Origin of the sequence: Alishewanella sp. WH16-1 (genome assembly GCF_001441695.1) — a bacterium.
In the GTDB taxonomy this organism is placed as follows: domain Bacteria; phylum Pseudomonadota; class Gammaproteobacteria; order Enterobacterales; family Alteromonadaceae; genus Alishewanella; species Alishewanella agri.
In genome coordinates, this window is record NZ_LCWL01000147.1 from 1 (window position 1) to 57671 (window position 57671).

Annotated in this window: 48 protein-coding genes and 1 tRNA gene (1 of these 49 running past the window's edge); 15 read left to right on the top strand and 34 right to left on the bottom strand. The window is 52.3% G+C overall.

Annotated elements, in window-relative coordinates; translation table 11 throughout:
* The 6 genes from AAY72_RS15655 to ycaC all read right to left on the bottom strand — a co-directional run.
* Positions 1-885: protein kinase (locus AAY72_RS15655; RefSeq protein ID WP_057788781.1), on the bottom strand; the 885-nt coding region annotated here is incomplete at its 3' end.
* A gap of 176 nt (positions 886-1061) precedes the next feature.
* Positions 1062-1148: transfer RNA gene (locus tag AAY72_RS15660), tRNA-Leu, on the bottom strand.
* Between the two features lie 470 nt (positions 1149-1618).
* Positions 1619-2320, bottom strand: coding sequence for a hypothetical protein (locus tag AAY72_RS15665; protein ID WP_197408431.1), 702 nt, complete (start codon positions 2318-2320; stop codon positions 1619-1621).
* Positions 2308-3324 carry a hypothetical protein gene (locus AAY72_RS15670; protein WP_057788785.1) on the bottom strand — a complete coding sequence of 339 codons (1017 nt, stop codon included), beginning with the start codon at positions 3322-3324 and terminating at the stop codon, positions 2308-2310. The genes AAY72_RS15665 and AAY72_RS15670 overlap by 13 nt, the downstream gene beginning before the upstream one ends.
* Before the next feature lie 103 nt (positions 3325-3427).
* Positions 3428-3991: an antibiotic biosynthesis monooxygenase gene (locus AAY72_RS15675; RefSeq protein WP_057788786.1), complete on the bottom strand. Its 564-nt coding sequence runs from the start codon at positions 3989-3991 to the stop codon at positions 3428-3430.
* Positions 3992-4034: 43 nt separating this feature from the next.
* Positions 4035-4661, bottom strand: coding sequence for an isochorismate family cysteine hydrolase YcaC (gene ycaC, locus AAY72_RS15680; RefSeq protein ID WP_057788789.1), 627 nt, complete (start codon positions 4659-4661; stop codon positions 4035-4037).
* Positions 4662-4803: 142 nt separating this feature from the next.
* Here ycaC and AAY72_RS15685 point away from each other — a divergent pair, with 142 nt between their 5' ends.
* Positions 4804-5709, top strand: coding sequence for a LysR family transcriptional regulator (locus AAY72_RS15685; RefSeq protein WP_057788791.1), 906 nt, complete (start codon positions 4804-4806; stop codon positions 5707-5709).
* Here AAY72_RS15685 and AAY72_RS15690 read toward each other — a convergent pair.
* The 6 genes from AAY72_RS15690 to AAY72_RS15715 are packed head-to-tail and all read right to left on the bottom strand — an operon-like array spanning position 5706 to position 12853.
* Positions 5706-7037: a PAS domain-containing sensor histidine kinase gene (locus tag AAY72_RS15690; protein WP_197408432.1), complete on the bottom strand. Its 1332-nt coding sequence runs from the start codon at positions 7035-7037 to the stop codon at positions 5706-5708. The genes AAY72_RS15685 and AAY72_RS15690 overlap by 4 nt on opposite strands.
* A complete protein-coding gene (locus AAY72_RS15695) occupies positions 7034-8356 on the bottom strand; it encodes a sigma-54 dependent transcriptional regulator (protein WP_057788793.1) in 1323 nt (440 codons plus the stop codon). The genes AAY72_RS15690 and AAY72_RS15695 overlap by 4 nt, the downstream gene beginning before the upstream one ends.
* A 3-nt stretch (positions 8357-8359) precedes the next feature.
* A complete protein-coding gene (locus AAY72_RS15700) occupies positions 8360-9541 on the bottom strand; it encodes an FtsX-like permease family protein (protein WP_057788795.1) in 1182 nt (393 codons plus the stop codon).
* A 10-nt stretch (positions 9542-9551) separates the two neighbouring features.
* Positions 9552-10859 (bottom strand): ABC transporter permease, encoded by a 1308-nt coding sequence (locus tag AAY72_RS15705; RefSeq protein ID WP_057788797.1) that lies wholly within the window; start codon positions 10857-10859, stop codon positions 9552-9554.
* Positions 10860-10868: 9 nt separating this feature from the next.
* A complete protein-coding gene (locus AAY72_RS15710; protein WP_057788799.1) occupies positions 10869-11564 on the bottom strand; it encodes an ABC transporter ATP-binding protein in 696 nt (231 codons plus the stop codon).
* Between the two features lie 14 nt (positions 11565-11578).
* The gene (locus tag AAY72_RS15715) at positions 11579-12853 is read right to left on the bottom strand and encodes an efflux RND transporter periplasmic adaptor subunit (RefSeq protein WP_057788801.1); all 1275 of its coding nucleotides are present in this window, start codon (positions 12851-12853) and stop codon (positions 11579-11581) included.
* A 220-nt stretch (positions 12854-13073) separates the two neighbouring features.
* Between AAY72_RS15715 and AAY72_RS15720 the strand changes: the two genes are divergently transcribed.
* Complete coding sequence (locus AAY72_RS15720) at positions 13074-13577, top strand: RDD family protein (RefSeq protein WP_008985527.1); 504 nt, start codon at positions 13074-13076, stop codon at positions 13575-13577.
* A gap of 30 nt (positions 13578-13607) precedes the next feature.
* On the opposite strand, the gene lptG is transcribed toward AAY72_RS15720, so the two are convergent.
* Positions 13608-14675 carry an LPS export ABC transporter permease LptG gene (gene lptG, locus AAY72_RS15725; RefSeq protein WP_057788803.1) on the bottom strand — a complete coding sequence of 356 codons (1068 nt, stop codon included), beginning with the start codon at positions 14673-14675 and terminating at the stop codon, positions 13608-13610.
* Position 14676: 1 nt separating this feature from the next.
* Positions 14677-15780: an LPS export ABC transporter permease LptF gene (gene lptF, locus AAY72_RS15730; RefSeq protein WP_057788805.1), complete on the bottom strand. Its 1104-nt coding sequence runs from the start codon at positions 15778-15780 to the stop codon at positions 14677-14679.
* A 230-nt stretch (positions 15781-16010) separates the two neighbouring features.
* Between lptF and pepA the strand changes: the two genes are divergently transcribed.
* From pepA to AAY72_RS15750, 4 genes are all read left to right on the top strand, one after another.
* Complete coding sequence (pepA, locus tag AAY72_RS15735; RefSeq protein ID WP_008609119.1) at positions 16011-17519, top strand: leucyl aminopeptidase; 1509 nt, start codon at positions 16011-16013, stop codon at positions 17517-17519.
* The gene (locus AAY72_RS15740) at positions 17519-17983 is read left to right on the top strand and encodes a DNA polymerase III subunit chi (protein WP_057788807.1); all 465 of its coding nucleotides are present in this window, start codon (positions 17519-17521) and stop codon (positions 17981-17983) included. Before pepA ends, AAY72_RS15740 begins: the two co-directional genes overlap by 1 nt.
* 19 nt (positions 17984-18002) lie before the next feature.
* On the top strand, positions 18003-20861 hold the full coding sequence (locus AAY72_RS15745; RefSeq protein WP_057788809.1) for a valine--tRNA ligase: 2859 nt from the start codon (positions 18003-18005) through the stop codon (positions 20859-20861).
* Positions 20862-21155: 294 nt separating this feature from the next.
* Positions 21156-22664 (top strand): Na+/H+ antiporter NhaC family protein, encoded by a 1509-nt coding sequence (locus tag AAY72_RS15750; protein ID WP_156411348.1) that lies wholly within the window; start codon positions 21156-21158, stop codon positions 22662-22664.
* 45 nt (positions 22665-22709) lie between these two features.
* On the opposite strand, the gene AAY72_RS15755 is transcribed toward AAY72_RS15750, so the two are convergent.
* Positions 22710-23354: a MarC family protein gene (locus AAY72_RS15755; protein ID WP_057788811.1), complete on the bottom strand. Its 645-nt coding sequence runs from the start codon at positions 23352-23354 to the stop codon at positions 22710-22712.
* A 172-nt stretch (positions 23355-23526) separates the two neighbouring features.
* On the opposite strand from AAY72_RS15755, the gene AAY72_RS15760 reads away from it, so the two are divergent.
* Complete coding sequence (locus AAY72_RS15760) at positions 23527-24615, top strand: DUF3083 family protein (protein ID WP_057788813.1); 1089 nt, start codon at positions 23527-23529, stop codon at positions 24613-24615.
* 46 nt (positions 24616-24661) lie between these two features.
* On the opposite strand, the gene AAY72_RS15765 is transcribed toward AAY72_RS15760, so the two are convergent.
* From AAY72_RS15765 to AAY72_RS15780, 4 genes are all read right to left on the bottom strand, one after another.
* Complete coding sequence (locus AAY72_RS15765; protein ID WP_057788815.1) at positions 24662-28513, bottom strand: efflux RND transporter permease subunit; 3852 nt, start codon at positions 28511-28513, stop codon at positions 24662-24664.
* A gap of 3 nt (positions 28514-28516) precedes the next feature.
* Complete coding sequence (locus tag AAY72_RS15770; protein ID WP_057788817.1) at positions 28517-30361, bottom strand: efflux RND transporter periplasmic adaptor subunit; 1845 nt, start codon at positions 30359-30361, stop codon at positions 28517-28519.
* A gap of 71 nt (positions 30362-30432) precedes the next feature.
* Positions 30433-30840, bottom strand: a complete 408-nt coding sequence (locus AAY72_RS15775) for a hypothetical protein (protein WP_057788819.1) — start codon at positions 30838-30840, stop codon at positions 30433-30435.
* Between the two features lie 73 nt (positions 30841-30913).
* A complete protein-coding gene (locus AAY72_RS15780; protein WP_057788821.1) occupies positions 30914-33385 on the bottom strand; it encodes a heavy metal translocating P-type ATPase in 2472 nt (823 codons plus the stop codon).
* 187 nt (positions 33386-33572) lie between these two features.
* Between AAY72_RS15780 and zntR the strand changes: the two genes are divergently transcribed.
* Positions 33573-33980 carry a Zn(2+)-responsive transcriptional regulator gene (gene zntR / locus AAY72_RS15785; RefSeq protein ID WP_057788823.1) on the top strand — a complete coding sequence of 136 codons (408 nt, stop codon included), beginning with the start codon at positions 33573-33575 and terminating at the stop codon, positions 33978-33980.
* Here zntR and AAY72_RS15790 read toward each other — a convergent pair.
* A complete protein-coding gene (locus AAY72_RS15790) occupies positions 33943-35538 on the bottom strand; it encodes an amidase (RefSeq protein ID WP_057788825.1) in 1596 nt (531 codons plus the stop codon). The genes zntR and AAY72_RS15790 overlap by 38 nt on opposite strands.
* A 199-nt stretch (positions 35539-35737) precedes the next feature.
* Here AAY72_RS15790 and AAY72_RS15795 point away from each other — a divergent pair, with 199 nt between their 5' ends.
* Positions 35738-37432 carry a TIGR03545 family protein gene (locus AAY72_RS15795; protein WP_057788827.1) on the top strand — a complete coding sequence of 565 codons (1695 nt, stop codon included), beginning with the start codon at positions 35738-35740 and terminating at the stop codon, positions 37430-37432.
* A gap of 94 nt (positions 37433-37526) precedes the next feature.
* Here AAY72_RS15795 and AAY72_RS15800 read toward each other — a convergent pair whose 3' ends face one another.
* Positions 37527-38069 (bottom strand): hypothetical protein, encoded by a 543-nt coding sequence (locus AAY72_RS15800; RefSeq protein WP_057788830.1) that lies wholly within the window; start codon positions 38067-38069, stop codon positions 37527-37529.
* A gap of 303 nt (positions 38070-38372) precedes the next feature.
* Here AAY72_RS15800 and AAY72_RS15805 point away from each other — a divergent pair, with 303 nt between their 5' ends.
* Both AAY72_RS15805 and AAY72_RS15810 read left to right on the top strand, forming a co-directional pair.
* Positions 38373-39026: a hypothetical protein gene (locus AAY72_RS15805; RefSeq protein WP_057788832.1), complete on the top strand. Its 654-nt coding sequence runs from the start codon at positions 38373-38375 to the stop codon at positions 39024-39026.
* 41 nt (positions 39027-39067) lie between these two features.
* Positions 39068-40063: a serine hydrolase gene (locus AAY72_RS15810; RefSeq protein WP_255355991.1), complete on the top strand. Its 996-nt coding sequence runs from the start codon at positions 39068-39070 to the stop codon at positions 40061-40063.
* Between the two features lie 92 nt (positions 40064-40155).
* Here AAY72_RS15810 and AAY72_RS15815 read toward each other — a convergent pair whose 3' ends face one another.
* The gene (locus AAY72_RS15815) at positions 40156-40857 is read right to left on the bottom strand and encodes a DNA alkylation repair protein (protein ID WP_057788834.1); all 702 of its coding nucleotides are present in this window, start codon (positions 40855-40857) and stop codon (positions 40156-40158) included.
* Positions 40858-40938: 81 nt separating this feature from the next.
* Positions 40939-41706: a MipA/OmpV family protein gene (locus AAY72_RS15820; protein WP_057788836.1), complete on the bottom strand. Its 768-nt coding sequence runs from the start codon at positions 41704-41706 to the stop codon at positions 40939-40941.
* 311 nt (positions 41707-42017) lie between these two features.
* Between AAY72_RS15820 and AAY72_RS15825 the strand changes: the two genes are divergently transcribed.
* Positions 42018-42419 (top strand): hypothetical protein, encoded by a 402-nt coding sequence (locus tag AAY72_RS15825; RefSeq protein ID WP_057788838.1) that lies wholly within the window; start codon positions 42018-42020, stop codon positions 42417-42419.
* A 70-nt stretch (positions 42420-42489) separates the two neighbouring features.
* Here AAY72_RS15825 and rraB read toward each other — a convergent pair whose 3' ends face one another.
* From rraB to AAY72_RS15870, 9 genes are read right to left on the bottom strand one after another with little or no spacing between them, the layout of a single operon-like run.
* Complete coding sequence (rraB, locus tag AAY72_RS15830; RefSeq protein ID WP_008609175.1) at positions 42490-42861, bottom strand: ribonuclease E inhibitor RraB; 372 nt, start codon at positions 42859-42861, stop codon at positions 42490-42492.
* A 6-nt stretch (positions 42862-42867) separates the two neighbouring features.
* A complete protein-coding gene (locus tag AAY72_RS15835) occupies positions 42868-43611 on the bottom strand; it encodes a 1-acylglycerol-3-phosphate O-acyltransferase (protein WP_057788840.1) in 744 nt (247 codons plus the stop codon).
* A 47-nt stretch (positions 43612-43658) separates the two neighbouring features.
* A complete protein-coding gene (parC, locus tag AAY72_RS15840; protein ID WP_057788842.1) occupies positions 43659-45938 on the bottom strand; it encodes a DNA topoisomerase IV subunit A in 2280 nt (759 codons plus the stop codon).
* Positions 45935-47341, bottom strand: a complete 1407-nt coding sequence (locus AAY72_RS15845) for a hypothetical protein (protein WP_057788844.1) — start codon at positions 47339-47341, stop codon at positions 45935-45937. The genes parC and AAY72_RS15845 overlap by 4 nt, the downstream gene beginning before the upstream one ends.
* A gap of 14 nt (positions 47342-47355) precedes the next feature.
* Positions 47356-49248, bottom strand: a complete 1893-nt coding sequence (parE, locus tag AAY72_RS15850; protein WP_057788845.1) for a DNA topoisomerase IV subunit B — start codon at positions 49246-49248, stop codon at positions 47356-47358.
* A 21-nt stretch (positions 49249-49269) separates the two neighbouring features.
* Positions 49270-49830: a YqiA/YcfP family alpha/beta fold hydrolase gene (locus tag AAY72_RS15855; protein WP_057788847.1), complete on the bottom strand. Its 561-nt coding sequence runs from the start codon at positions 49828-49830 to the stop codon at positions 49270-49272.
* Complete coding sequence (locus AAY72_RS15860; RefSeq protein WP_057788848.1) at positions 49830-50588, bottom strand: metallophosphoesterase; 759 nt, start codon at positions 50586-50588, stop codon at positions 49830-49832. The genes AAY72_RS15855 and AAY72_RS15860 overlap by 1 nt, the downstream gene beginning before the upstream one ends.
* A 2-nt stretch (positions 50589-50590) precedes the next feature.
* Complete coding sequence (locus AAY72_RS15865) at positions 50591-50995, bottom strand: DUF1249 domain-containing protein (protein WP_008985500.1); 405 nt, start codon at positions 50993-50995, stop codon at positions 50591-50593.
* Between the two features lie 45 nt (positions 50996-51040).
* The gene (locus AAY72_RS15870; protein WP_057788850.1) at positions 51041-51676 is read right to left on the bottom strand and encodes an NUDIX domain-containing protein; all 636 of its coding nucleotides are present in this window, start codon (positions 51674-51676) and stop codon (positions 51041-51043) included.
* A gap of 126 nt (positions 51677-51802) precedes the next feature.
* Between AAY72_RS15870 and tolC the strand changes: the two genes are divergently transcribed.
* From tolC to AAY72_RS15885, 3 genes are all read left to right on the top strand, one after another.
* On the top strand, positions 51803-53098 hold the full coding sequence (gene tolC / locus AAY72_RS15875; protein WP_057788852.1) for an outer membrane channel protein TolC: 1296 nt from the start codon (positions 51803-51805) through the stop codon (positions 53096-53098).
* A gap of 112 nt (positions 53099-53210) precedes the next feature.
* Complete coding sequence (lpxL, locus tag AAY72_RS15880) at positions 53211-54137, top strand: LpxL/LpxP family Kdo(2)-lipid IV(A) lauroyl/palmitoleoyl acyltransferase (protein ID WP_057788965.1); 927 nt, start codon at positions 53211-53213, stop codon at positions 54135-54137.
* Between the two features lie 15 nt (positions 54138-54152).
* The gene (locus AAY72_RS15885) at positions 54153-54737 is read left to right on the top strand and encodes a TcpQ domain-containing protein (protein WP_057788854.1); all 585 of its coding nucleotides are present in this window, start codon (positions 54153-54155) and stop codon (positions 54735-54737) included.
* Here AAY72_RS15885 and glnE read toward each other — a convergent pair.
* On the bottom strand, positions 54706-57498 hold the full coding sequence (glnE, locus tag AAY72_RS15890; protein WP_057788856.1) for a bifunctional [glutamate--ammonia ligase]-adenylyl-L-tyrosine phosphorylase/[glutamate--ammonia-ligase] adenylyltransferase: 2793 nt from the start codon (positions 57496-57498) through the stop codon (positions 54706-54708). The genes AAY72_RS15885 and glnE overlap by 32 nt on opposite strands.
* Positions 57499-57524: 26 nt before the next feature.
* Positions 57525-57671, bottom strand: partial view of an inorganic triphosphatase gene (locus AAY72_RS15895; protein WP_231728985.1) — the 3' portion only. The gene runs 774 nt beyond the window's last position; only the last 147 of its 921 coding nucleotides appear in the window; the start codon falls outside the window, past its right edge; it ends in the stop codon at positions 57525-57527.

The window sequence follows — 57671 nt, forward strand, 5'->3', positions numbered from 1 at the left end:
CGGACAAACCGAAATACGCAAACGTCTAAATGGTTCTTTTTGCATAAGTTTATCAACTATTTCTGAGAGTCCAGAACTAACACCAAAAACTTGCAATTTATCAGGTGAATAGCTGCAAACACGTTCCAGTATTTCATCAACAAAGTTACTTCCATCTGTTGATTTAAAGGGGTTGATTCCCGTAAGCATCTCATAGACTATTACGCCAAGAGAAAACATGTCACTTTTAAAAGAAATATTTTGTTTTTCATTTTTTGCTTGTTCAGGACTTGCATATAGTGGGGTGCACGGACCACACAGAAAGTAACTATTAGTTACTCCTGCGGTTCCTTCCTCTCTGAGAATTCCGAGATCAATAATCACAAGCGAACCATCAGGTTTAATGAGAATATTGTCAGGCTTCAAATCACGGTGCACAAGTCGTTGAGGATGTGACCAAAGTTCACTTAGGGCTGTTACAGCATTTAATAGAAAATGGGTAACCATTTTTTCATCTGAAAAAGTCTGCATTTTTTCAGAGAGAGGTTCTGCATAAATACGTTCTTCAATGCTTACGAACCTAATAGGCTCTAACATCTCCTCAGTTCCAGGGTCTGCTGTTATTACTTCACTAAAATGTAAAACTGGGTATGAGCTATTGTTTATTTCTCTTAATACAGAAACTTCTTTTTGAACATATGAAATTGCGGCTCTTGACCCAGCTTCACTAATCTTAAGAACAACCTCGCCCCAGGAACTACACCCTTCCGGTTCTAATTCTGATTCCGCTATGAAACTTCCGAAATAAACAACTCTTTGTCCGGAACGTTTTGCCACATCCGATATTTCAAAGTTTGGGTACAATGATTTAACGAAGGTCCTCAGATCCTCTGAATCACTAAGCAAATTAGATTCCTTTTAGTACAGTAATTGTCCCTAAATTACCTGCATAGAAGAGTAACATCAAGTTAATGAGATATGAATTTAAGCGAAAATTGATTGGGTGTATAGTCACTAGCAGACTTAACTAAAGTTGATTCAAATATTTTTTAAAAAATTTTCTAAAAAAATAAGTCGATGATTGGTGCCTAGGGCCGGACTCGAACCGGCACGTTGTCGCCAACGGTGGATTTTGAATCCACTGCGTCTACCAATTTCGCCACCCAGGCATTTGAGAGGTCTTTTATCTTGTAACTAGTGCAGAAACAGGACTTTGCAAAACTTTGCATAACCGCTGCACTTTTAATAACTCAAGAATCGTAGACTATTCAGTGAGTTATGTCTACCACTATCTTAGACGCATTGCATTTTGAATCCACTGCGTCTACCAATTTCGCCACCCAGGCATTGAGAGGACTTTTTTTATCTGTCTCTAGTGTAGCTACAGACCTTTACAAAACTTTACAAGCTTTTTTACCAGCTCTTATTTCTTTAACTCTAAACTATTCAAAGAGTTAAGTCTACCTTTTGCGAAGACGCGTTGCATTTTGAATCCGCTGCGTCTACCGATTTCGCCACCCAGGCAGAGAGGAGTTGTTTGAGGTAAACGCCTGCATTATACGATGCCGCTTAGCAGGCGCAAGTGCTTTCTCGCCCCTTTTTCCGGCTGCCGGCGTCAACTGCTGAAAATAACAGCAACTCAGTTGGCGCTTTGCCATGCGGTTAACTGCTGCAGAATAAAGGCAATCGCCTCTGGTGATTGATAGGAGTCGTGTTTAGACGGTACTATCAGTTCAGCTTGTGCCTGCGGTAAGTGCGCGCTGTGGTAGCTGACCACACCATCATTCAGGCCGGGGCATACTAATGGAGTTTGGCAGCGCTTGGGTCTGTTATTGCCAATTACCGAATACACCGGCACCTGCGGCGGTAACTTACTTAGCTCCTGCAGCAGTGGGTGGCTGGGCGACAGCACCCGTACGCTATCTGGTCCCTGTGCTGACATATAAGGCCGCATTTCATCGGTCAGATAATGCATGCGCTCGTCTTGCCACAATCTGGAAAACACCTGATACATACTGCCGGGTAAGCGGATTAACGAGCTGGCAAGCCGGCCGGCCAGGCCACGTGCCTGATCACTGCCCTGATGTGGTGTATCAAGAAAAACGACAGCACTGACATATGGCTTTGGTGTTAGGAAAAAGATCTCCCGCAGGGGTTCTAAGGCCTGCTCCTCGAGCCTCAACTGTTCTGGTGCTACCTTAAAGGTGCGATCCCACAGAGCGTTACCACTATCTACCACCATAGTCCGGCTGATAATACCGCCCATGCTATGCCCAATCAGCCACATTTGCGCCAAAGCCGGTGCAGTAGCCGCTGAATTACTGGCAGCTAAGTTGTGCAACTCTGCCCGTAGCTGCTCCAGCTCACGGCGCAGCCGCATCGCGTTAAAAAAGGGGGCGGACCTGTTGGGTAAAAGGCATGCCAGATTTGATAACGTTTGGCTAACTGCGGATCGGCATAGATGGCCCAGCTTAAACGCCGCCAGATCAGCGGACTGGAATATAAACCGTGGATCATCAGGATCGGGATTTTATCGGTAACCAGCGGCTCTATCACGTAGATCCCAAGCTTACTCTCCACCTCAGCCGCACGCAGCAAACCGGTCAGTTCAAAGCGGTCAACTTGCGCCGCCTCGGCCAGCAACAAATAAGGTGTAGCCAAATCATAATGCACCGGATAACGCTGCTCGCCAAACTGCAACTCCTCAGCCTGAGTCATCACCCGCGCCTGCAGCCGCAGCACCGGTTGCACCGGGTTTCGAAAATCAAAGCCTGCCGGTAACACTGTCACAGCGCGAAAGATCCCTTCCGGCGGATACCAGCGATCCCGTCCCTGCCCCGTGTTCGGTCGCTGCCCAACCAGGCTGATGCCAAGCGCCTGCACCGCAGGAGCCTGCATTAAAGGGTCTTTAGCTTGCACATCAGCGGCCAACGTAAAGTGGGTCAGCGGTAAGCCGTCGTCTGACAAAACTTCTAACTGTAATGCCAGATAGGCGGGTTGCTGTGCAGCGGGCTGTAATGCCGCTCTGACCAGTGGTAATAAGGCGGCATTGTACAGCGCTATGGCCGCTTGCCGTTCGCTGTTGCTTAACGGTTGCGCCAGCCAGCGCTCAGCACAGGCCAATTGCAACAGATAGAGTTGACTACTTGGCGACTGGTCGCGCAGTGCCTGACAATAGCCAGCGATACTGGCAGCATCTTGCTGTTGTAAACTAATAAAGCGGTAAGCCAGTAAACTGGTTACCGGATCCAATGCCGGTGCCGCGGTTTGCTCAAGCTTGATAAAACGGGTGTTGCTGCAGCCAGCCAGGTGCAGCAAGATAACCAAAATAGCCAAATACCGCATGCTTTTCGTTGCTCAGCAGAAGTTCATCCACTAATCATGGCAGAAAAGTATCAGGCAGGGAAAGCCGGGCTGGCACAGCAGCCCGGAAAAACTCAAAGCACCTTCAGCGAAACAGCCATTTCGCCAACAGCGGCACTAATCTTGGCATGACGACATAAATCACCAGAGCGACAATAATGGCCGCAGAAAAGACGTGCCGCACGCCAAACCATTGTAAAAACGGCAGTAGCGCAAACAGCGGTTGTAACAGCAAGGGGACCAACATTGTTAGCACGGCAATCACCGCTGTGGTCAATAACCATTGTTTCCAGCGCACCGGATGTGGCGACTGCGGGTTGATCGGTTCAAACCAATAATCAATACCAGACAGAATTTGCACATTCTCCGGCACCGCCAGGCAGGGCTTGACCTGCTCAATTAAGGTGGTCCGCTCGGCAGAGCTTAACCAGCGCTCGGCATCCTGCTGGCTGGAAAAACGCACCGAAATACAATAACGCTGCTGACCGGCAGCCGGTTTTAACACCACTACTCCCTGGTGACCAGGAAAGCCCGCCGCAACCTGGATAATATGAGCAAGCCATTGCTCATACCGCTGCTGCTGGTCAATCCTGACCTGATGGTCAATGCCGACCGAGACGCCGGCCTTGCTGCTATGCTCAGTAGTCATGTTCTGGCTATCCCGGGGCCTGCCAGCGCAGGCCCGTTGCAGATTACTTATTGGCGGTCAGGGTCATGTAGCTGTTGATCAAATTGCGGTAATCCGGAATATGATTAGAGAACAACTGTCCCAAGCCCTCGATATCATTGCGCCAGTCACGGTGCAGTTCACAGGCGACACCAAACCAGGTCATCAGCTGGGCGCCAGCGGCTTCCATCCGTCGCCACGCCGAGTCGCGGGTCAGTTCGTTAAAGGTCCCGGAAGCATCTGTTACCACAAAGACATCAAAGTCTTCAGCCAGGGCAGACAGGGTCGGGAACGCAACACAGACTTCGGTGACAACCCCGGCGATAATCAGTTGCTTCTTACCGGTAGCTTTAATCGCCTGCACAAAGTCTTCATTATCCCAGGCATTGATCTGGCCCGGTCTGGCGATAAAGGGCGCTTTGGGAAAGATTTCTTTTAACTCTGGTACCAAAGGACCATTTGGCCCCTGCTCGAAGCTGGTGGTTAAAATGGTGGGCAATGCAAAATATTTGGCCAGATCGGCGAGTGCCAGTACATTGTTTTTAAAGCGGTCAGGATCAATATCTCTTACCAGTGACAGTAATCCGGTTTGGTGGTCGACTAAAATTACGGCCGCATCCGCTCTATTTAATCTTACATAGGGCTTGTTCATCGTCAGGTCTCCTGTTTCATCCGAACAAAAAGGCTGTTTGGCACAGCCGGTACTACCCGGTAAGCTTATAGCAAGCCAAGAATAGCAGTAGTCCATCAGAATGCGACACAGCGTTCCATTCTGAGAACGAAGGAAGGGATAAATGCAGGATTTAAACGATCTTTATTATTTTGCCAAAGTGGTCGAGCACGGTGGTTTTGCCGCCGCCGGGCGCGCTTTGGGGGTAGCGAAATCTAAATTAAGCCGGCGTTTGGCCCTACTCGAAGAGCGGCTGGGGGTACGGTTGTTACAGCGCTCTACCCGGCAGCTGACGCTGACCGACACCGGTAAACGCTATTATCTGCATTGTCAGGCAGTGCTGGTTGAAGCCGATGCCGCCCAGCAAACCATCGATGCGCTAAAGGCCGAGCCGGCAGGGGTGATTAGGTTAAGCTGCCCGGTGGGTTTGCTGCATTTTCATATCAGCCGGATGCTGGCTGACTTTATGACGCTATACCCGAAAGTCCAGATCCAGCTGGAGGCGACCAACCGTCGGGTCGATGTGATTGCCGAAGGCTTTGATTTAGCGCTGCGGGTCAGACCGCTGCCGCTGGAAGACAGCTCACTGGTCCTGAAAATCCTGTCCGACCGTGGCCAGTGTCTGGTTGCCGCCCCATCACTTTTGGCAAGCTTTGGCGAGCCGGATACGCCGCAGGCACTGTTAAGTTTACCGGCGCTAAGCCGCGCCCGGCCAGAGGAGCAGCATAGCTGGCAACTGCAACACCGTGATGGCCAGCAACTGCTGCTGCATTTTCAACCGCGCTTTGTCACCACTGATATGCTGGCGCTGAAAACGGCAGTCCTGGCCGGGGCGGGTATCGTCCAGCTACCGCAACTGATGCTATTGGCGGAATTGGCAAGTGGACAACTGGTACGTTTACTACCGGACTGGGAACCCAAACGCGAGGTGATCCATCTGGTATACCCGTCAAGACGCTGTTTGTTGCCTGCGGTGCGGGCCTTGATCGATTATCTGGCGGCGCAGTACCAGCTGATTAACGAAGACTAGATAGCCGGCAAACTAAAACGTACCAGCAAACCACCGGCGCTGTTCTGCAACTGCAAGTCGCCACCATGGGCCTGAATAATGTCGCGGCATAGCGTCAGGCCGATCCCCGAGCCACCGGTTTTGGTCGTATAAAAGGGCGTGAGTGCTTGTTGTAGCTGAGCTTCAGCCATACCACCGCCCTGATCCCGCAGTTCAAAGGTCAACCGCTCTGCAGTTTCATGCAACGTCAGGCTAATCTGCTCCGGTGGTGAGCCGCTTTCATGGGCATTTTTTAGCAAATTTAGCAATAACTGACTCAGCTGCGCCTGATCGGCCTGCCAGGGTCGCCGCGGTAACTCCCCTATTAACTCAAACTCATACTGATCCTGCAGCTCATTAATCAATTTGACAAAATTAATGGTCGCCAGCGTCGGTGGCGGTAATTTGGCAAACTGAATATAGGCCTGCAGGAACTGATTCAAACTCTGACAGCGTTCGCTGATGGTATTAAAAATATCGGATAACTCTGTCTGTTGCTGCCGCTCTGCCACAACCTTACCGGAAAATGCCAGCGACGATAGCGGCGCCAGCGTATTATTCAGCTCATGACTGATCACCCGCAGCAAGCTTTTCCAGGCGTTCAGCTCCTCACGGGCGATCTCACGGCTCAGCGGCTTCAATAAATACAGTCGGTGTTGCTGGTTATGTAGCTGAAACTGGCTTACCGCCAGATGCCAGACACTCTCCCGCTGGCCGCTTAATCTCAGCAAACCACTGTGCCTGGCCGTTACTGCGGCCAGCAACTCCGGAAAGCTGGCCAGTAATTGCGGTAAAGCCAGGCCGCTGATGTCCTTGCCGCCATGTAACAGTTGCCGCGCCGCCGGATTAGCTAACAATATCCGCTCGCGATCATCGGTCAGGATCAGCGGCCCCGGATTGCTCTGCACCAGCGTATCGAGCAAGAGCTCGCGCTGATACAGGCTATTACGTTGTAACCGTAGCTGTTCACTCATTTGCTGCAGTTGCGCCGCCAGCGGTTTTAATAAGCGTAATTGCTGCGGATTGGCACCGGTATTAAAGCTGCCATCCTGCAAATTCTGAGCATGTAAATTCAGCGCCGTTAGCTCTCGCTTCAGCGGCTGCAATTGCCAGCGCACCAGTAACATCAACAGCGGCAACAGTAACCACAGCGCAACTAGCAAGGTCTGGGCTAACGCCGGGTTTAACCACTGCCACTGTGCAGCCAGGCCCAGCAGCGCAGTTACCCCCAGCAAACCGAGCAGCAAAGCCAGATTCAACCGAACTACCGGCTGTTGCAAAGCCTGCTGCCAGTGCTGTCGCCGCATCATGGTAATTTAATCCGGTAAAATTCCAGCCGCCGGTAAAAGGCCTGCCGGCTTAACCCCAGCTGTTTGGCAGCGCGTGAGACGATACCGCCGGCCTGCTCCAGTGCCGCCAGCAAGCTGGCCTGATCGATATCATCCAGCGCTTTGCGGCCTGACACTTCAGCGGCAATACCAAGATCAGCGGCAGTAATTTGCTCGCTACTGGCCAACAGCGCCGCCCGTTGACAGACATTCTGTAGCTCACGCACATTGCCTGGCCAATCGTAATGTAACAGCGCCTGCTCGGCGTCAGCGCCCAGTGCCTTGTTGCCCGCTAAAAAGTGACGCGCCAGTGGCAATATGTCGTCTGGCCGCGCCTTTAATGGCGGCAATCTGAGCTCAACCACATTTAAACGGTAATACAGATCCTGGCGAAAGCTGCCGCGGCTAATTGCTTGTTGCAAATCGCTATTGGTCGCACTGATCACCCGCACATCAACCCGGCGCGTCTGGCTGGAGCCAAGCCGCTCAAATTCACCGCTTTGCAGCACCCGCAATAGTTTAATCTGGCCGGCCAACGGCAAGTTGCCAATTTCATCCAAAAACAAGGTGCCGCCATCGGCCGCTTCAAAACGCCCGACCCGGGTTTTGGTTAGGCCACTATAGGCACCGGCTTCGGCTCCGAACAGCTCAGCTTCCATCAGCTCCGCTGGCAGCGCGCCCATATTGACCTTCAGAAATGGCTGTTTACTGCGACTGGAATTGGCATGCAGCACGCTGGCGATACCCTCTTTGCCGGCACCATTCGGGCCGGTGATCAGTACCGCCGCTTGTGACGGCGCCAGTTGCAGCGTCATTTGCAGCAGCTGTTGCATCTGGCGGCTGGCAAACACCAAACCACAGAGATCTTTACCGGCAAACAGGTTTTGCTGTTGTTGCTGCGCCAGTTGCTGTTGCTGCTGCAGTTGCGCCAGCCTGACGGCATTAGCAACAGTCAGCAACAGACGCTGGTCATCCCAGGGCTTGGCGATATAGTCCACCGCACCGGCTTTTATCAGCTCCACCACCATACTGAGCTGGGTCCAGGAAGTCATCAGAATAATCGGTAGCGCCGGAAACTGCTGGCGGATCTGATAAAACAACGCCCGTCCCTGTTCGCCATCACTGACGCCGGCGGCAAAATTCATATCCTGCAGCAGTAAGTCTGGTTTGGCACTGGCTAATAGCGTCAGCGCTTCAGCCGGTGTTGCCGCCAGCAATACCTGATAGCCGTGCAGGCTAAACAGCGTTTGCAGGGCGCCGCCAATAGCGGGATTATCGTCAAGTACCAGTATTTTTATCATTTATTATAAGGTCTTGGTTGCCGTAGCCGGAGAGACCCGGGTTGCCAGACGCGCAGGATACCATGTTGCCAAACTGACACAAAGTAGTAACAACAGCACCGTCAATGGCAACAGATACCACGGCAGCGCTGGCATACTCAGTACCTTAGATAGCTGTTGTTGCAGTAATAGCGCTAACAGCACACCAGCCGCCGCGCCGGTTAGCGTAGTCAGCCAGCTCTCCGTTAATACCTCCAGCATAATCCGCGGCCGGCTGGCACCCAGTGCCCGTTTAATGCCAATTTCTTTTTGCTGCTGTACCCCATGAAACAGCGCATGGCTATAGGCTGAAATCATGGCTACCAGTAACATCAGTGCACTTAGTACCGCCAGCAGCGTCGCCAGCCCGCTTTCACTACGAAATAGCGTTTGGTGTAATTCCCGGAAACTCTGAATAGTACCGATATCGGTTTCCAGCTCTACCCCTCTCAGCACCTGAGGTAGCTGCTGGCGCACCTGTTCCAGTTGACCTGGGGCCGTTTTTACCAGTAACTGATAACCATAATCGGCGCCCGGCAAACTGTAGTAACTATAGCTGGCATAATACTGATCATCAGCATAACGCTGCATAAACACATCTGCGACCACCCCGACCACAGTACCGCGGCTCACAGCTTGCCCAACCGGACTTTGCTCACCGAACAAGCGTTTCGCCAGTTTGTCACTGATCACCAGAGCATCGGTACCCTGATCGGTTTCTTCCAGCCAACGCCCCTGCAGCAATGGTAAGTCCAGCACTTCTTTTACTGCGATACCGTTAATTTGCACCGGTACCATACCGACATCTGTTGTGTCTTGCCGCTCCGGCACAAAGATATTGCCATTCATCCCGCCAAATACTAGCGGGCTCTGATTGCTCCAGCTTACGGCAACCACTCCCGGCATACTTTGCACCGCTGCCAGTTGCCGGCTGATTAATTCATCCAGGGCCGGCTGTTGCCGCAGCTCAGGCAAGGTAGGCTTTAACGGCACCCGCAACAGCTGATCTAACTGCAGGCCAGTATCCTGATTAGCCAGTTGCCGTGCTTGCCAGGCCAAGACCGCACTATTGGTTAGTAAGGCAAGGGTTAAGGCCAGCTGCACCAATAATAGGGCGGTAATCACTTTGCGTCTTAATAACGACTTCAGTAATAAAGAAAAGCTCATCAGCGACTCCTCAGGCTTTTAGTTGCTGATTCAGCGGGCTGTAAGAAGCGCGCCAGGCAGGGTAAAGTGTAACCAGATAACTCGACAGCACCGCCACGGCTAACATCGCCAGCAGCAGCGAGGGTTGCCAGTTGGTCAGCGCCGAGGTAGCCGGTAATAACTGATTGATCAGTAGCAACATCAGGACTGCGAACAGCAGTGCCAACACAAAAGCTAACAGACCATTAACCAGTACATCGGTCAGCAACTGGCTTTGTAGCTGTAAGCGGCTGGCACCCAAGGCCCGGCGTAAACTAAACTCAAATTGACTGGCCAGATAACGGTTTAACGACAAATGGCTGGCATTAAACAGACACACCAGTAAAAACAATAACGACACGACGGCAAAGGCATCCAACTGCCGATTACGGGCATTAAAGGCTTCTGCAATCTCGAGGATATTGTGGAGTTTATTGGCGCTGGGGCGAGGATGACGGCCAGCCTCTTTCTCACTGGCAACCAGATTATCCATAAACTGCTGATAGGCTTTTACCTGCTCCGGAGTATCCAGCTGCACCCAAAACTGTGCCTGGTAGTACTCGCCTTGCCGGCCGGTTTGCGCAAAATTCTGGTTGTAATCCAGATCATCGCGGATCTGGGTTGTGGTATTCGATTTCAACGCTAAATCATAGGCCGTCTCCCAGGGTAAATAGATCTCTTCTACCTCACTGGTCGCCAGGCCGTTATTCACATCGTATAATCGCGGCAGCATCTGCCAGTTATCCAATACCCCAACAATAGTAAATAACTCACCATCCAATAGTAAACGCTCACCCAACACCTGCGTACGGCCAAAAAATTTTAACGCAGCGTTAGCGTGTAATATCAGCTCCATGCGGGCACTGTTATCAGCCCAGGTTTGACCATGCAAAAAAGGCGCATTAAACAAGCTAAAAAAATCGCGCTGAGTGACCCGAATCGTTACCGGTGTCGGGCCATTCGTCGTGTCAGGTAAACGGGCGTAGCCGGCACTTTGAAACATCGCGGCCTGCGCACTAGGGATCCCTGAGCTACTAAGCTTTTCAACTAATTGATAATTATGAATACGCATCGGTTCAACACAGGTATCACAAGCTTGTTGTACCGCATTAATCCTTGGGAAGAATAAGGTCTGGCTTTTCTCCGGCAAAGGATCGCGGTTCATCCAGTAATATAGCGTTGCGTTACTGAAAAACACGCCCAGACCAATACTTAAAATCATCAGCGTCAACGCGTAAGGCAGCGGTGCCCTTTTGATATTGTGCAGCGACAGCCGCAAATAGTAGCTAAAGTTTTGCATTGGATCCCCTTACTGATTGACAGCCAGCGGTTGATAGACGGTGGCTTCGCTTAGCATGCCATCGACAATTTGCACATGCCGGCCGGCGCGACGTGCCTGCTCGGGATCATGGGTCACCATTAAAATGGTACAGCCTTCACGGTTAAGCTGCTCCAGCAATTCCATCACCTGGCGGGCCATTAACGAATCCAGATTACCAGTGGGTTCGTCGGCCAGCAGAATGCGGGGAGAACCGGCAAGGGCCCTGGCAATTGCTACCCGCTGCTGCTGACCACCAGATAATTGCCCCGGAAGATAGCTGCGCCGCCCGGCCAGCCCGACGCGCTCCAGTGCCTGCTCTACGCGCTGTTTACGCTCGGCACTGCTAAAACCACGATAGCGCAGTGGCAGCTCAATATTGTCGTAGATGCTGAAATCTTTGATTAAATTAAAGCTCTGAAAAATAAAGCCGATTTTTTCATTACGTAGCGCCGACAATGCCCGGTCTGACAGGCCTTGCACCGCCTGACCATCGAGCAGATAATCGCCACTGTCGAAGCTTTCCAGGGTACCCAGAATATTCAACAGCGTGGATTTGCCTGAACCGGACGGACCGGTCAGGGCGACAAATTCACCTTCGCTGACGTTTAAGTGAATGTCGCGCAGCGCCTGGGTTTCAATCAGTTCAGTGCGAAAAGCTTTATTTAAGTTATTAATTTTTATCATGGTTTGGTCCTGACTTAATTTAAATTAACGCGAGCCTGGTCTTTGAATTCGCTCAGGTTAGAAATCACCCACTGCTCGCCCTCGCTGGCACCGCTAAGAATTTCTACCCACTGCACTGATAAGGCGCCCAACTCAACCGGTTTTTTCACCGCCTGCCCCTGCACCAATTGATAGGCCACCTTGCCACCGCCGGAAGCAACAAAATCACCACGGGGAATTTTCAGCACATTCTGTTTTTCTTCCAGAATCACCCGCGCCGTCAGACGCTGACTCTGGCGCAAACTCTGGGCGTCGTTATCAGCAAAACGTACCCTGGCACTGACCTGATTGTTGCGTACTTCCGGCGCCACTGAGCTGATCTGGCCCGGCAACTGTTGATTACCCACCGTGATCTCCACTGTCATGCCGGGCACTAACTCACGGGCGTAGCTCTCAGGTACCTGCAATTCTGCTTCATAACGGGTTAAATCAATTACGGTAAGTAACATCTGGCCGGCCAGCACATGACTTTGCTGCTCGACCAGCCAATTACCCAATTGACCGGTAACCGGGGCTTTAATATCGAGTGCCTGTAACTTACGTGCCAGCTCGGTCACTACCAGATTCTGACGTTGAATATCCTGCTGCCGGGATTTTTGTTCAAAAGCCAGTTTATCTTTTGCCAACGCAACCTTGCGCTCGGCATGGGCGAACTCCAGCTCAGTCTGGGTTAACCTGTCCTGCGCCACGTCAAAATCCAGTTTGCGGATCACGCCTAGATCGATCGACTGCTGCGCCCGTTGCAGTTCACGCCGGGCTGCCAGCAAATTGACCTGAGCCGTATTTAAGATTTGCTCCATATCCAGTTGTTGCTCGCGAGCCTGCAAGGACGCGCGCTCAGCATCGGATTGTAAGGAGCTTAACACCGCCTGTTGCTGCTGAAATTCGCTCAACAACGCCGGGCTGCTGATCCGTGCTAGTAACTCCCCAACCTGCACTGATTCGCCGGGCTGTTTAAAAAATTCAATTTGTCCGGCTTCCTGGCTGTAAAGTGTCGGCGCATTGGCAGCAACAATCCGGCCTTGTGCTGCGATATCCCGCACCAGGGCACCGCGCTCCACAGTCGCAATTTGTACTTGCTGACGCGGGATCACCAAAGAGGCATAGCCACTGCTTTGTTGCCAAATCAGTAAAGTGGCGAGCGCGATACTGGCCGGCAGCAGAGCCCACAGCAATTGCTTTTTCCGGTTTGGTGTTTTGCTCAGTAGCCTATCCTGACTGGCGGTACTCTGAATTGAAACTGGCTGCATTCTATTTGTCCGTGCTGAAAGTTTGCGGTAACTCATTTCCTATAGCAATTTTAATGCCAAAACTTATGCTATTGTTTTTATTGAATTTAAAAGCGAAGCAGTAGCTTTTAAAGTGTCCGCGGACAGTACGATTGTCCGCGAGGCATGGTGCGGACAGCCGGCCAGCTGGGCGCTGGGGGCACTGCATGCTAAACTAGCGGCAATTCTCACAGGAGCGGTTATGTATCAGGATGCCCCACGGGCTGGCTTTGCACGACGCTTAGCGGCCATTATTTATGATGTGTTAATTCTCTGTGCGCTGATTATGCTGGCTGCAGGACTCGCCATGCTGTTAGTCCAGCTTCTGGTATGGAGTTCGGTGATCACGCTGTTACCCGGGCAGGACATCGCCGGTTATATCACCAGTAGCTGGCGTCGGTGGGTGTATTTTACCTATCTGCTTAGCGTTATCTTCGGCTTTTATGTCTACTTTTGGTGTAAAGCAGGCCAAACGCTGGGGATGCGGGCCTGGCGCTTACTGGTCGTCAGTCAAAGCGGACAACCCTTAACCGCAATACAGGCATTGGCCAGAGCCATACTGGCGATTGGCAGCCTTGGTAATATCTGGCTTTGGTTGCGCTGGGGCAAGGGGCTGGCATTGCAGGATCAACTGACCAACAGTCAGATGATTGTGCTTAGTAAAGAGCAAAGCAAGGTGCTGAATTTACATAAAACAGCCCGCTAAAGCGGGCTGAGTAAGGTTCGGTACGTACACCTAGATTTTTCGCCGCATAAAGTACAGCGAAATAGCAATAAACAGCAGGCTGGGTACAGCAGCACCAGCTAATGGCGGCAACTGATACACCAGCGCCAGCGGCCCGAATACCTCGTTACTCATATAAAAGCCAAAACCAGTCAGAATGCCCAGCAATACTCTGGCCGCCATGGTTACGCTACGGAGCGGGCCAAAGATAAACGACAAGGCTAACAGCAGCATCGCCGCCACTGTCACCGGCTGCAGGACTTTGCGCCAGTACGCCAGCTCATAGCGACTGGCTTCCTGGCCATTCTGCTGTAAATATTCGACATAATCGCTCAGCCCACGCAGTGACAGCATTTCAGGTTTGATGCTGACCACGCTCAGTTTGTCTGGTGTCAGAGTAGAACGCCAGGGCTGACTGGGCAGGCGCTGCTGTGAAATTTGCTCCTCACCGAAGGTCAGCTCAGTAACCTGTTGCAGGCGCCAGGCATCATCAAAATACTGTGCTGTTTCCGCCCGCACCACTTTTGCCAGTGCCAGATCGGCCTGAAAATGATAGATGATGACATCTTTCAGGTTACCGAGGTCATCCACTTCTTTGATATTAACAAAGCTGTCACCATCTTTGGCCCAGACGCCCTGGCGCGCAGCAAATACATTACCATCAGAAATCGCTTTAATTCTCAGCTCCCGCGCCGCACGGTCAGTAATGGGTGCGCCCCACTCTGCCACTGCCATCATCACCAGCACCATCAGCACTGCTGATTTCATTACCGAATTGATAATATTCAGCCGTGATAGGCCGGCAGCCTGCATCACCACCAGCTCGCTGCTACTGGCCAGCATGCCAAGACCAATCAAACCACCGATCAGCGCTGCCATGGGGAAAAACATGACCAGATCGCCCGGAACACTGTACAAGGTGAACAACGCCGCATGTACCATATCGTAATATCCGCGGCCGATAGAGCGCATTTGATCGATAAAACGGAACATTGACGATAAGGCTAACAGCACGCTTAACGTCAGTAAGGTTGTCGTAAGAATGGTGCGGCCAATATAGAGGTCTAGTATTTTTAACATCTTAACGCCCCGCTACCCAGGCCCGGATTTTTTGCGCCCCTTCTCGGCTACGCAAAATCAACAAGCTACCAAGTAATAAACCCGCGCCATGCAGCCACCACATGCCCCATTGCGCCGGGATCTTGCCATCTTCTAACGCTGAGCGGGCGATAATCAGTAGAGCGTAATAACCCAGATACAGTAGTAATGCCGGTAATAAGCGGCCAAATTTGCCCTGCCGTGGATTAACCCGGCTCAATGGCACCGCTATCAACGTTAGGATCGGTATCGATAACGGAATCGCGATCCGCCAGTGCCACTCGGCGATGGCTTCATTACTGCTTTCCTGCAGCAACGCAGGTGTACTCAGACTGGACAGTTTGCGCCGGCGCTGCTCCACTTCCTGTTCACGGATCTGAATTTGGTAACGGTCAAACTCTATTACCTCATAAGCCGGTGACTGGCCATCGCCGGCATAACGACGGCCCTGCTCCAGTGTCAGCAACTGGGCTCCGGTTTGCGGATCTTCATAGACAGCACCAGCCGAAGCGTAGACGATTGCCTGCTCATTACTGCCTTCTTTGTCACTGTTTTGCGCGACGAACACCCGGGCCAACTGATTACCGGAACGGCTGACATCCTGCACAAAAATCACCGCTTTTTCATTCGAGGTATGCTGAAAACGGCCGGGGATCAGCGAAAACAAACCGGCATCCGACTCTGCCCGCTCCAGCAGCTGATACTCGCGTTCGGTAGCCCAGGGGCTAAAATACAGAGTGACGCTGCCGGCCAGGATTGCCATCAAGACTGACAGCAGTAGCGTGAGCCGGGTCACATACCATTCGCTGACGCCGGTAGCATGCAACACGGTCATTTCGCTGTCGGCATAAATACGGCCATAGGCCACTAAAATGCCCAAAAATGCACTTAGCGGTAAAATAATGACCGCCAGTTGTGGCAGCTTCAGTGCAACAATACTCATCACTAGCTGACCGGGAATTTCGCCTTCAGAGGCATCGGCCAGAATTTTTACAAAGCGTTGACTGATAATAATAGTGGTCAGAATAACAAAGACAGCTAACTGAGCGCGAAAGACTTCACCAATCAGATAACGAAAAATAATCAAAAATGCCCCCTAAAAACCTGTCTTTTCTCTGGAAAGCTGGTGATTTTTCAGTAAACTTGGTATTTATACACTTTATTATCAGCGAAAGCCGGCTTAAATCCGAATTTTTTTAAGTAAAGCCGGTAAAATTCCACCAAGGTAAGCTAGCGCTGCCGTGCGCGATACGCCCGCACATCACCGGGTACTGTCTGCGCCAATAGTAGCACAGTCTCTTAGAATCAGGAGTAAACATGGAGTTCAGCGTTAAAAGCGGAAGTCCGGAAAAACAACGCAGTGCCTGCATTGTGGTCGGTGTGTACGAGCCACGCCGGCTGTCCGCCGTAGCCGAGCAACTGGATAAAATCAGTGAGGGCTATATCAGTAACTTATTACGCCGCGGCGATCTGGAAGGCAAACCAGGCCAGATGCTGTTACTGCACCATGTGCCCAATGTTTTAAGTGAGCGTGTATTATTGGTTGGTTGTGGCAAAGAGCGCGAATTAGATGAGCGCCAATACCGTCAGATCATCGCCAAAACCATTAGCACCCTGAACGAAACCGGCTCGATGGAAGCGGTATGCTTTTTATCCGAGCTGCATGTTAAAGGCCGCGATACCTACTGGAAAGTGCGCCATGCGGTGGAAACCACCCAGGATTGCCTCTACGTCTTTGATAAGCTGAAAAGCAAAAAGGACGAAACCCGCCGCCCGCTGCGTAAAATTGTGTTTAATGTGCCGACCCGCCGCGATCTGACCATTGGCGAGCGCGCAGTGGAACATGGTTTAGCTATCGCCGCCGGTATTAAACAGTGTAAAGATGTTGGGAATATGCCGCCGAATATCTGTACCCCGGCCTATCTGGCCGAACAGGCGTCAGCACTGAGCAAGTTATCGGACAAGGTCAGCGTTGAAGTATTGGGCGTAGCCGAAATGTCAGCTCTGGGCATGAACTCCTACCTGGCGGTTGGCCGCGGTTCAGTGAATGAACCGAAAATGTCGGTGATCAAATATCAGGGCGCGGCCGATAACAGCGCGCCGGTGGTACTGGTTGGTAAGGGTCTGACCTTCGACTCCGGCGGTATCAGCCTGAAACCGGGCGATGGCATGGATGAGATGAAGTTTGATATGTGTGGTGCCGCCTCAGTGCTGGGTACCATGCAGGCAGTGATTAACCTGCAGTTACCGGTAAATATCGTCGCGGTGCTGGCAGCAGCAGAAAATATGCCAGATGCCAACGCTTACCGGCCAGGTGATATCCTGACCACCATGTCAGGCCAAACCGTCGAAGTGCTGAATACCGATGCCGAAGGCCGGCTGGTGCTATGCGATGCGCTGACCTATGTCGAACGCTTTGACCCTGAGCTGGTGATTGATGTGGCGACCCTGACCGGTGCCTGCGTGATTGCACTGGGTAAACATGCCTCTGGCCTGCTGAGTAACCATAACCCATTGGCGCATGAGCTGTTGAACGCTTCAGAGCAAAGCGGTGATCGCGCCTGGCGCCTGCCGCTGTGGGATGAGTATCAGGATCAGCTGGAGAGCCCGTTTGCTGACTTTAGCAACCTGGGTGGCCGCGCTGCCGGTACCATTACTGCCGCTTGCTTTCTGTCACGCTTTACCCGCAAGTATCACTGGGCACACCTGGATATCGCCGGTACCGCCTGGCGCAGTGGGGGTAAAGACAAAGGTTCAACCGGCCGGCCGGTCGCATTGCTGACCCAGTTCCTGATCAATCGTACTGGTCAGCAGCAGGATCACTGATGCTGGTTACCTTCTATGTGCTGGCTGAGCAAAGTGCTGTAGCCAGTACCGGTTCCCAAGCTAATGAGCTGACGCCTGCGCCAGCTCATTTTGCTTTAGCCTGCCAGCTTTGTGCCCAGCTGTACCGCGCCAAACAACGGGTTTTCGTATATACTGCCGACCAGCAAAGTGCCGAGCTGCTGGACGAGTTGTTATGGCAATTTGAACCCGACAGCTTTGTGCCACATAACCTGGCCGGCGAAGGTCCACAACGCGGCGCGCCGGTAGAAATTGGCTGGCAGGCGCCAAAAACCAGCCGCCAGGTGTTAATTAACCTGGCCGACCAGGTGCCGGATTTTGCCCGGCGCTTTAACCAGATCATTGAATTTGTGCCCGCCGAGCCAACGCTAAAAGCGCAGGCGCGGGAACGCTACAAGCAGTATCGACAGGCGGGCATTCTGCCGGAAACGATTACTGCCGACTGAATTTACAGGTATCACTCAGATGGAAAAAACCTTTAACCCCAGTGAAATAGAACAGGCGATGTATCAGGCCTGGGAAAGCAAGGGCTATTTTAAACCGAACGGCGACAACCGGCCGGGTAATAACTACTGCATTATGATCCCGCCGCCAAATGTTACCGGTAGCCTGCATATGGGGCATGCATTCCAGCAAACCATTATGGATGCGCTCACCCGCTATCAGCGGATGCAGGGTAAAAATGCGCTGTGGCAAGTTGGTACTGACCACGCCGGTATCGCCACCCAGATGGTAGTAGAGCGTAAACTGGCGCAGGAAGGTCTGCCCGGCCGCGCCGAGCTTGGCCGCGACAAATTTATTGAAAAGGTTTGGCAATGGAAGGCTGAATCCGGCGGTACCATTACCTCGCAAATGCGCCGCCTGGGTAACTCGGTCGATTGGGACCGTGAACGCTTTACCATGGATGCCGGCCTGTCGAATGCCGTGCAGGAAGTCTTTGTCCGGCTGTATGAAGATGATTTGATTTACCGCGGCAAACGCCTGGTAAACTGGGATCCGAAACTGCATACCGCGATTTCGGATCTGGAAGTCGAGAACAAAGAGCAAAAGGGCCAGTTCTGGCACCTGCGTTATCCGCTCGCCGATGGCGTAAAAACTGCTGATGGTAAAGACTATCTGGTGGTGGCAACTACCCGCCCGGAAACCATGCTCGGTGACAGCGCCGTTGCGGTAAACCCGGATGACGAGCGCTATAAAGATCTGATTGGCAAAGCCATACTGTTACCCCTTGCCAACCGCCGCATCCCGATTATCGCTGACGAGCATGCCGACATGACCAAAGGCAGCGGCTGCGTCAAGATCACGCCGGCGCATGACTTTAATGACTACGAAGTTGGTAAACGTCATCAGTTGCCGCTGATTAATGTGATGACCCCGGATGCGACTATCCGTCAGAGCGCGGACTGCTACCATATTAATGGCCAGCCGAATACCGAACTGCAGATTGCCATCCCGGCTGAATATCAGGGCCTGGACCGCTATGAAGCCCGCAAAGCCATCGTTGCCGCCTTTGATGCCGCCGGCTTACTGGAAAAAATTGAAGAGGTCAACAACACCCTGCCTTATGGTGATCGCAGCGGCGTGGTAATTGAGCCGATGCTGACTGATCAGTGGTATGTGCGGGTTGCGCCACTGGCGAAAACGGCGACCGAAGCGGTAGAAAACGGCGATATTCAGTTTGTGCCAAAACAATACGAGAATATGTACTACAGCTGGATGCGTGATATTCAGGATTGGTGTATCTCGCGTCAGCTGTGGTGGGGCCACCGCATTCCAGCCTGGTATGATGCCGACGGCGGGGTTTATGTCGGTCGTAGCGAAGCTGAGGTGCGCAGCAAATATCAGCTGGCAGCTAGCGTCAGCCTGAGTCAGGACAACGACGTGCTGGACACCTGGTTTAGTTCGGCGCTGTGGACCTTCTCGACGCTGGGTTGGCCAGAGCAAACCGAAGACTTAAAGAACTTCCATCCTACCGATGTGTTAGTGACCGGCTTCGACATTATTTTCTTCTGGGTTGCCCGGATGATCATGATGACCATGCACTTTATTAAAGATGCCGATGGTAAGCCGCAAGTGCCCTTTAAGACGGTTTATGTCACCGGCCTGATCCGGGATGAAAACGGCGATAAGATGTCAAAATCCAAGGGTAATGTGATTGACCCGCTGGATATGATTGACGGCATTACGCTGGACGCACTGCTGGAAAAACGCACTGCCAATATGATGCAGCCGCAGCTGGCAAAGAAAATTGCCGACCGTACCAGCAAGCAGTTCCCGGAGGGTATTCCGGCCAGCGGCACCGATGCGGTGCGTTTTACGCTGGCAGCGCTTGCGTCTACCGGGCGTGATATCAACTGGGATATGAAGCGCTTAGAAGGCTACCGTAACTTCTGCAATAAACTGTGGAATGCCAGCCGCTATGTGTTGATGAATACCGAAGGTCAGGACTGCGGCTTTAACAGCAACGATAAGGTGCTGTCACTGGCTGATAAATGGATCCTGGCACAATACCAGCAAACGGTAAAACAAGTACGGCATTACTTCGACAGCTATCGCTTTGACCTAGCTGCTACTGCACTGTATGAGTTTACCTGGAACCAGTTCTGTGACTGGTATCTGGAGCTGACCAAGCCGGTGTTGTTCAAAGGCTCTGAAGCAGAGCAGCGCGGCACCCGCCATACGCTGATCACCGTGCTGGAAAGCTTGTTACGCCTGATGCATCCGATTATGCCTTATATCACGGAAAGTATCTGGCAAGCCGTTAAGCCACTGGCCGGTATTAACAGCGACAGCATTATGCTGGCCGCCTATCCGGTTTATCAGGCCGAGCTGGTGGATGAGACGGCGCAGGCTGATCTGGAATGGTTAAAAGCCGTGATCACCGCTATCCGTAACGTGCGTGGCGAAATGAATATTGCGCCATCTAAGCCATTAACGGTATTGCTGCGTAATCTGAATGCAGAAGAGCTGCGCCGACTGGAGCAAAACCGTAACTTCCTGCTGGTAATGGCGAAACTGGACAGCCTGGAGGTATTGGCTACTGACGCTAAAGCGCCAGCCAGCGCCACTCAGCTGATTGGCAGCATGGACCTGCTGATCCCAATGGCCGGTTTAATTGATAAAGCAGCAGAACTTGGCCGTATTGCTAAGCAACTGGAAAAAACCCAGCAAGAATTATCCCGGGTTGCCGCTAAGCTGAATAACGAAGGCTTTGTTGCCAAGGCACCGGAAGCAGTGCTGGAGAAGGAACGCGCCAAACTGGCGGAACTGGAGCAGGCAGTAAGCAAACTGCAGGCGCAGCATACCGAAATCGCCGCCCTCTGATCAGCAGCGCTAGTTATGATAGCGCGAAACTGCGCCTTACAAGCCCGAACTGGCGTGACCGGTTTGGGCTTTTTTCTGTTTAAATTTCAATTGTGCTGCAGAAATTTTTTGCTATGATGCACGGGTTTGTCTGCCGAAAGAACAGGCAAACCCGTGTTGCATACTTATGCACGTTTCAGCGTGGTCTAGTCAAAGATGCAATGCCGTAGTCCGCTCCGTTGAGTTGTAAATCTGCTGCAACGGTTCAGTTAACTTTGCCGGCTATCCCGGCTTTTATTACGAGAATAAGCAACCATGTCAGCAGATGCTTCTTTAGAGAGTCTGGCCGAACCTATTGCCGCGGCGGCCGAAGCGGCCGCCCTTGCAGCACCCTCTGCCTTAAGCTTAATTCCACCGATCGTGGTATTGGTTTTTGCGGTTTGGTTAAAACGCCCGATACTGGCGTTAGTATTGGGTGCAGTGGTCGGTTTGTTATTACTCAGCCCCACTGAGTCGCTTTCAAACTTTTCCGATATTGCCGTCGACGTGATGCAGGATGAAACCATCGGCTGGTTAATTCTGGTCTGTGCCGGCTTTGGTGCGCTAATTGGCTTATTAATTCATACTGGCGGTGCAGTGGCATTTGGTCGTTTCGGCGCTCAGAAAGCCAAAGGCCAACGTTCATCGATGTTTATGACCTTTATTATGGGCTGTATTATCTTTGTCGATGACTATCTAAATGCGCTGTCGGTTGGCGAAGCGATGAAGCGCGTTACCGATAAATTTAAAGTATCACGCCAAAAGCTGGCTTATATCGTCGATTCTACCGCTGCACCAATTTGTGTGCTGGTCCCAATCTCTACCTGGGCGGTGTTCTTTGGCGGCTTACTGGAGGATAACGATATCGCCGAGAAAGGCAAAGGTGTCGCAGTCTATATTGAAGCCATCCCTTATATGCTGTACCCGATTCTGGCGGTTATCATGGTGATGCTGGTAACACTAAAGCTGATGCCAGACATTGGGCCGATGAAAAAGGCCGAATTAGCCATGCAACAAGGTAAGCCTATCGAATGCGAACTGGCCGATTCACCAAGTCAGCCGGTGCGTCTGCAGCATCATGCTGCTGAAGAAATGCCGTACCATACCAGCGATGAATATGCTGTCAACTCAATTGAAGAAGAGTTTGAAAGCAGCAATAAGCAGGGCAAGGTGCATAACTTTATGGTACCGATGCTGTCGCTGATTGTGTTTACCGTATTGCTGGGTGACTCGCTAAGCGAACCCGATGTATTAAAAGGCGTGATTGCTGCGCTGGTATTCTCGCTGATTTACTACGGTGTACAAAAGCTGATGTCGCTGTCTGAGATGATGGACGTGATGATGAATGGTTTTAAAACCATGCTGCCAGCCATCAGTACTGTTATCGCCGCCTTTATCTTTAAAGATGTCTGCGACAAATTAGGCCTGCCACTGTTCGTGATCGAAAATTTGGCGCCTTATATGACTGCACAAATGCTACCGGCACTGGTATTTCTCGCCATGGCGTTACTGGCCTTTGCTACCGGCTCAAGCTGGGGGATTTTTGCGGTATCCATTCCGATTGTAATGCCACTGGCCACCGCCGTCGATGCCAATATTCCACTGGTTATCGGCGCCCTGTTATCTGCCAGCTCTTTTGGCAGCCAGGCTTGTTTCTACAGTGATTCCACAGTACTGGCTGCGCAGGGCTCGGGTTGTAACCTGATGAGCCATGCGATTACACAATTCCCATACGCTTTAATTGCGGCGATTATTGCCTTTGTTGGCTTTATCGTTATCGCTTAAGCGTTACATAGCGGGGATGTCTGACATCCCCGCTGCTTTATCCAGTTACAAACTACGATAAATGTCCAACACACCGTTAATTACAAACTGCACAGCAATAACTGACAAAATCAAACCAAACAACCGGGTAATAATTTCTTTACCGGTCTCTCCGATATACCTTACCAATACATGGGCATAAATCATTGCCAGATAACAGGAAAAAGTGGTGATACCTATTGCCAGAAATACGGTGATAAAGTGCCATACACTCTGCGCTTCACTGGTTAGGATCATCACGGTGGCAATGGCACCCGGGCCAGCAATAAAAGGAATAGCCAGCGGAATAATCGACACATCTTTCGCCAGTTTGCCATCCGGATTAGGCTCTTTGCCGGTGGCTTCCTCGCCATCATCCAGACCTTTTTGCATCATGCTCATTGCAATACCAAATAAAATCAGGCCACCGGCAATCCGGAAGGCCTCCAGCGTGATGCCGAAAACTTTAAAGATAAAGCTACCAAGCAGACCAAACAGCAGGAAAATGCCCGCCGATACCAGTGTCGAGCGCTTGGCTGCACGGGCTCTCTGCGCAGCGTTAGCATTCGGCAGCAGTGACACAAAAATAAAAGCTGTGGTTAACGGATTTACCACCACAAAAAGCGCGGTAATGGCAATTAACCAATAATCGATCAGTAAAGTAACAGACATCGCAGATTCCAATAACAGCAGTATTTTAACTGCTTATTCTAGCAGATATTTATTATTACTAAACCTGGGGCCGCACCCGTTGAATACCGACATAAGCTTTTAAATATACGTTACAACAACACAGCCATTTTGCTACAATTGCCGCAATTTTAGTCTGGTCAGGAGTCAGGTTATGCCCGTCAGTTCGCAACATAAGGTTTATCTACCCGCGTCGGCCCGCGATAATCAATATCTGCTGGCTGAGTTTGCTTTATCAGATGAGTTAGTGGCCCGCTACCCGGCAAGCAGCACAGAGGCTCCTTACCAGGCGCTGTATCAGGCGTTAAGCCAAAAGCTGTTTGAATTGGCCGATCAGTTTGGCCTGCGCAATGTGCACCTGATTGCGAACGGCAAAACCCCGGTAGTGCGCTTTCACCAGGAAGCCTATGTGCTGCAAACCGCCGAGCAAATTCTGTTTTTCTATAACCCCAGCTACCATGAAGCCCAGCATAGCTTCTATGATGCCAAAGTGCGGGCACGGAAAATTAGCCTGTTGTTTCTGGCAACCGAGCAGCCACTGCGCTCTAATGCCGCAGCCTTTCATCAGCAGGTGACGACATTACTGACTGAGCTGCGTAACCGCCTGGCATTGGCAGAGCTGAAAATCAAAGTCCGTGATCACCAGCATCTGACCTATGATTTATTCGCCAAAGCCAAAGGCAGTAAAGAAAGCTACGGCTATAAACTGCGCTCTATTGATGCCCGCTATAAAGCCCGGCAAGCGGAACTGCCGGCCCATAGCGCCCTGACTTATGTGATTGTCAATTTACCGCTCAGCCGGCGGCTAAAAGAGCAGGTAAAGCTGGATCTGCACAGCAGCAGCCCCTATCTGCCGCTATATCAGCATATCGCCGATCACTTTGTCTCGGCCTGTCAGCAAGAAAAACTGCAACATCTGGCCGTGCTGGCCAATGGTTTATTACCGCTGGTCCGCAATAGCCAGTTTGATAAAAGCAGCCAGGGCACAGAGTTGCAGATGATTGGTTTTGACCCTAGCGCCAAACAAGGCCAGCTGGTCAGCGATCTGCAGGGCGATAAGCTGGTAGAAATGATGCAGCTGATCATTTTCGCCACGCCAGACGATCAAACCGATATGGGTTATGGCCGCTTTATGAATGAAGTAGAAAGCGCGCTGCGCCGCTTTGCCAAAGCGGTAAATCTACAACCAGAGCGCGATGATTTAACCGTGCGCTTCCATCAGCATATTAGTTACCATAACTAGCTGGTTCAGACTCAGGGCCGCTATTATGGCCCTGAGTTACCCCCTTTTAGTCTCGCAAGCGCCACTCCTCCCGGGCAGCATAGAGCACCGGCACCATAAAGACGCTCAGTAGCACAAACAGCATGCCGCCGAGTGTCGGTATTGCCATTGGGATCATCAGATCAGCACCGCGGCCAGTGGAGCTAAGCACCGGTAATAGCGCCAGTATCGTGGTGGCAGACGTCATTAAACAGGGGCGAATGCGTTTGGCTGCCGCCGCACACACTAACTCGCGTACTTCAGCACGGCTGCGTGCCGGCCGGGCGGCAAATTGCTGTTTCAGGTAAGTCGCCATCACGATGCCATCGTCGACAGCAATACCAAATAAGGCTAAAAACCCGACCCAGACCGCGATACTCAGGTTATAACTTTGCAGATTAAACAGCTCACGCAGATTGGCGCCAAACCACTGGCTGTTTAAAAAGTCCGGTTGTGCGAACGCATCCAGCGCGATAAAACCGCCAGCCCAGGCAATGGCAATGCTGCTGAAAATCATCAGCGCGGTACTGACCTGCTTAAACTGTAAATACAGCAACATAAACACCAAGGTCAGCGCCAGCGGCACCAACCAGCTTAGTGTCGCCGCAGCACTTTGCTGTTGCTGGTAACTGCCGGCAAACTGATAACTGACACCGGCCGGCAATGTCAGCTCGCCCTGGCTAAGCAGTTGTTGCAAATAAGCCTCTACCTGCGCGACCGCTTCGACATCGGCGATACCCCGCTCTGCACCAAAGGTAATGTAGGCGGTTAAAAAGCTGTTTTCCGAGCGGATCATCTGTGGGCCACGCTCGTAGCGGATTTCTGCCAGTTCAATTAACGGCACACTATAGCCGGCGGGCGTCGCCATTAGTACTTGAGCTATCGCCTCCAGACTATCGCGTTGCTCGCGTTGATAACGCACCCGGATCGGATAACGCTCGCGCCCCTCGACGGTGCGACCGGCATCCATCCCGGCCAGAGCAGTACTTAAGCTTTGCTGCACTTGTTGCATACTTAAACCATGCCGTGCGATTTGCTGCCGATTGGGCGTGACAATTAAATACGGCTGGCCCACCACCCGGTCGGCATTTACGGTGAGTGGCGAAATGGCCGGGGCGTCGCGCAATGCCGCCTCAAACGCCAGCGCAATCTGCTCCAGCGTGGCTAAATCAGGCGCCTGTAGCTTAATACCCATCGCCGCGCGCATGCCGGTTTGCAACATCAGTAACCGGGTTTCGATCGGCTGCAGCTTAGGTGCCGAGGTCACGCCGGGCAATTGCGCTGCCTGCACGATTTCCTGCCAGATATCATCCGGACTTTTGATATGCTCACGCCACTGCCGGTAAGGCCGGCCGCGCGGATCAATAATTAACTCACCATCGCTATCGCGCACAAAGCTGTCAGTTTGCCGGTCATATTTAAAATACAGCCGCTTGCCCCGGGCATCGGTTTTATATTCGCTGTGATATTGGATCAGCGTTTCAATCATCGATAACGGCGCCGGATCCAGCGCACTGTCGGCACGGCCAATTTTACCCACCACCGTTTTCACTTCCGGGATCGCAGCAATCGCCTGATCCTGCTGCTGCAAAATACTGAGCGCTTCACTGATAGCGGCATGCGGCATGACCGTCGGCATCAATAAAAAGGCCCCTTCATCCAGCGACGGCATAAACTCCCGACTTAATCCCGGGAAACGGTGTGCCAAGTGACTTTCGGTGCTAAGCCCCGGGATCACCCGTGCCGCCCCCAGCCAGATCGAAAGTCCGGTTAACACCACCAATAGTGGCAACAGCAAAAATGGCAGTTTAAAACGCAGGAATAACCGCAACAGCGGCAAATATAACCGCCAGAATAACCAAAAGGCCGCTAATACCAATAATAACAAACCACTTACCAGCAACAGATTTTGCCAGAAGCCAGCCCCCGGTCCCAACGGTAGCCAGAGCTGAGATAACCAAACTAATACGCTCAACAAAAGCACCATCATTAACAGACCATGGGCACGGCGTAGCAGCATAGTGGGTACAGCTTGCAGGCGCTGCGGGATCAGGCCGCGGCATTTTTGTGCTAACAGCGCCCTAAGCCGCGCCGGCTGTGCCGCAAACAACCAGTACAACACCACTGGCAGTAAGGTTACCGCCAGTAACACCGCAGCCAACAGCACAAAGGTTTTGGTATAGGCCAGCGGGCCGAATAATTTACCCTCGGCGCCAGTCATGGCAAAGACTGGCAAAAAGCTAATCACGGTAGTACTAATGGCGGTAAGTAACGCAGACCCGAGCTCGCGCCCGGCTTGTTGGATCGCTAAAGCCGCATTAAAACGCTGCCCCTGCTGCAACGCAGCTTGCCGTTGCTCCAACAGATTTTCGGTAAAGATAATGCCCAGATCGACAATGGTACCAATGGCAATCGCAATCCCGGCTAAGGCGACAATATTCGCCTCCACCTGAAAGTAACGCATCAGGATAAAGCTGACCAGCACGGTCACCGGCAGCATTAAACTCACCGCCAGTGCCGCTCTGAACTGCCACAGCACCACCAGTACAACCAGGGTGGTCAGTAAAAGCTGTAACGCCAGCGTCGTCTCGAGGGTCGCGACCGTTTCATCAATCAGTAACGAACGATCATAGAACGGCACCAGCTCCACCTTACTTAAGCTTAACCACTGCGGCCAACTCTGCTGTGAATGTTGCTGTAACCAGTTGCGCCAGGCGTGCTGTACGCTGTCGCTTTGCTCAGTAAACTGTGTGCCGGGCAGCGGCAATTGCTGTAAGGCGGCAAAGTCACTGACCTGCGCTAAGCTGGTATCCGCCCAGTTGATCACGGCTTTTGCCGGTAAACCGGCCCGTAGCTCACTGATACGGGTTTGCAGATTAGCAATCGCCTGTCTGGGGTTATAGCCCTCGCGCACCGTGACCACTGCCCCCACTGCTTCGGCACCGGCAACATCTAACGCACCACGTCGCGGCGCCGGGCCAAAGTTGACCTTAGCCACATCCTGCACCCGGATCGGCACATTGTCCGGCCCTAGCCTGACGACCGCCTGTTCCAGATCGGCCAGCTGTTTGACAAAGCCCTGGCCGCGGATCAGATATTCAACGCCATTTAGCTCTCGGCTGCCGGCGCTGACATCCAGGTTCGCCGCCATCACCGCTGCCGTAACCTGCTCCAGTGTCACCTCAAAAAGCCGTAGCAGATTCGCATCGACTTCTATCTGATACTCTCGCTGATAGCCGCCAATCGCCGCCACTTCACTAATGCCTTCGGCCGTGAGCAAACCACTGCGTAAATACCAGTCTTGAATAGCGCGCAGCTCATCCAGACGCCAGCCGCCAGCAGGCTTTCCCTGCGGATCCTGCCCTTCCAGCGTATACCAGAAAATTTGCCCCAAGCCAGTCGCATCCGGCCCCAGCGCCGGTTGTACACCAGGCGGTAAGGTATCAGCCGGTAAACTGGCCAGCTTTTCCAGAATGCGCGATCTGGCCCAGTAAAACTCGATATTGTCCTCAAAAATCAGCGCTATGCTGCTAAAGCCAAACATCGACAGGGAGCGCACATCTTTCACCCCCGGCACGCCCATCAGAGCGCTACTGAGTGGATAGGTTAGCTGATCTTCCACATCCTGCGGCGAACGGCCCGGCCAATCGGCAAATACAATTTGTTGGTTTTCACCCAGATTAGGGATAGCATCCACCGCCACCGGCTTAAGTGGCAGCTGATGCTGCCAGCCAAAGGGGGCCACGCCAATGCCAACCACCAGCAAGATGACCGAGGCTAACAACACCAACAATTTTTGCTGTAATAACAGCGCCATAAAACGGCCGAAACCCTGCTGGTTCTCCGTCTGGCCCGCTTCAGGTTGCAAGGGTGTCGTCATGTGTTAGCCCTCCGCCCCAAAACGGCGCACAATATCGCCACAGCGCAACATCATGGCCCCAAAATAGGGGTTGCGTAGCTCAGCCTCGCGCTGTAACCAACTGGCACCTTCGCCATCGCGAGCCATCGGGCAATAGGCTTCATACCAGCCATCAGCCAGTACGCCCAACTCAGCAAAACGCAATAAACCCAGGTTATGCCGGTAGAACAGTGCCCTGGCTTGTGCAATTTCAGTGACGTCCATAATTTCGCCGGCACCGGCATTTAGCGTGCTAAGCACTCTGGGGAACCGCTTAGGCCAGTCAACCGCCGCCACCGCTTGCTGCAGCGACAAAGTCGCCTGCTGCCAGCCTGCCAGATCGTCAGCCACCAACGCCTCGTAAGCTTGCGCATAAGCCTGCAGCAACACGCTTTGTGCCTCCGCCGGCACCACAAAGCCATCCGGGTTTGGCGCTGGTGTCGCTGCGACTTGCGGCGCGCTGTGAGTATGGGACGCCGTAGCGGTTGCATGCTGTGTAGCAGCAACAGCTGGATTTAACATACTGGGCAGGCCGCGGATTTGCAGTTCGCTATCCAGCCGGAACGCGCCCTGCGTCACCACTAACTCACCCGCAGTGACGCCAGAGAGCAACTGATACTCTTCCCCCAGACGCAGGCCAAGCTCGACCTGACGCGGTTCATACCGCGGCTCTGCCGGATCTGGCTGGACATAAACCAGTGACTGCTTGCCGGTAAAAAGTACCGCTGATGCAGGCACCAATAAGCTGGCTTTCACCTCAGCCTGAATACTGGCCTGTGCCAGCATACCGGGTTTTAATCTGCCATCCGGGTTTGCCAACAACACCCGCACCCTGGCGTTACGATTGGCGATATTCAGCTCGGGCTCAATCAGTTCAATGCGGCCACTCAGCGTTTCACCAGGTAAGGCTTTCACACTCACCTCTACCTGCTGTCCGACCTGGAGTAAGGGTAATTGGGATTCAAAGGCGGCTAACTCCAGCCATAACTTATCCAGCGCCAGTACGGTAAATAATGGCTGGCCGGTGCTGACGTAAGCGCCCTGATTAACGAATTTTTCAGTGACAATACCGCTGACCGGTGCACTAACTGTCACCGTATCCTGTAATTGCTCACGCTGCAGGATCTGCTCAATTTGCGCTGAGGGCACCCCCAATAAACGTAAGCGACGCCGTGCTCCGTCCAGCGTACTGCCAGCAGGTAAACTGCTGCGCGCCGACAACTGCTTGGCCTGCAGTAGCTCCTGCTGGATCACAATCAGCTCAGGGCTAAAAATTTCCAGCATCGGCTCACCGGCCTGCACCTGTTGCGCCGTGCGGTTAACATAAGCCTGTTCGATGCGACCGCTGGTCCAGGCGCTGATGGTTTGCACCCTGCTTTGATCGACAACTAAGGTACCGGGTAGACTAAGGTGTTGGCTGCTGGCAGCTTGCCGTACCGGCATCACTGCGGTTTGCAACAGGGCGGCGGCTCTGGGGCTTAAGCGCAGTTCGACCTGCTCCCCGTTTGCGGTATGACTCTCTTCGGCAGCAACCGGGATCAGTGCCATACCACAGATTGGGCAGCGCTCATTCGGATCGCTAAAACGGATTTGTGGATGCATGGAGCAGGTATATTGCTGTGCCGGCTGTAATTTCGCCAGCGGATCCTGCGCCGGGCTAACAGCTGAACCCGCTGCCCCCGCATGGGCATGGCCATGGTTTTGCGCCAACAACGGCAAACTTGCTACGGATAAGCCGATCACCAGGGCAGTCATCGCCAGCGGCGTAATACCTTGCGTACTGAAGGCCCGCCATTGCCCCCGGCCATTATTTTGAGCTTCCTGAAACATAAAACACCCTATACAAAAAAAACAGACTCAGTCACAGCGTGCTGCGACTACCAGGCATATCAGGTACAGGCTTAAATCAGCAGAAGGTTTTTACGTAAGTAAAGCGGTGGGCCATGCTGTGGCGGCGGTTGTGTCCAGTAGGGCTTGCTCTTGTCGCCATCAGGCAACAATGCGGATTGGTATGCCGATTGCCAGCTGACCAGGATGGCGCAACTGGCCAGTTGCAGCGGATCACTGCCTGCGGCCAGTTGTTCACAACCGCTGCAAGGTACTTCCGCCAGCACCAGCTGAGTATCGGTAGCAGTAAGCTGCGCCAGCTTGCTATGGCAAGGTGGCAGATGTTCGCTATGCGACGCTGTTGAGGGCAGTTCTACCGCCTGCGCCATATTCTGACAAAACAGCAAACACCAGGACAATGCCAGGCTGATTATCAGCGGCACTGTCCACAGTTTTTGTCGTTTTAGCAGCAGCGTCAGCATAGTCTGGCTTTACTCTCAGGTTAAGGCGCTAAGATACGCCGTTCATAGCTTGATGTCAAAATCAGCATAGCCGCTACCGAAAACGCTGCAGCCGCAAGGCATTGCTCAGCACAAAGATACTGCTTAATGCCATAGCGCCTGCCGCCAGTCCCGGTGCCAGCAAGGTGCCGGTGAACGGGTACAGCACACCGGCTGCCACTGGGATCAGCAGCACATTGTAGGCAAAGGCCCAAAACAGGTTTTGCCGGATATTGCGCATCACAGCGGCACTTAACTGCAGTGCCTGCGATACGCTTCCTACATCACTGCGCTGCAACACCACATCGGCCGCTTCTATCGCCACATCGGTGCCGGTACCAATAGCAATGCCGACATCGGCGGCGGCCAGCGCCGGCGCGTCGTTAATGCCATCACCAACAAAGGCCACCTTGCCATACTGCTGCTTTAGCTGCTCTACTAGTTGCTGCTTACCCTCGGGTAATACCCCCGCCCGCACTTCGCTAATCCCTAACTGTTTTGCTACTGCCTTTGCCGTTGCCAGCTGATCACCGGTCACCATCACCACCGTTAAGTCGGCTTGCTGCAAGGCTTGCACCGCCGCCTGACTTTCCGGTCGCAGTTGATCGGCCAGCGCTATCATCGCCAGCAACCGCTCAGTATCCGCCAGGAAAATCACCGTTTTGCCCGCCGCCGTTAACTGCTGCAGCTGCTGTTGTTGGCTGGCATCCTGTAGTTCCGCTGCCGGGAACTGTGCCGGCAGCTGCTCAGCCAGCAGCCGCAGATTGCCCAGATAATAACGTTTACCGTCAACCAAAGCTGTGACGCCCTGACCATTCATGGCCTGAAACTCAGTCGTTGCCGCAAAGGGCAACTGCTGCGCCTGAGCGGCAGCGACCAGCGCCTGCGCCAGCGGATGCTCAGCAAACTGCTCTAAGGCGGCCACGATGGCTAACACCTGCTGTGCGGTTAAATCGGCCGTCGCAACGATATCAGTCAGCGCCAGCTTACCCTGGGTCAGGGTACCGGTTTTATCAAAGGCCACCAGCCGGACTTGCTGCAATTTCTGCAAGGCCGCGCCCTGGCGAAACAGTACCCCCAACTCAGCCGCGCGGCCGGTACCGACCATAATCGACACTGGTGTGGCTAACCCCATGGCACAGGGGCAGGCAATAATCAGCACGGCCACCGCGTTCACTAGGGCCTGCGTTGAGGCCTGCTCACCGCCCAGCCACAACCAGAGCAGCGCCGTTAGCAGCGCGATCACCAGTACCACCGGCACAAATACCGCGGTAACCTTATCGACCAGCGCCTGAATGGGCAGCCGGCTACTCTGTGCCTGCTGCACCAGGCGGACAATTTGTGCCAGCACCGTTTGCTCGCCAACGGCCTCAGCTTCACAGAGCAGCGCACCAGCAGTACCATTAAGCGTACCGCCGGTGACCACAGTGCCCGCCTGCTTTGCCACCGGCTGCGGCTCGCCGGTGAGCATCGACTCATCGACCCAGGATTCACCGCTGATCACCCGTGCATCAGCAGCAATCCGCTCACCCGGACGCACTAAAAACTGCATGCCGACCTTGAGCTCCGCCAGCGGCAGATCCTGATAGTTATCATTCACCCGCACTCTGACCTGACTGACTTTTAAGCCCAGTAACTTGCGGATAGCAGCACCGGTGCGGCCCCGGGCCCGCCCTTCCAGATAACGCCCAAGCAGGATCAGGGTAATAATCACCGCTGCCGATTCAAAATACAGATGGCGACTAACCTGGGGAATCAGCTCAGGGGCAAAGGTTACCAGCGTCGAAAAACTCCAGGCCGCAAGGGTACCCAATGCCACTAAAGAATTCATATCCGGACTGCGGCGCCACAAGTTCGGCAAACCAATGCGGAAAAAATCCCGCCCCGGCCAGGCCAGCAGTAAAGTGGTCAGCGTAAATTGCAATAAGGCGGAGTGCTCCGGCAATAATACCCGCTGTAACAGCGCGGCAAAAGCCGGTAGCAGATGCCCGCCCATCTCCAGCACAAACACCGGCAGTGTTAAGGCCAGCGCCAGCCAAAACTGACGCTTTAAGCGACGTTGAGCCGCCTGTTGCTCCAGCTCGGGATCGGCGTGCTGCTCATCCACGACCTTAGCCTGATAGCCCAGCCGCTGCACCGTTGCCAGTAACTCGCTGGTCTGTGCCAACCCACTGATGCGGCTAAGCTGTAGCTGACTATTGACCAGTTGCACCTGCGCCGATAATACGCCGGGGATCTGCCGTAAGGCCTGCTCAATTTTGCTGACACAGGACGCGCAATGCATACCGCTGATACTAAACAGTAAAGCTTCGGTGCGGGTCGGATAACCAGCCTGATCCAGCGCACTAACAACCTGGGGCAGTACTGTCGCGGCCACCAGGCTTAACTCGGCGTTGCCACTGGCCAGATTAACATTGGCTTGCTGCACGCCCGGTACAGCACTAAGTGCTGTTGTCGCGCGGCGCACACAACCGGCACAGGTCAGTTTGGTAACAGGTATCAGCACCTTCAGGTTCGCTGCAGACATGGCAAGTACTCCATCAGATAGTTCAGTCAGCGCATTGTGCAATCTGGAGCAACTCCAGAGTCAAGCAGTATTAACACGCTTTTTTCGGACTTGACTCTGGAGCTGACTCCAGACTTATACTTAAACTGTCGGGCGGTAGTGACAGACCGCCTTCGCAGCAATAATTTTAGCAACTCAGGTATCCGGTATGAAAATTGGCGCACTGGCTCAGCAATTTAACGTCACGGTAGATACGATTCGTTTTTACGAAAAACAGGGCTTACTGGCAACAGCTCCGCGCTCTGGCGCCGGCTATCGCCAGTACGGCACGAGCGATGTGCAACGCTTGAGTTTTATCCTGCGTGCTAAGGCTATTGGCTTTAGCTTACAGCAGATCCGCGAGCTGCTGGCCATTGAAGATAACAAAAGTGCCTGGGTCTGCGCTGATGTTAAAGACAAGGTCGCGTTAAAAATTCAGGAAATAGAGCAACAGCGTGCCGAGCTGCAACGGCTGCAACAGGCACTGCAGCAATTACACAATGCCTGTTGTGGTGGCACAGTCAGCGCCAACGCGTGCTCTATTCTGGCTGCGTTGGCTCAGGCTGAGCCGGTGTAGCTTGCGCATTATCCGCTTGCAGCGCCGGGATAAACCCCGGCCGCCGATATGCAGCCAGCTGCTGCTCCAGCAAGGCGGCGATGCGGATTAACTCCGGCTCTGACCAGGGTAAACCGACCAGGCTAATGCCGAGCGGCAACACCCCGCTATAGCCGCCGGGTAAGGTAATAGACGGATAACCGGCTACCGCAGCTGCCGTCGAGGTGCCAAAATTAAACTGATCGCCGTTGACATGATCAATAGGCCAGGCCGGGCCATAAGAAGGTAGAATAATCGCCGAAAAGCCCTGCTGCAAATACTGGTTAAGTGCGGCCTCAGCCAGAGCGCGGCTTTGTGCCAGCGCTGCAATATAGTCGGTTTCAGCAGCAACCAGATCGAGAGCCGCCGCCTGCTCCAGATATTCCTGACCAAAAAATGCCAGTGCCCGCTCGCCCTGCGCGCGGTTAAACGCAACGATCTTTTGCAGCGTATTGACCTGCTCTGACACCTGATAGTCAGTTAGCCACTGCTGCAGATCGCGGGCATATTCGTACAGCAATACACTAAACTCAGCCTGATATAAGTCAGACGGTAACTGCCATTCCGGCGTTTGTACTACTTCAAAACCGGCAGCAGTGAGTACCGCGGCGGTATTATCTAACATGGGCGCTATCGCGGCTTCACGGTCATCATAAGCTCGTACCAGTAAAACTTTGCCTGCGCTGGCAGGTTGTAATGCAGCGGCAGTGAGTGAGGCAGGAATGGCCTTTCTCGCTTCCGGCGTTAGCATCGCTTCCAGTAACAGAGCCGCGTCATAGACCCGCCGGGTCATCGGCCCGGCAATATCCTGAGCGCTGGCAATTGGGATAATCCCCTCGCCTGATACCGCGCCGCGTGTCGGCTTAATACCGACAATACCATTGATTGCAGAAGGACAAATAATCGAGCCATCGGTCTCGGTACCCACCGCTAACAGAGCCAAATCAGCGGCCACCGCAACGCCAGAGCCAGAGCTGGAGCCACAAGGCGTGTGGGTTAGCAGGTGTGGATTACGGCTTTGCCCGCCCAGGGCGGACCAGCCACTGGCCGAGTTCTCGCCACGGAAATTTGCCCATTCCGACAAATTGGTTTTCGCCAGTAGCACGGCCCCCGCCTCCCGCAGCTGATGCACCAACTCAGCATCACGCGTGGTTAAATGTCCTTGCAAGGCGAGCGCGCCGGCAGTTGTTGGCATCTGATCAGCAGTCGCAATATTGGCCTTTAACACCACCGGCAGGCCATGGAGTGGCGAGCGGATCTTACCGGCCGCGCGTTCCTGATCCAAGGCTTTGGCTAGCGCCAGCGCATCCGGGTTAATATCAGTGATAGCGTGTAATTGATGGCCTTGCTGGTTATGCGTGGCAATTTGCTTTAGGTAAAACTGTACCAACTGCTCACTGCTGACCTCGCCAGCCGCCAGCGCTTGTTGCGCCGAGCGTGCATCCAGCCAGCTTAAGTCTCGACTAGTCGTTGGCGTAGACGGTGGCGCAGGCTCGCACCCCACTAACCACAGACTCAAGCCCAATACCCATAATCTCATACTGCCTCTCTTTAACTAAGCGTACTCGCTGACTTTAGCTTACTGTCTGCCGGCACGAATTACAGTGCCTTTTATCGCAGCGCGCTGCTGCTGGTCGCAACTGCCATAGCGGAACCTTCTGCCACCCTGAGCACCAAAGTAATGAAAGTAATCATAATTTCCACTACACTTCTCTTAGCCAAGCAATAAGGACAGCCTGATGAAAAAGTTACTATGGTTAATTCCGGTAAGCCTGATCACCATGGTAGTGGTGGCGTATTTACTGGCCAACAGCATTATCAAAACCGTGCTAACCAGTGAACTGGAGCAGGTGACCGGTGCCGAAGTTAATATTGATAGTGTGTCGCTGCGCTTAATGCCAGTATCAGTTAACCTCTCTGGCGTACAACTGACCGATCCGGCCAAGCCAGAATTTAACAGTATCAGCTTTAGTAATGCTTATGCCCGCGTCGACCCCTGGCCGGCACTAAAAGGCTATTATGTGGTAGAGGAACTGGAAGTTTCCGAACTGGCCTATGGCAGCAAAAGAACAAAACCCGGTAAGGTGTATCGAGTACCGCCAGCCAACGATAACGCACTTGATTTGGCGTCCTTGCTGCAGGTTGAGATCCCAACCGCCGATGCCATTCTGGCACGGGCAAATTTGCAAACCCTGCAGCAAGGTGCGGCACTAAAACAACTGGCCGAGCAACAAAAGCAGAAATTTACCGAATTACGCCAACAATTACCTACGGCGGAGCAGCTGGCAGAGTTTCAGGCGAATGTGAAAGCTTTAACCGAGAGCCGGATCAGCGATGCCAGCGAACTGGCCGCCAAAACCCAGCAGTTTAATGCGCTGCAACAACAGCTGCGAGCCGAACGCGACAAATTGCGTGACCTGCAGCAAAGCCTGCTGCAAAGCCGTGACAGCCTGAGCAGCGCAGTAACGGCGCTACGCTCTGCCGCGGATCAGGACTGGCAACAACTGCAGCAACTGGCCAATATTCAGCAAGGTGGCCTGGCACCGATTTTTCAGATTTTACTTGGCGATGTCTGGGCACGGGAAATTCAGAAACTGGAAGCACTGTATCAACTGGCGAAACCCTATCTGCAACAAGATGGCGAGCCGGCACCGGCTAAGCCGCTGGATCCGAACCAGCCTTACCCGGATTTTTGGGTAAAACAGGCCAGGGTGCACTTACTGCTGGCCGGTACCGAAAGCACCATTCAAATGCAGGATATCACTACCCAGCACCAGCTGATTAATAATGTGGCAACCCGTTTTAGTCTGGATGTTGCCGGCTTACCTAAACTGAATACCTTCAAACTGAATGGTGATTTCGCCATTTTAGAACAGATGATCACCAATCTGAGCTGGCAGTTAGATGGCATGGCGCTGGAAAACCTGACGCTGGGCCGCGAGCAAACTGCCTTGACGCTGTTGGCCGGGCTATTTAGTGCCAATGGCTCGTTACAACTGACTGATGATCAGTTAAAACAACAAGCCAAGGTACTGTTAAAAAATGCCAACTTTGACAAAACCGGTAACCGCTATTTGGATCAGCTGGTCGGCTTGCTAAACCAGCAAGGCCAAATTCCGTTGGATGTGCTGGCGGAGGGGCTGATTTCGAATCCACAAGTCACCATCCGCTCCTCGCTGGATCGGATGCTCGGCGATGCCTTGCTGGGTGAAGCCAGACAGAAAATCGCGCAATTGCAAACTCAGCTGCGCAGTGAACTGGATAGCCGCCTGCAGCAGCAACTCGCCGGTCAGCAAGAATGGCTGAGCCTGTTACAACAGCAGGAAACCGAAAGCAAAGCCATCGAAGCCAAACTCGAAGCGTTACTAGGCGCCAAAATGGGTAATCTGCAGGATCAACTGCGTAACCGCCTACTGGATCGGTTGGGCGGCTAATCATTATCGAATATAGAACAAAAAGGACTCCGGAGAAAACCCTGGAGTCCTGTTAGATTAATTTCTAAATAGGCAAGATATGCTGAGAAAGAAACTAACTTAGCTCTTTAAATTTTGGATGGGTAATAATATCTTTGATCAACTGCTGCACTGCGGGAACGAATGCTTGAGCAACTTGCTGACATGCCTTATCTGCAACAAAGTTAGTTGAAAAAGCGTATTCCGAGCGAACGGGATAACTTGTTGCCCCATTATTCGAAACAGTCACATCAAATACCCATTTACCAGCACCAATATTCGAGCTGAAATCAAGATTCTCAACAAGTCCATTGATTCTAATTTGAGAATTATCATCATAAACACCAGCAACTTTTAACTCAGAAATTAATGCTGCATTAATATAGTTTTCAAAACTCGTTTTCCCGGGCGTTGCGACAGGTCCTGCCCCACGGCATTGAATACTTGAAAGCCCAGGCTTTGTCGCTGAGAACTGGCCAACAGAAAACTTAGTACCTTCCATAGCTTTCATTAAATTGATGTTCTCTGATGACATTCCATACTGATTCACCGTGTAAGTTGAGCAGCCGGTCAAGGCTAATGCTGAGGTAGCAGCAACTAACAAAATTAATTTACGCATTAAGACTCCCTTTATATTGTTTTACAACCATTGCCGTTCATCATCACAACCATGTTAAAACATGATTTTTACGTGAGATTATCAACTCCAATTAAAAAAATACAGCACAAAACAGAGATAAAAAATAATTCCTTACTAAAGTAATTTGGTATTGTAACGAAGTGCTCAATCTAAACACTGTCAATAATCTAGTCGTCAGCTCAGTTAACCGGTTAAATCGCTGCATAACCGCTGGTCATATAATACCGGTAGCATGGATCAAGACGCTTTATGCTGTAAGCTCAATTAAAAGGAGGAACGACCATGAACAACATTCTGATCAGTAGCGGTCTGTTAATGGCTAGCTTTGCCAGCCTGGCTGAGGATTACAGCGGCAACTGGCGTGGCGTGTTACAGCTGGCACCGGAAGTGGGCATAGTGCTGGGTGTTAAACTTAGCCCGGCAGAACAGGGCTATCAGCTGGAACTGTTTAGCCCAAATCAACATTCAGAACCCATTTTACCCAGCAGTATGACGTTGCAAGGCACTAAGTTGCAATTTGCTGCCGACGCATTAAGTGCGAATTTTAGCGGCGAATTTACCGGTGAACAGCTGACCGGCGTCTTTACTCAGGGCCGCGCCATCCCCATCACGCTAACCCGGCTCAGCGATGCTGATACAAAACGTCTGGCACAGGAGCAACAATGGGCAGGTGAATTGGCGCTTGGCAATAATGCCAGCTTACCCCTGGTGCTGAATGTCGCCGTTATCGCCGGTGGCTACCATGTCACTCTGGATAGCCCGAAACAACAAAGCTATGGTATTCCGGTTGACCAATTCAGCCTCAGTGCTGAACAACTCAGTTTCAGTTCGAAAATGATTAATGCCAGCTATCAGGCGCAGTGGCAACAGGATGAATGGCAAGGCAACTTTATTCAGGGCCGGGCCATGCCGCTTAATTTAAAAAAAAAGCCCTGACACCCACTGAGCCACTGACGTTACAACAGTTACCCGGCTGGCTGAAACAGGAGTTTGGCCAGCATGGTGTTGCTATCGCCTTGATTGATGGTCAGCAGGTGCAATACCAATTGCATGGTCTGGCCGATACCCAACAGCAAGCCGCTGGCCAAGCGGTAGACCGGCAGACCTTATTTGAAATTGGCTCGGTATCCAAACCCCTTACCGCGCTGGCGGTGCTGAGTCTGGTGCAGCAAGGGCGCTGGCACCTCGACCGGCCACTGGCACAACAGTTCGCCATGCCCGAACTGGCAACGCATCAATATACCCTGGCTGAATTACTGACTCACCGCAGTGGTTTGCCAAGGCTGCCGGCTAATTTACCACTGGACGATTTACGTAACCCTTATGCCCGTTACCACGATAATGAGCTGCGTGCCGCGCTCACCACAACCGACTTTACTGAGCGCCAGTTTGGCTACTCTAACTATGGCTATGGTCTGCTGGGTTGGCTGCTGGCCGCTGAGTTAAAGCAGCCCTATGCGGAGCTGATGCAGCAGCGTGTATTCCAGCCACTGGCGATGCCAACGGCCAAAGTGCAGCTGTCGCTGCCAGCTCACGCCGGTACCCCCGCTGCCCTGCCGAAACTGGCTCGCGGTTATGCCATTAACGGTGAGCAGGTTGCTAACTGGCAGTTTGACAGCCTGGCCGGTGCCGGCGCAGTGATCGCCAGTATTGAAGATATGGCGGGGATGCTTAAGCACATCTTCGCCACGGCCAACACCGACCCGCTACTGCAGTTATGGCTGACACCACTGCCGCTTAACGACCAACCTGCCATGACACCCGGCTGGATGCTGACCGCTAAGGGTTGGCATTGGCATGCCGGCCAAACCGCCGGCTTTAGTAGTCTGGTCGTGTTCGATACCACACAGCAAAAAGGGCTGGTGATCCTGACTAATATTGCGCTACCCGTTACCGAACAGGGCATGGCATTATTTGCCGACTGGTTGGCCAAGCCCGCTACAACCCTTTTACCACAGGATAAACAGCCATGACGTTAAGCCGGCCAGCGAGTTACGCGCTACTGCAATGCAGTGGCTGGGGGCTGCTGGACGCCCTGATGAGTCTGCTTATCTACAACCGGCAACTATGATTGCAGTTGTTGTTGCAAGCGTTCCGCCGTCAGGTGTTTCAGCACATCAAAGGGCTCACAGTTACCGCTGGCAGAGGTGAAGGCAATGGGTCCGGCGGCACGCGCCACCGCTATTGCCGCCTGGTTAAGCACTTTATTGCGTTTCCCGATTCCCATTAAGGCCGTCGCCATCGCTAACTGCACCCGTTCTGGTTGCTGTGCAATTTGCTGGTCAATACGGGCGATTTGGCTCAGAAAATAGCTGTCGTCCGGGGCTTTTTTGGGTTTGAACTTGGAAATTTCGTATAACAAGCCATAACCACATTCGCGACGCAGCGGGTCTTCACTACTCAGCCAGTCATTTGCCAACTCCATCACAAAAGGGGCTTTCGCCAGCGTCGCATCGCACGATGCAAAGACATGCGCCAGCATGCCTGCGCCAACCTGCTCAACCTGTTGCTCGGCTTGCGCACGACTCATTTGCGTCGGATCGTCGATTAATAATGCCAGTACTTTCGCCTCATGGCACTGGCTTTGCCATAGCTGTTGCGCCAGTGCGCGGTTTCGCCCCAGCTGCTTTGCATATTGGCGTAATTTAGTCAGGCCGATGCCATAACTGTGTAAACCCGCGGTTGCCGCACCTAACTTTTGCCAGTGCTGGATACCGCGCGGATCTTGTTGTTCAGCTAACCATGCCATAACGGCTGCGTCATTCATTGGCACACCTTGCTTTTGGGAGCGTGTTGTTAATACAACACCGAAAGTAGCGAAAATGCAAAGGTCCGGAGACTGTTGGCGTTAAAAAAACCGGCTCCAGGACAGAATAACTGAAAAGCCGGTATCGCGGTCGGTCAGTGGACTATCGGCGATACTGCTGCCATACCAGTGATGCTCTATCCCCAGTCGGGTCATGCCACCGAACAAAATTGGTGTGCTTAGCGCCAGCCCAGTGTGGTAATTAACGGTCGAGCCAGCCTGATAGGCAGCGCGGTTCAACGTTGCTTCTTCTGGCCTTACGCCATAGTAATAATCGACCAGCTTATCACTAAGATAACTGGCTCCCAGGGACGGGCTTAACTGTACCGGTCCAAAACGCAGGCCATAACTCAGTTTAATTTTCGATTCATAGCCATTGGAATTACCCAGTACGTCAATTAGGGTTTCAGCTTCGACGGTCCAGTCGGCCAGTTGATACTGCAGACCCAAACCGGCATCCAGTGAGGTTTTACGTTTTGCCATACCAATAAAAATGTCGCTATCAGAATCATCAAAGCCAGCAAAACGCGGCGCCAGCTTAGCGCTAAAGCTGAGGTCACCTGCCCGCATTAACTGATAACTGACAAAGGGACCATAAACAGAAAGCTTTTCACCGCGATAACCGATTAACGGTAGCGGAATCACCCGCCTTTTATAACCCTGGTAAATCTCCTGATTAATGCCGACACCCACACCATAAAGCAACCCTTGTGGAGCTGGATCCGGAGCACTTTGACGGGCGATAGCGGTTGTACTAAACAGCAACGCAGTAGTAATCAGTAGTGTATTGATTGACCTGAGTATCGTCATAACATGTTCTTTAAGTGCTGCAGCTGAGCAGGTTGATTTCCTGCTAACTGTTACTGTGTTTCCCCAAAAAACGATCAGCGATGTTGTTTGATAGCTCCCAAACGTAGGGAAAAAGCACTTCAGCGAGACAAAGCTCCAATGACGTTGTTACGAGGCTGACACCGGTCGCTAATATGATCTTTAGCCTAAGTAAGTCACCCTGGTATATAGTTATTAAATAGTTAAAATAAAGAGAGAATTATCTTGCATATTCATCAGAGCTGTCTAAACTGAGCTAGGAGTAGGGTCTAACCTTTGTCTGAGGCATAAGCATGAAAATTACTGCACTATTATTAACTACGCTGGTACTAAGCGGCTGCGCTTTGAAACCGACCGTGGAATCGGAACTGATCGGTCAGGCACGTCCGGCAGTTGCAGTGTCTGATGTGGTTATGGTGGAAAGCACACCGGAAAAATTTGAGAAAATTGCGGTATTAACCGCGATGAGTCCAGCCCGGCTAACAGCTGCAGACGCAAAGCTGACGGACGAATTATTAGCATCGCTGAAAACGCAGGCCGCTGAAGTTGGGGCTAATGGTCTGATTCTGACCACACTGCATGATGAAACAGAGCTTTTCAGGCGCACTGGTAGCTATGATGGTAATCAAGGCTATGCCATAACTGAAAACCGGCTCCAGCGTGTAGCGCAAGCGGTTGCTATTTACATTGAATAATTAGCGCACTAACAGCCAGGCTACTCTGCCTGGCTGCTAACACGGCTTACGAGGTTAAAGCAGCGACGGCTTACTCCTCGTCGTCTTCGTCCCACTCTTCGTCTTCATCGCCTTCAAAGTAGGTGCCCCAGCCGTCATATTCGACCTGATGCTTTTTCGCCAGCGCTTCCAGCTTGATCGCATCAGCAGTAATACTGGCCGCTTCCAGGGATTGCTCACGGATGGCATCAAATACCCAGGCACTGCCGCCGTCTTCAAATTCCACTTCTTCAGCGTCAGTCACTTCATAGCCGAGCTTAAATAATTCAACAGCCAGCTTTTCCAGTTTATTAAAATCCTGGTCATAAAAGTGATGCTCAATGGTGTACATCGCATCCGGATCGCTGCCATCTTCTAATAAGGCAGCGATAGTTTCTTCAGTAAATTCTTGCCAGTTTTCCATGGGTTATTACTCTGATTGCGGTTGTTGCTGCGAAGTGTAGTCGTTACCCAGCTCAGCATCAAGGGCGCTGATCTGCGCCGCCATCTGGTTGCGCAGATCTTTGGCAAACTGACGGATATTCTGCTCTTTGCTAAGTTCCACCGGCGCCTGCATCTGAATAATCACCTTACCATTATTCCAGCGATTAAGCTTAAACTGTTGATGGGTGCTGCTCATACAGACCGGTACCAGCGGGACTTTGGCTTCCAGCGCGATATGAAAGGCGCCCATCTTAAAGGGCAGTAAACCCCGGCCATAGCTGCGGGTGCCTTCCGGGAACATCCACACCGAGATCTTTTGATTGGAAATCCGCTCGGCCGCCGCCAGCATCGTGCTTAGCGCCTTAGTTTTATCATCTCGGTCAATCAGGAAATTGCCACTTAGCCAATACAGCTGACCAAAAAACGGAATATATTTCAGGCTTTTTTTACCAATGGTTACAGTACGCGGCAGCACTGAACCACTTAAAGTAAAGAGATCGAGATTATTCTGATGGTTGGCGACAAACACATAGGGTTCACCGGCCAGGATCGCCGGATCGCGGCGGATTTCCACCTCAATACCGAGGATGCGGGACACACTGCCATACCAGAGGCTAAACCAATACACATTGTTGGGATGGAACGGGCGCAGCAAACAGATTAGTAAGCCCGCCACAGTACTGACAATAAAAAACAGCGCTAACAGCAGTAAACGAACAACGGCAACCAAAACAGGCCCCTTGCAAGGTCAAAGAATAACAAGGGGCCTAGTATAACTTATTGCTCGGCGTCTCTGGTTTGATCACTGCTACTGTTGACGATCACTTCATCAATCCGCTGCAAACCGCGAGGCAGTTTATTACCACGCCGGCCACGCTCGCCCTGATAATGCACCAGATCGTCCATTTTCAGGCTCAGTTTACGCTTACCCGCCACCAGCGTGACACTGCCAGTTGCCGGCACTACCGCCAGCTGGGTAACATATTCTTCGCGGCTGGCGGCACGAGCCGACGGAATCGACATCAGCTTATTGCCCTTACCCTTACTGAGTTTCGGTAACTCTGTTACCGGGAACAACAGCATCCGCCCTTCGTTAGAGATACACAGCAGCAAATCATGCTCCGGATCGCCAACAATCACCGGCGGCAACACCTTAGCACCAACCGGTAAACTCAACAGCGCCTTACCGGCTTTATTGCGACTGAGTAAATCACTGTATTCGGCGACAAAACCATAGCCCGCATCCGAGGCCAGCAGCAGGCTTTGTTTCTCATCACCCAGCAGCACATGCTCAATACTCTCACCGGCGACAATGGTAAAGCGACCGCTTAACGGCTCGCCCTGCCCGCGCGCCGATGGCAACTCATGGGCTTCAGTGGCAAAGCTGCGACCGGAAGAGTCCAAAAATACTGCCTGCTGGTTAGAGCGGCCTTTGGCCAGTGCTTTAAACGCATCACCGGCTTTATAACTTAATGCATTGCCATCCACATCATGGCCTTTGGCACAGCGTACCCAACCTTTTTCCGACAGTACCACTGTTACCGCTTCGCTGGGCAACAGCTCTTTCTCGGTTAAGGCTTTGGCTTCTTCGCGTTGTACTATCGGGCTGCGGCGTTCATCGCCATATTTTTCGGCATCAGCCAGCAGTTCATCCCGGATCAGTTTGGTCAGTTTTTTCTCTGAGCCTAAAATTGCCTGCAGTTTATCCCGTTCTTTACTCAGCTCATCCTGCTCACCGCGGATTTTCATCTCTTCCAGCTTGGCCAAATGCCGCAGTTTTAATTCCAGAATGGCTTCGGCCTGACGTTCGGTAATGCCGAAAAAGGCGACCAGCTCAGGTTTGGGTTCATCATAGGTGCGGATAATCCGGATCACGTCGTCAATATTCAGAAAGGCAATTAATAAACCTTCTAATACATGCAAGCGATCCAATACCTTATCCAGCCGGTATTGCAGGCGCCGGCGCACCGTATCGCGGCGGAAAGTCAGCCATTCGCCAAGGATTTCCACCAGATTGCGGACTTTGGGCCGGTGATCCAAACCAAGGATATTCAGGTTAACCCGGTAGCTTTTCTCCAGATCAGTGGTCGCAAACAGATGCTGCATTAATTGCTCAACATCAATCCGGTTTGAGCGCGGCACAATCACGATACGGGTCGGGTTTTCATGATCCGACTCATCGCGTAAATCCGATACCATCGGCAGCTTTTTCGCCTGCATCTGCGCAGCGATCTGCTCCAGCACCTTGGAGCCCGAGGTCTGGTGCGGCAGCGCTGTGATCACAATATCGCCGTCTTCCTGCTGATACAGGGCGCGCATCTTAATGCTGCCGCGGCCGGTCTGATACACGGCTGCGATATCGTCGGCTGACGAAATGATTTCCGCATCAGTCGGATAATCAGGGCCTTTTACATACTGCAGCAAGTCGGTGACACTGGCCTGTGGGTTATCCAGCAGCGCAGCGCAGGCATTGGCCACTTCGCGGGCGTTATGCGGCGGAATATCGGTTGCCATGCCCACGGCAATACCGGTGGTGCCATTCAGTAAGATATGCGGTAAGCGTGATGGCAGCACCTTTGGCTCGTCCATGGTGCCGTCAAAATTCGGGATCCAGTCAGTCGTACCTGAGCCCAGCTCCGATAACAGCACTTCACTAAAGCGCGACAGCTTAGCCTCGGTATAACGCATCGCCGCGAACGACTTAGGATCGTCCGGCGCCCCCCAGTTACCCTGACCATCCACCAATGGATAGCGGTATGAAAACGGCTGCGCCATTAACACCATGGCTTCGTAACAGGCCGAGTCACCATGCGGGTGATATTTACCCAGCACGTCACCGACAGTACGGGCCGATTTTTTATATTTCGCCAGATGTGATAAGCCCAGCTCTGACATGGCATAAATAATCCGGCGCTGTACCGGCTTTAAGCCATCACCGATATGTGGCAGGGCCCGGTCCATAATGACGTACATCGAATAGTTCAGATAGGCGTCTTCGGTAAAACGCCGCAGCGGTAACTGTTCGGTACCGTCTGCGGTAATAATGGTTTCGGTCATTGCGATTCCTGTGTCGTTGTCTTCCGGCGTTGCCGGCGCAGCTGGATAAACAGAATAAACAGCAAACTGTTGCTGACGAACAGCGCCAACCATAACCAGCGAATTTGCCGGCTATGCGCCGATTCGAGCTGTTTTAAATTATCCAGTTGGGCGGTTTGTTCGGACAAGCTCTGCCGGGCAACTTCGCGCTCGCTATCAAAGCCAAGCCGCACTTTCGCCAGCTCAACTTCGGTTTCTTTGTCGCGTAGTTGCTGATAATCGCCGACAAAACTGTATAGCTGCTGATAGGCACGTTCAAACTGACCTTGCCCGGCCAGTAATTCGGCTTTTAACAGCTTTAATGCCAGCAGCATATTTCCGGCATCATGCTTTTCTTGTTGTTGCATGTAATCTTCAGCCAGTTGCAATTGCTGCAGTGCCAGAGAGTTTTGCTGTAACTTTTGATAGATCAGCGCTTTTTCAAAATGATGTCCAGCCAGATAATAGGTCGATTGGATCAGCTCCAGATACTCCTCGGCTTTTTCCATATAATGTAACGCGATTTGCGCCCGGTCCATTTCATTGCTGGTTATCGCCAACCCGCTGTATGCATAGTACATACTTAGCAAGTCTTGCTCAGCCTGTGCTGACTGCAGCATACGCTCAAAACTTTGCAAGGCCAGATCGGCTTTGTTCAGCGCACTGTAATTCCGCGCCAGGTTATACAGTACGGTGATCTTATTTTTCTGCCAGCCCAGTTCGTCATATAAGGTTAAGGCCTGCTCCAGAAAATCCAGCGCTTCCTGCTCCAGCGCCAGCGCCGAATACATCAGGCCAAGCTGGGCATTGACCTCGGCTAAAATTTCCTTATCCTGTAATTGCTGCGCTTCCTGATACGCCTGTTTCAGTGCCTGTAACGCTTGCTGGTCACGATCCTGCAATGAATCCACCGCCGCGATGTTAATCACACCACGCAAACGCAACTTGGTTTCATTGAGTTGCTGTGCTATCGCCAACCCCTGTTGATACCAGTTCAGGGCTTCATTAAGCGCCAGCTGCATTTCCCGGGCGTAACCCAATTCATAGAGTAACTCAGCTTTTAACACTGAAGGCTTATCATCTAACAACGCCAGCCCTTGCAGCGCCGCTTGCTGTTGCTCAGGGTAGCGACCAAGATGACTGTAAGCGGTGGCCTGAATGTTCAACCAATATGCTTGCTGCATCTCGTTCAGTTGCAGAAATTGCATTTGCTGTTCCTGCAACTGAGTTAATACCCGCTGTGGTGCCTGGTGTTTTTCACCAGCAAGTTGCTGCAACCAGAGTGGTGTCGGCTCAGCCAGTAACGGTGCGCTCAGCAGTAACAGGACGGCGAGCAGCAACGACGAGACAGGGCGACAGACATAATTTGCGATAAACCTGGTCATAAGTGCACGAACCGTCAGGCAATGATTGCCCGATCACCCTTTTGTTCCAGCCAGTCTTTACGATCATGGGCGCGCTTTTTCGCCAGCAGCATATCCATCAGCTCCAGAGTTTGCGGTGCATCGTCAATAGTCAGCTGCACCAGGCGGCGGGTATTCGGATCCATGGTGGTCTCTCTTAGCTGTAACGGATTCATTTCGCCCAAACCTTTAAAACGCTGCACATTGACTTTGCCACGTTTTTTCTCCGCTTCGATCCGATCCAGAATACCGTTCTTCTCTTCTTCATCCAGCGCATAGTAAACATCTTTGCCGATATCGATCCGGTACAACGGCGGCATCGCAACAAACACATGCCCCTGCTCTACCAAATGGCGGAAATGCCGCATAAAGAGCGCGCACAATAAGGTAGCAATATGCAAACCATCGGAGTCAGCATCCGCCAGGATACAGACCTTGCCGTAACGTAGCGCCGAAAGGTCCTCAGAATCCGGATCAATGCCTATTGCAACAGAGATATCATGTACTTCCTGCGAGGCTAAAATTTGCGAGGATTCGACTTCCCAGGTATTGAGGATTTTACCGCGCAGTGGCATCACCGCTTGAAATTCACGGTCACGCGCTTGCTTGGCTGAACCACCGGCAGAATCCCCTTCCACCAGAAACAGTTCAGTACGGGCCAGATCCTGGGCCGAACAATCGGCCAGTTTACCCGGCAGTGCCGGGCCAGAAGTGACCTTTTTACGCACGACTTTTTTCGCCGCTTTTAAGCGTCGCTGCGCATTGTTGATACAGAAATCCGCCAGTGCCAGCGCGATATCAGTATGCTCATTTAACCACAGGCTAAAGGCATCTTTGACAATACCGCCGACGAAAGCAGCCGATTGCCGCGACGATAAGCGCTCTTTAGTCTGACCGGCAAATTGCGGATCCTGCATTTTCAGCGACAGCACATAGGCACAACGGTCCCATAAATCTTCCGGTGACAGTTTAATGCCGCGGGGTAATAAGTTGCGGAACTCGCAAAATTCGCGCATGGCTTCTAACAGCCCCTGACGCAGACCATTGACATGGGTACCACCCTGCGCCGTCGGGATCAGGTTGACGTAGCTTTCCGTGATCAGCTCGCCACTCTCAGGTAGCCATAACAATGCCCACTCCACCGCTTCGGTGCTGGCGGCAAACTGGCCAACGAAAGGGTGATCCGGCAAGGCCTGATATTGCTGCACTGCTTCGGCCAGATAATCGCGGATCCCGGCCTGATAACACCACTGGTATTGTTGCTGGTTGACCTTATCGTCAAATTTAACCGTAAGCCCAGGGCATAGCACAGCCTTGGCTTTTAACACATGCAACAGGCGGCTGACCGAAAATTTGGGGGAATCAAAATAGGACGCTGTCGGCCAGAAGCGCACCCGGGTACCGGTATTACGTTTACCGACAGTGCCGGTAATCGCCAGCTCAGAGACTTTGTGACCATCAGCGAAGGCCATGTCATAAACATTGCCATCACGACGGATACTAACTTCAACCCGGCTGGACAGCGCATTGACGACCGAGATCCCAACGCCGTGTAAACCACCCGAGAACTGATAATTTTTGTTTGAAAACTTACCACCGGCATGTAAGCGGCACATAATCAGCTCGACGCCACTGACGCCTTCTTCCGGATGGATATCCACCGGCATACCACGGCCATTATCAATGACTTCGATCGACTGGTCATCGTGCAGGATCACCTGCACCAGATCAGCATGGCCGGCCAGGGCTTCATCGACGCTGTTATCGATAACTTCTTGCGCCAGATGGTTGGGTCGGGTGGTGTCGGTATACATACCTGGGCGGCGTTGTACCGGTTCTAAACCGGTTAACACCTCAATCGATTCGGCGTTATAGAGTTGTTCAGTCATATTGTTATCGTTGCTTCCTGTTTACGGCTGTTGCAAACAAAATTCTGCGATCTTTGCCAGGTATTGCTGATAGCCAACAAAGCTGTGGTCACCACCTTCAACCAGCTCAAAACGGGCGCCTTGATAATATTCCAGAGCCTGGCGGTAATCTAACACCTCATCGCCGCTTTGTAATAGTACAAAATACTGTTCTGGCCGCTTTAGCGTCAAGGGCATCAGGCTGGCCAATTGCGTCATATGTTCGGTCCGTACCTGGTAACGCTGCTGCAAGACAGGATGATGATAGTCACCGATATAGTCTGCCAGCACTTTGTGCGGCGCGACTGCCGGGTTAATTAAACAGGCGCGGCAACCATAGTGCTCCGCTAACACCGTTGCTAAAAAACCACCCAGTGAACTACCAATCATGGCTGTTGGCGGCGCAGTAATTTGTTGCGCCAATACCGCCATGGCTGCATCCGGGGTGTAAGGTAAATCCAGGGCAGTAATCTGAACCCCGGGTAAAGTTGAAAAATAATCCACCGTCAGGCGGGCTTTCTCCGACTGACTGGAACTGGCAAAACCATGTAAGTAATAAAGCATTAAATCCTCTTAAACTGCCAGCGTACGGTACCGCCAGCACTAAATTGCCATTCACACCATTGTGGCCCCTGATTGACGGTTTGCCAGTCAGGTGTTTCCAAAAACTGCACTGAGCTGGCAGGGCAGCCGACCAGTTGGATCCCCTGCTGCTGGCGTTGATAAGCCAGATGAGCATGGCCATGACTGAGTCCGCGGACCCTGGGTTCATCTTGCAGCAACTGCCAGAATGCCTGTTGTTCGGTCAGGCCGTATTGATCAATAAAACAGGCTAAGGGTTGCGGATGATGATGCATAAACAGCCAAAAATGCGCGCTCGTACTCTGTCTAAACTGCTGCTCTAGCCCCTGTTGTTTCGGTTGCGGAAAGCTGCCGGCTGGCGTCGGTCCTTTACTATCCAATAAAAACAGCTGCCAATCAGCCAACAGCAGACTCTCGGCCGCAACAAAAGGCCTGCGCTGCGTGAGTTCTGTAAGCAAGTGCAAATCATCATGATTGCCCGGCACCAGAAATACCGGACAATCCAGCGGGCAGAGCAATTCCGCCAGCAAAGCATAACTTGCGGCACTGTGATCCTGCGTTAGATCACCGGTCAGAATTACAGCGTCAGGCCGGTCAGACTGCAAAAACGCAATAATTTGCCGCAGATGCAGCGCCGGCTGACAACCCTGATACCAGCCATCAGGCTGCGCCAGCAAATGGCAATCTGTCAGCTGTACCAGGCGGTAGCTGTGCTGATGCGGAAAAACAAAAGATTTCATGCTTAACGAAACACCTCAGGTTCAGTGCGGTAACCCGCCTTGGCGCAGAGTTTTAACCAGTCACGTAATAACAAATTAATTTGCCGTTTTTCGTCCGGCTGGGACATCGTCGGATTCGGATAAGGATAGACTGCCGAAAAACGCCATTGCTGCTGTACCCGCACCACCTCCGCCAGGCGGGCATCGTGATACAACTGTACGTCAAAATCAGGTTGAAAAAAGCCGGGCTGGGACAACGACTGCTGATCTTGCAGTAGCGCAATCTTCAGCCGGGTCGTAAAGGGCGCAACCTCCAGAATAGTTAGCCGGTAACGGCTGGCTATCCCAAACTGAATATCACTGTGGGTTCCGACCTCTGACAAAGCCGGCAGTAAGCGGTGTAAAGCGGCATAGTTGCGCTCGCACAAGCTCAAAAAATCCGGCAGGTAGGGTATATACGACTTTCTTAGCAATCAGCTTCCCCAGCGTGTTGTCACGTCAGACAAATGCAACGCCAGCCACTGCAAGGCAATTACTGTGGCGGCATTATCAATTTTACCTTCAGCCAGCAGCTGCATAGCCTGCATTCTGGGCATGACATGAACTTTAATATCTTCATGCTCGGCACTCAAACCAAAGATCCCCTCCGCGACCGGCGCGGTTAAACGCCCCAGAAATAGCTGGATCCGTTCGGTACTACCACCCGGGCTGGAGTAATAGTGTAACATGGGCATCAGCTCTGTCAGTTCAATACCTGCCTCCTCTAGCGCCTCCCGTTTCGCCGTCAGCTCCGGGCTTTGTCCTGGTTCAATCATACCGGCAATGGCTTCCAGCAGCCAGGGACTCTGGCCACTACTCACAGCGCCGACCCGGAACTGCTCCACTAACACGATTTCGTCGGTCCCGGCATTGTAGGGCAGCACCACGACCGCCTGATCACGCTCAAAAATTTCACGGGTCATCACGTCACTCCAGCCGCCGGCAAAACATTTATGCCGCAGTTGCCAGCGCTCAATCCGGAAAAAACCCTGAAAAACGGTGCTTTTATCGAATATTTCCAGATCTGTTGCCGCAAAAGCAGGATACTGACGTACCTTGAATTCTGACATAGGTGTCCTCACATTTTGTTACACTCTTCAGGGTAACTTTACGGTATAATCATTACCTAGTTTACGTTAACAGGTTATCATTTGGGCACTTATACGCACTTTCGTTTATCACCAGGATTAATAAAGATGAAAAAAACCCTCTTAAGCACTTTGGTGCTGTCATCTCTGAGTTTGTTCAGCCTGAATTTGAGTGCTGAAGATTTACAAACTGTGTATCAACTGGCTACGCAAAAAGATCCTGTGGTACAGCGTGCAGCCGCCAGCCGCGATGCCGCGACAGCACGTATTGATGTCTCAAAAGCCCGCTTATTACCCAGTGTTGTTTTCGGTGCTGACGTCAGCCGTTCTACCGGTGATAACCTGCGTTTTAGTGGCAGCAATTCTGTCGGCGCCGGTATTCAGGCCAGACAATCGTTGTTCGACTGGAGCAACTGGCAAGGTTTAGACCGCGCTGAGAAAATCGCGCTGCAAAGCCAAACAATTTATGATGCTGAAGTGCAGGCGCTGATTGTGCGGGTTACCGATGCATACTTTAACGTACTGAAAGCCCGTGACAACCTGACTTTTGTCGCCGCGGAAAAACGTTCAGTCGAGCGCCAGCTGGAGCAAACCAAACAGCGTTTTGCGGTAGGTCTAACTGCCATTACGGATGTTCATGAAGCCCAGGCACAGTTTGATAGCGTTGTCGCCCGCGAAATCAGCAGTGAAAATGCACTGGAAAATGCCCGCGAAGCACTGCGTGAAATTACCGGCCAATACCATGCTCAGGTGGCACAGCTGGATACTGACAAATTCTCTGCCTCCCGGCCATCGCCAGAAGTGGTCACCGAATGGGTAAGTATCGCTCAGGAAAACAACCTGGCGTTAAAAGCACAGCGAATTGCGCTGGATGTGTCAGCATTAGACATTGATTTGGCAAAATCTGGCCATTTACCGACGTTAGACGCCAGCGCTAACTTAGGCGTGTCTAAGGTCTCAGGCTTCGATCGCTCAGACAGCAGCTCGATTGGGATTAATTTGTCAGTACCGATTTATGCCGGTGGCGGTATTGAAGCCGGTGTACGTGTTGCACAGGCTAACTATGTTGAAGTAAGCCAGGCCTTTGAGCAAACTCACCGCTCTGTCGTACGTCAGGTTCGCAGCTCATTTAACGATGTCAATTCCCAGATGTCAGTCATTCGCGCCCTGGAGCAAGCGGTGATTTCAGCGCAAAGTGCGCTGCAAGCCACTGAAGCGGGTTTTGAGGTCGGTACCCGGACTATTGTCGATGTGTTACTTAGCACCCGCAACCTGTTCGATGCGCAACGTAATCTTTCTGGCGCCCGTTATGATTACATTCTGGCACAACTGCAGTTAAAACAGGCAGCCGGTAACCTGACCGAGCAAGATCTGTTAGCTATTAACAGCGCACTGATCAATTAAGCTTAAGCGGGTGCGGCCTGAGGCGCACCCGCATCCTCCTACCAGTTTCGGCTTTTCTGACGGCGGTTTTCCGTTACAATACCGGCAATTCGATTTTCCGGAAGTCTCGATAGTGGTTAATGTTCCCCGTTTTAGTTGGCGTTTTTTATTACCGCAATATTGGCTGGTATGGCTGGGTGCAGGTTTGTTGTATCTGATTAGCTGGCTACCCTATCGGATGTTAATGGTATTCGGCGCTGCTTTCGGCCGGTTATTATTCAAAGTACTAAAATCCCGGCAAAAGATAGCGCGCCGTAATCTGGAGTTGTGCTTTCCTGAGATGCCAGAGGCTGAACGCGAGCTGTTACTGCAACGCAATGCCGAAGAAAGTGGTAAAGCCATGCTCGAAACGGTGATTGGCTGGTGGTGGCCAGATTGGCGGATCAGGAAGCTGGCGCATTTTAAAGGTTATGAGCATATTCAGCAGGCGCTGTCTGAGGGCAAAGGGGTACTATTGCTTGCTGCGCATTTTCTGCATCTGGAAGCGGCCTGTCGGGTCTTTGGCCTGACGCATCCCAGTGTTGGTTTTTACCGACCAAATAACAATCCATTATGGGACTATTTGCAATACCATGGTCGTGCCCGCTCCAATAAATATATGATTGGCAAACGTGACGTCAAAGGATTGATTCAGGCCTTAAATAAGCAGGAAGTGTGCTTTTATTTACCAGACCAGGACTACGGCCGTAATCGCGCTGAATTCGTGCCTTTTTTCGCCGTACCGGATACCGCCACCACTACCGGCACTTTGCTGTTTGCCAATGCCGCTAACTGCGTGGTGATTCCGATCATTACCAGCCGGCTCCCCGATTATCAGGGCTACCAAATCCAGGTCTTACCTGCCTTTAAAGACTTTCCCAGCGGTGACGATAAACTGGATGTCACCCGGGTAAACCAATGGGTTGAACAGGCAGTGTTATGTCATCCGGAACAATATATGTGGTTACACCGCCGCTTTAAAACCCGGCCCGACCCTGCTGCAGCCTCGCTGTATCACTAATTTGCCGGAGCCTGCATGAAAATTTTTTTTAGTTTACTGCTGTTAGTCCTGGCGCTGGCGTTGGGCTATTTTTTACTGGTGAAACCGGGTTTTCTGCTCAATACCGAGAAATCTAATCCGGCAGCAGAGGGCTTTAGCCGTTTTTATAGCAACTTCAGAAATACAGTCCTTCAGGGCACTAATCGTAGTGACTTTGTCATAAGCCTGCCAGACGGCAGTGTGGAGTTAATTCCACAATTAAGACGGCGTGAAGTTCAGGTTAAACCAGCCGACCCGGCTTGGCGTGGCGAAGTAATGCGCCGTCGTTTTCAAAGTGGTACCACCTTAAAAGACCAGCTCGGTCAATATGTACAACAAGAAGAGATGGTCCTATTCTGGACTCTGCCGCGGGATTATGTTGTTAAACAATTTTTTGAAACCAACGGCAGCTTGTTTGAGGCGCTGCAAGAATTGGCCTTTACCCTCGGCCCGGACTTTAAGCAACAGGTGAGTGCTTGGTACTGCCCAAAATCCAGAGCCTTGGTACTTACCGATCTGCAAGACCCGTTTTTACAACAGAATTGTATTGCTACCCCTCGTTCTCTGCCGCAGCGTCGCTAAGCCAGCTTTGCCAGGCGGCGGCAACAGCGGCGCGCAGTGTGTCGAGTTGCTGATCATTGCTAACGCTGGCCGGTGCCAGCGTTAGCCGGTGCCCCACCCCGCGTAATGCCTGATAAGCCTCCGCTAGTAACTGTGCCTGCTCGTTACTCATCAAGCCGACGGCAGCTGCGGCTTCGAGGATGCGGATATTATCACTGTAGCGGTATAAAGCCGGGTACCGGTGACCATAAGCCAGTACCAAATATTGGCTAATAAACTCCAGATCAACAATACCCCCCACCTGATGTTTGACATCAACACTTTCCTTACCGTGATGCTGGCGCAGCTTGTCACGCATTTCCTGCACTTCGTGCCGTAAACTGGCCAGAGGTCGCGGCTGCTGCAAAATCTGCTCGCGGATCGCGGCAAACCGTTGCTGTAAGTCCTCAGTGCCGACAATTAGCCGCGCCCGCACCAAAGCCTGATGCTCCCAGGTCCAGGCTTCTTGTTGCAAGTATTGCTGGTAAGTATCGATATGGATCGCCAACAGCCCCGAATTACCAGAGGGCCGCAAGCGGGTATCAATGTCGTATAACACACCGCTGTTGGTGCGGGTGGTACTCAGATGTAAAATACGCTGCACCAATTTTAAATAAAATTGCTGCGAGTCGATGGCGCGTTCACCATTGGTCGGGGCCTGACTCTGGCATTGGTGCACAAAGACCAGATCCAAATCTGAGCCATAACCCAACTCTAACCCCCCTAATTTGCCATAACCAATTACCGCAAAAGCTTTGTTTTGCGTACTCGTTTCAGCTGGCAAACCATACCGCGCGGTCATCTGTTGCCAGGCCAGCTCCACCAACTGTTCCACTATCACTTCGGCGAGCCAGGTCAGATGGTCACTGACTTTCATCAAGGGTAAGACACCGGTGATATCGGCAGCGGCAATCCGTAGTTGCATGGCTTGCTTAAACTGGCGCAAGGTCTCCATCAGCAGTTCCAGATCATCGTCCGGCACTCGTAACAAATACAGCCGCAACCGGTCCCGATAGTCGTCTTTCGTCGCTACCTGATACAGTTGTGCCGGATCAATTAACTCATCCAGCAACATCGGATAACGGGCCAGATGCTCTGCTAACCAGCCACTTTGCGCGCATAACTGCACCAGTTGCTGTAACGCAGGCGGATTTTCAAACAATAACTCAAGATAGGCAGTGCGGGTGACAATTTGCCGGAATACGCCAAGAATTCGGCTTAATACGGTGACTGAGGCCTGTTGTTGTTCTAACCAGTGTAATAACCGCGGCATTAACTTCGCTAAATAATCGCGACCACGCGGCCCCACCGAGCGACGCTGGCAATCTTGTTTAAACTGTTGCAGTTGCGTAATAAGCTGACCCGCATCATCAGCCGTTAGCCAATCTAACTGCTCAGCCAGTTCCACCACCGGCAGCTCGCTATCCCAGAGTACCCGGCCTAAGCTGATTTCTTCGGCCTCCAGTTTTTCTTCCGGCTCGATCACCTCACGAAATTGTTGATGGATCCGCTGCATAGCCTGTTCTATTTCATATTGCAGCTGCGACCAGTCCTGACGCCGCAGCGCTGCAAGTAACTGTTGTTGCTGCGCGGCATCTGCCGGCAAGGTTTGCGTTTGCTGATCATTAATCCCCTGCAACGCCTGCTCCACTTGCCGTAACCACAAATAATCGTCACGCAGTATCTTTGCGGCTTCAGTGCTGATAATACCCTCTGCCACCAGAGCCTGTAATGCCAATAGCAAAGAAGGTTGTTGCAGGCTGGGAATACGGCCACCGCGGATCAGCTGCAGCGTTTGCACGATAAATTCCACTTCACGAATGCCACCCGCGCCCAGCTTAATATTGTCGCGCCGGTTTCGCCGGCGGTTTTCCTGTTCAATCAGCTGTTTCATCCGGCGCAAAGATTCAATCGCCGAGTAATCGATATAGCGCCGATATATAAAGGGCTTGAGCAGAGCCGTCAGCTCCGGCGTAAAACGCGCTTCCGGGTTGAGAACCCGCGCTTTTAGCATCGCGTAACGTTCCCACTCCCGCCCCTGCTCCTGGTAGTAATCTTCCAGTGCGGCAAAACTGAGTACCAGTGGGCCGCTATCGCCAAAAGGACGCAGCCGCATATCTACCCGATAACAAAAGCCATCAGCCGTCACCTGATGCAAAGCCGCGATCAGTTTCTGGCCGAGCTTGGTAAAAAATTGCTGGTTTTCCAGACTACGCCGGCCACCAGAGGTTTCGCCATGCGCCGGATAGGTAAAGATCAGGTCAATATCAGATGAAAAATTTAGCTCTTTGCCGCCGAGTTTCCCCATCCCCAGAATCAACAGCGGCATGGGCTGACCGCTGCTATCAAGTGGCGTTCCATGCAGCGCACTGAGTTGCCGATAAGCCCAATGATAGGCACTGTTAATCAGACAATCTGCCAGGGCGGAAACCTGTAACAGGCTGCTGCTAACTGGCTGCAGTTGCAGAATATCAGCCGCTAAAATTTGGCATAAGCTGGCATTGCGATAACGCCGCAGCATGGCAAACGCTTCCGCATCACTGGCGTCCGGCTGTTGTTGTAACGGGTCGCAGAATCCGGCCTGCAGCATCTGCTGTAAGCGGGAATCCTCTGTTAACACCGCTTGCAATGCCGGCTGCTGGAGTACCGTGCGGCTGATAAAATCGCTGGCACGCTGCAATAATTGCCAGTTTGCGTGCTGGCGGTCACTTAACGCGGCAGTTGCAGGAGTGAGTTCTGACATCCGTTTGCGCTCCTAAGTTGAAGGGTTCAGGCCCGGTTAAACAACAAGGCGGATAGCGTCACTAACCATTGTTGGTAGGCTTGACTGTTAAACAACAAAGCTTGCTGTTCGGTAAGTTGGCGCTGTAGCGCGCGCGCCTGGGTCGCCAAGAGCTGCTCGCCCTCGTCCTGTAA

Coding starts and splice junctions, on each gene's coding strand:
- AAY72_RS15670 (WP_057788785.1), bottom strand. CDS start 3,324: ATGCGGTATTTGGCTATTTTGGTTATCTTGCTGCACCTGGCTGGCTGC.
- AAY72_RS15675 (WP_057788786.1), bottom strand. CDS start 3,991: ATGACTACTGAGCATAGCAGCAAGGCCGGCGTCTCGGTCGGCATTGAC.
- ycaC (WP_057788789.1), bottom strand. CDS start 4,661: ATGAACAAGCCCTATGTAAGATTAAATAGAGCGGATGCGGCCGTAATT.
- AAY72_RS15685 (WP_057788791.1), top strand. CDS start 4,804: ATGCAGGATTTAAACGATCTTTATTATTTTGCCAAAGTGGTCGAGCAC.
- AAY72_RS15690 (WP_197408432.1), bottom strand. CDS start 7,037: ATGATGCGGCGACAGCACTGGCAGCAGGCTTTGCAACAGCCGGTAGTT.
- AAY72_RS15695 (WP_057788793.1), bottom strand. CDS start 8,356: ATGATAAAAATACTGGTACTTGACGATAATCCCGCTATTGGCGGCGCC.
- AAY72_RS15700 (WP_057788795.1), bottom strand. CDS start 9,541: ATGAGCTTTTCTTTATTACTGAAGTCGTTATTAAGACGCAAAGTGATT.
- AAY72_RS15705 (WP_057788797.1), bottom strand. CDS start 10,859: ATGCAAAACTTTAGCTACTATTTGCGGCTGTCGCTGCACAATATCAAA.
- AAY72_RS15710 (WP_057788799.1), bottom strand. CDS start 11,564: ATGATAAAAATTAATAACTTAAATAAAGCTTTTCGCACTGAACTGATT.
- AAY72_RS15715 (WP_057788801.1), bottom strand. CDS start 12,853: ATGCAGCCAGTTTCAATTCAGAGTACCGCCAGTCAGGATAGGCTACTG.
- AAY72_RS15720 (WP_008985527.1), top strand. CDS start 13,074: ATGTATCAGGATGCCCCACGGGCTGGCTTTGCACGACGCTTAGCGGCC.
- lptG (WP_057788803.1), bottom strand. CDS start 14,675: ATGTTAAAAATACTAGACCTCTATATTGGCCGCACCATTCTTACGACA.
- pepA (WP_008609119.1), top strand. CDS start 16,011: ATGGAGTTCAGCGTTAAAAGCGGAAGTCCGGAAAAACAACGCAGTGCC.
- AAY72_RS15740 (WP_057788807.1), top strand. CDS start 17,519: ATGCTGGTTACCTTCTATGTGCTGGCTGAGCAAAGTGCTGTAGCCAGT.
- AAY72_RS15745 (WP_057788809.1), top strand. CDS start 18,003: ATGGAAAAAACCTTTAACCCCAGTGAAATAGAACAGGCGATGTATCAG.
- AAY72_RS15750 (WP_156411348.1), top strand. CDS start 21,156: ATGTCAGCAGATGCTTCTTTAGAGAGTCTGGCCGAACCTATTGCCGCG.
- AAY72_RS15755 (WP_057788811.1), bottom strand. CDS start 23,354: ATGTCTGTTACTTTACTGATCGATTATTGGTTAATTGCCATTACCGCG.
- AAY72_RS15760 (WP_057788813.1), top strand. CDS start 23,527: ATGCCCGTCAGTTCGCAACATAAGGTTTATCTACCCGCGTCGGCCCGC.
- AAY72_RS15765 (WP_057788815.1), bottom strand. CDS start 28,513: ATGACGACACCCTTGCAACCTGAAGCGGGCCAGACGGAGAACCAGCAG.
- AAY72_RS15770 (WP_057788817.1), bottom strand. CDS start 30,361: ATGTTTCAGGAAGCTCAAAATAATGGCCGGGGGCAATGGCGGGCCTTC.
- AAY72_RS15775 (WP_057788819.1), bottom strand. CDS start 30,840: ATGCTGACGCTGCTGCTAAAACGACAAAAACTGTGGACAGTGCCGCTG.
- AAY72_RS15780 (WP_057788821.1), bottom strand. CDS start 33,385: ATGTCTGCAGCGAACCTGAAGGTGCTGATACCTGTTACCAAACTGACC.
- zntR (WP_057788823.1), top strand. CDS start 33,573: ATGAAAATTGGCGCACTGGCTCAGCAATTTAACGTCACGGTAGATACG.
- AAY72_RS15790 (WP_057788825.1), bottom strand. CDS start 35,538: ATGAGATTATGGGTATTGGGCTTGAGTCTGTGGTTAGTGGGGTGCGAG.
- AAY72_RS15795 (WP_057788827.1), top strand. CDS start 35,738: ATGAAAAAGTTACTATGGTTAATTCCGGTAAGCCTGATCACCATGGTA.
- AAY72_RS15800 (WP_057788830.1), bottom strand. CDS start 38,069: ATGCGTAAATTAATTTTGTTAGTTGCTGCTACCTCAGCATTAGCCTTG.
- AAY72_RS15805 (WP_057788832.1), top strand. CDS start 38,373: ATGAACAACATTCTGATCAGTAGCGGTCTGTTAATGGCTAGCTTTGCC.
- AAY72_RS15815 (WP_057788834.1), bottom strand. CDS start 40,857: ATGAATGACGCAGCCGTTATGGCATGGTTAGCTGAACAACAAGATCCG.
- AAY72_RS15820 (WP_057788836.1), bottom strand. CDS start 41,706: ATGACGATACTCAGGTCAATCAATACACTACTGATTACTACTGCGTTG.
- AAY72_RS15825 (WP_057788838.1), top strand. CDS start 42,018: ATGAAAATTACTGCACTATTATTAACTACGCTGGTACTAAGCGGCTGC.
- rraB (WP_008609175.1), bottom strand. CDS start 42,861: ATGGAAAACTGGCAAGAATTTACTGAAGAAACTATCGCTGCCTTATTA.
- parC (WP_057788842.1), bottom strand. CDS start 45,938: ATGACCGAAACCATTATTACCGCAGACGGTACCGAACAGTTACCGCTG.
- AAY72_RS15845 (WP_057788844.1), bottom strand. CDS start 47,341: ATGACCAGGTTTATCGCAAATTATGTCTGTCGCCCTGTCTCGTCGTTG.
- parE (WP_057788845.1), bottom strand. CDS start 49,248: ATGACTGAACAACTCTATAACGCCGAATCGATTGAGGTGTTAACCGGT.
- AAY72_RS15855 (WP_057788847.1), bottom strand. CDS start 49,830: ATGCTTTATTACTTACATGGTTTTGCCAGTTCCAGTCAGTCGGAGAAA.
- AAY72_RS15860 (WP_057788848.1), bottom strand. CDS start 50,588: ATGAAATCTTTTGTTTTTCCGCATCAGCACAGCTACCGCCTGGTACAG.
- AAY72_RS15870 (WP_057788850.1), bottom strand. CDS start 51,676: ATGTCAGAATTCAAGGTACGTCAGTATCCTGCTTTTGCGGCAACAGAT.
- tolC (WP_057788852.1), top strand. CDS start 51,803: ATGAAAAAAACCCTCTTAAGCACTTTGGTGCTGTCATCTCTGAGTTTG.
- AAY72_RS15885 (WP_057788854.1), top strand. CDS start 54,153: ATGAAAATTTTTTTTAGTTTACTGCTGTTAGTCCTGGCGCTGGCGTTG.
- glnE (WP_057788856.1), bottom strand. CDS start 57,498: ATGTCAGAACTCACTCCTGCAACTGCCGCGTTAAGTGACCGCCAGCAC.